Source organism: Armatimonadota bacterium, from assembly GCA_029907255.1.
Lineage (GTDB): Bacteria > Armatimonadota > UBA5829 > DTJY01 > DTJY01 > JAIMAU01.
Genome location: JARYMF010000015.1, coordinates 1 through 57,671 on the forward strand (window position 1 = coordinate 1; position 57,671 = coordinate 57,671).

The window sequence follows — 57,671 nt, forward strand, 5'->3', positions numbered from 1 at the left end:
TCCGCGCCAAACGCATATAACCCGGCGCTTCGCATTTTTCATATGGATGATGCTGACAGTTTGAAATGGGACAAATACGCACTCGAACATTTTTGCGAGGTTTAGTAATTTTTGGAGGCTTCTCCGTCCATTGATATGCAAGCGTGTCTATTAATTTGTCTGGATACTTCTTTTCAACCTCTTCGGCAATAGCGTTTACAAAACGAAGCAGCAAACCCGAGGGAGCGCCTTCTTCTTCATCAATAGCCCTACATTTCTCACACTGACAATTGTTATACCAATCATTCTGAGAAACAGAATATATTTTCGCACTTGGCCGCTCTTCGATCCACCTAAGCACGGTCTCTGTGGCTATTTTCACAACGTCAGGGTTACTCATACAAAGCTGAGTATGATCGTTGGTTCGCTTGCCATCAATCATTGAGTAATATTCAGGATGGTCTTGCCAATATTTTTCAAGGGGAACAAGAGCAGCAAAGGTATGAACAAAGTAATGATATTCTACCTTTCCGCCTCTTGCCTTGTCCAGCTTCGTTCCATTCCCGTTAACTCGGTTACGCGCAGCCCAACCCGCGTCGAAAGCCCCTGTGTAATAGGGTTCACGATACTCGAAATCTGGTTTCTGGACTATATCAAGCGGCCCAAGAATTACCGTTGGCTTTTTTGGTATATAGCTAACGCTGGGTGTATACCATCTGCATCCAAGAACCTCCTCTAGGAACGCATATACACCATACATTGTTCCTCTAAGCCGCCCACCGACAATCACCAAATGGGGCCCTGCAGTCTTAATTGTAAAACCCTCATCTCCGAGGTCTTCAATATCGATTGAAACACCTAAAGATTTAGCAGTATTCCCATCGCCCAAGACTATCATTCGTTTTGGGCACCATCCACTTTCTGTTACTAAAGGGAATTGGGCTCCGGTTATCTGATGCAAAAAGTTTGATAACTCTCTTGCCGCATGTTTTTCCGAAGGCGAAGCATTCATTGATAAAACGATTGTGTATTCGCTTCGGCCATTCTCAGCGAGTTTAATGCCATCCGCGTGCCCCTGAACTACCATAAATGCAAGCAAAACCGCTAAAGCAAAAGCATACCCAAATTGCATTTGAACCCCCCTTAAAAAACTTCTTATGCCTTGTTTTGCTATTCTATGCTTGACAAGTATACTTGTCAATTACCTTACCATGCCATTATAAAGAGTCGTTTTGTAAAACACTTCGCCACCTTTTTTGCACCCATTTTAGGCATATGAAATAGGCGGGTATATTTGTTAAAAACAGCGCTTCTACAGGACAGAAACCATGAACAGCGAAGTCATCCTGATACGACAAGCAGGATTGGGGCATGGAGACCCACAATTAGGAAGTATACTTCTTATCAATTTCTTAGAGATCTTAAGCGAACGCCCCCAGTTGCCCCGCTATATTGTTCTATTAAACGAAGGCGTTACTTTGGCACAAGAAGGGTCGAACGCAATCGAACAATTAATGAAGATTCAAGGACGTGGTGTAGAAATAATAGCATGTCAAACAAGTGTTGAATATTTTGCTCTTGAAGATAAAATATGCGTTGGTGAGATTGGAAATATGCAGCGAATACAAGACATACTTCTTTCTCACCAAGTGCTCACTATATAAAATTTTGCAACATTCTTTTTCTATTGAGGCTTGATTATTTCCACACCACCCATATAAGGCCGAAGCACTTCTGGAATAACAACCGAACCATCTGCCTGCTGATAATTCTCCAAAATTGCAACAAAAGTTCGTGGCAATGCAACACCAGAACCATTTAGGGTATGGACAAATTCGGGCTTGGCATTCGGTTCGCGTCGGAAGCGTAAATTCATACGCCTAGCTTGGAAGTCTTCAAAATTACTACACGATGAAATTTCCAACCACTGCTCAACACCCGGCGCCCAGCCTTCTATGTCATAGGTTTTTGCGCTAGCAAAGCTCATATCACCTGTACACAAGAGCCTAACACGGTATGGAATCTCAAGTGCTTGGAGAACTTCCTCAGCATCCGCGGTTAGCTTTTCCAGCTCATCGTAAGACGTTTCCGGGAGCACGAATTTTACTAATTCTACCTTGTTAAATTCATGCACCCGTAGCAAGCCTCGCGTGTCCTTCCCTGCAGCGCCTGCTTCTCGGCGGAAACAAGCGCTGTAACCCGTAAGATAGATAGGTAGCTCTCTTCCATCTAGTATCTCTTCGCGATAAATATTTGTAATCGGAACCTCGGCAGTAGGAATAAGGAACAAATCGTCATCGGGAAGTCGGTACATGTCAAATTCCATTTTAGGAATTTGCCCTGTTCCAATCATTGCAGACCGGTTTGCCAAAAAAGGTGGGAAGACTTCTGTGTATCCATGCTTGCTAGTATGAAGATCTGCCATGAAGTTAATAAGCGCTCGCTCAAGACGCGCACCTAACCCCATGTATAGAATAAATCCGCTTCCGGTGATTTTTGAACCGCGCTCGAAGTCAACCAATCCCAATCTCGCAGCAAGCTCCCAATGCGGAAGTGGCTGAAAGTCAAACTCACGTGGCTTCCCCCACTCTCTAACGATTACATTGTCCTTTTCATCTTCGCCGATTGGCACACTTTCATGGGGTATGTTTGGAATCATAAGAAGGGCTTTTTGGAGGCGGTCCTCTAATTCCCGCACCTCCGCATCTAGCTCCTTAATTCGATCGGAAACCTCACGCATGCGAGCAATTTCGGCTGAGGCGTCTTGGCCAGCTCGCTTCATCCTGCTTATTTCTTCGGAAACGCTATTCCGAAGCGCCTTGAGTTGCTCGACTTCCGCAAGCCTGCCGCGCCAAAGTGCGTCTACCTCTAAAAACTCGTCTAGAACCGAGACGTCCATCATTTTCTTTTGAATGCCGTCTCTTACCTTATCAGGATTCGATCGAATAAACTTCGCATCAAGCATAGAAAGCCACGCTACTTTCTAATTATTTCAAGCAATTCTTTGACCTTTTCTTCCATTTTCTCCTTTGTTTTTGCCTCAACATTTAAGCGCAGGAGAGGTTCTGTCTGACTCGGGCGCACATTGAACCACCAATCATCAAACTCAACAGTAAGGCCATCAAGTTCAATAATGCGCCCATCTTTATACTGCTCTTTAAGCTCAGCAAGTTTGGCGGCTACATCTTTGACTTCGGAGTTTATCTCCGGGCTGTGATAATAACGTTTTATTGGAGCAACAAGCTCAGAAAGTGGTTTTTGTTCGTGAACAAGGAGTTTTATTATATTCAACATGGCTAGGTCGCCGTTATCGGTTACGTAGAAGTTTGAGAAGTAGTAGTGGCTGGACAGCTCCCCACCAAAGTACGCACCAACCTCTCGCATCTTTGCTTTGATAAGGCCATGCCCCACTTTGTACATCATTGGGACTCCGCCAGCTTTCTCAATTTCCTCCCTGACAGCCCAGCTACTGCGTACATCATAGATTATAATTGCGCCAGGTTTTTCTTTTAGCATTTCACGAGCAATTAGAGCTGTGATTAAATCTCCAGATATAGTCTGTGCCTTTTCGTCCACAAAGCCTACTCGGTCTCCATCGCCATCAAACATTACGCCAAAGTCCGCCCCTACTTCCAACACCTTTTTCTTTAAATCTGTTAGCGTTTCTTCTTTTAATGGATTCGCTTCGTGATGGGGGAACCGACCGTCAAGCTCCCAGTAAAGTGGATAGACAGTGCAGTTTTTTCCTTCAAAAAGCTTTGGCAGAATCATTCCGTCCATGCCATTGCTTGCATCAACGACAATTTTGAGACCGCCGAAATCAGTAACACCACTGGCGTCAAGGACGGCTTGAACGTAGCCATCCAAAGTAGAAACACTGCCGCGAAATTGACCTTTACGTTCAGGAGTTTCAAATTTTCCCTCGTTTGCAATTCTATAAAGTTCTTGATTGCTTACAAACGCTATGCTAGGGATTGCTTTTGGGCCAGTCATCTTAAAACCGTTGTATTCCTCCGGATTGTGGGAAGCTGTTATCATCATTCCAGCATCAGCTTCCAAAACATTTACGGAGTAGTAATACATGGGTGTGCTTGTTAAGCCAATGTGAATTACATCGCTCCCCTGGTCAAGCAATCCTTGGGTAACTGAGCCAACGAGGGATGGACTATGAACTCGCATATCATGTCCTACAACCGTTAGCTTTGGTTTCAACTTTTGAGCGGCCGCGCGGGCAATTCGGTATGCAACATCCTCGTTGAACTGGTCCGGATATATCCCGCGAATGTCGTAAGCTTTAAAGATACTCGGATCAATCTGCTTCATTCGGCTCTCCCTTCTTATTATTTCGACCGCCCAGCTTCGGTCGCATTTTTAAAAAACAAACATGGGTAATTATACTTACGATAAAGTATGACGTCAAGCCAATACAAGGATTTAAAATAAGCAACTTGCTATCAATTAACACAAAAATACCCAATCTTGGGTATCCCTATCATCTAGTTCTTTCCCCGAAGATTGGGCAAATATTTGACAAATAGCTTTGGCCTGTTTTTTACTTTGTCAAACGGTCGGCAAGAGCTTCGTGTTCCTCCCATATACCAAGTGGAAGTGAGTAGCCGAATTGTTGGAACCAGGCAGTTTGGCTATCTAACTCATCATACCACGCATCTTTATCAATATATAACAATTCCTCCATCGTCTTCTCAGATACCTTATCCTCTATGCCTGTCAAGTCTATTGCATTTTTGGTTGGCATATAACCAATGGGCGTCTCAATAGCATCTCCTTTGCCCTTGCATCGGTCCACAATCCATTTAAGAACGCGAATATTATCACCAAAACCTGGCCAGAGGAATTTTCCATCCTCACCTTGGCGGAACCAGTTTACCCGGAATATTTTTGGCGGGTCTTTAAGTCGTTTGCCCATCTCAAGCCAGTGTGCAAAATAATCTGCCATGTTATAACCACAGAACGGCAACATAGCCATGGGGTCGCGGCGAACTATCCCCTGCTGACCCAATGCAGCAGCTGTTGTCTCAGATGCCAAAGTTGCACCAACATAAGTGCCATGCTGCCAGTTGAATGCTTGGTAAATTAAAGGAGCTAATCTTGCACGCCTTGCGCCAAAAATAATCGCTGAAATTGGTACTCCCTTAGGATCCTCCCAATGTGGCGAAATGCACGGGCACTGAGATGCTGGTGCCGTAAAACGAGCATTAGGATGTGCTCCTTTTTCGCCGCATGCTGGCGTCCACGGCTGACCTTGCCAATCTATACCATGTTCAGGTGGAGGATCATCATGACCTTCCCACCAAACAGTGCCATCTGGCCTGATGAGCACATTTGTGTAAATTGTATTACTTGCTATAGTTCGCATCGCGTTGGGATTGCTTTTGCTGTTTGTCCCTGGCGCAACGCCAAAAAATCCTGCTTCTGGATTTACCGCCCAAAGCCTACCATCGGGACCTATGCGCATCCAAGCGATGTCATCGCCTACGGTCCAAACTTTATATCCGCTGAATTCTTTTGGGGGCACTAGCATTGCAAGGTTTGTCTTTCCGCATGCGCTGGGAAAAGCTCCGGCAATGTACGTAACCTCACCGTCAGGGCTCTCAACCCCCAAAATCAGCATGTGCTCAGCCAACCAACCTTCTTTCCGTCCCAAATAGCTTGCTATTCTAAGTGAGAGGCATTTCTTCCCCAAGAGAACATTTCCGCCATAACCCGAACCAACGCTCCATATTGTATTATCCTCGGGGAAATGGCAAATGAACCGCCTCTCAATATCTAGCTCGTGTTTCGAATGCAAACATCGGGTAAAGTCGCCAATTGACTCTAGTTCGTCGAGAACCAGATTCCCCATGCGGGTCATAATACGCATGTTTAGCACAACATAAATGCTATCCGTCAGCTCAATTCCAATTTTTGAAAATGGAGAACCTGGAACGCCCATAAGAAATGGAACGACGTACATCGTTCTGCCCCTCATCGAACCCTTGAAAAGAGCACCCAGGCGAGTATAGGCGTCCTTAGGTGACATCCAATTGTTCGTTGGGCCAGCGTCCTCTTCTCTTTCGGTACAGATGAAGGTCAGATGCTCAGTACGTGCGACATCATTTGTTGCCGTCCGGTGGTAGACGCAACCAGGCAACTTTTCTTGATTTAGCTCTATTAGCTCACCAGTGCTTAATGCTTCGCGTGTCAGGCGTTCCTTTTCTTCGACAGAGCCGTCGCACCAGACGACTTCGTCTGGTTCGCACAGCCTTGCCATTTTCTCTACCCACTCTTCAGCTGTTTGCCGTACTCCCATACTCACTTCCTCTCGTTAATTTATGCAAATACCATTGGTTTTCTAATTTATTGGTGCAAGTATTTGAAAGGCCGAATATCCGCCATGTCCATGGCGGGTATTCGGCCCTCCCAGATGCATGATTCCCTGTTGGAACGCCTTCGGGCCGCGTACTTATCTCAAATTACGTGTTTGGTAATAGATTAACTTTAATGATAAAAGAAACTGTGCAAGAAAGTCAAGGGTAAGCTTTACCTTGGCCATCTCATTTGGATTGGCAACATGTTTGGGAATCTTGCATGCGGTTCCGTTTGATACCAATAGGCAGTCGACGCAATATCATCTTGAAGTGGCTGATATTTCCAGTTTGGCCACCATCCTAAAGCCTGAATTGTAACACGCAAATCCGTTTCAAAACGAATAGGGTCAAGTATATGCCAACGATAAAGTCCATGTTTAGGTACTTCACCAGGCTCTTTCCTCCACAGAGGATACCCAAGAAAAGGCGTCGAGTAAGTATCACCAAAACACCATGCGCCGCCAAAGTAATCCTCAGTGCCCGTGCCACAAATTGTTGGTTCGTCCTTGTCACCGTCTATATAGAACTTTACTTCGCCTTCTCCCCACCAGCCATTTGATAATTGTGTCCAAGCGAGATATGTGCCAACGTAGTGTCCTTTACCAATTACGTTTTCCAAAATAGTATGCTCGGGCTTTTCCTTTGGAGTAATTGACCGCCGCCATTGAGCATGAAAATATCCAACATCCTCAGGAATATCATCTAATTCATACGTAATCTGGTAGAAAAAGCCGGCTATCTCCTCCCATCGCTGGTTCTCTATTTCAATTCTAGCCTTCTTTCGAAAAGGCATTGGCCAATATGAGTTGAAACCTCCATTCGGGTTCACAGCAATTGGGATAGAGCTAATGTTCACTCGAAGCGCATGGCCATTGGCAAAGAAATCCCCCAGGGGAACCTCGACCGACGGCATTTCTTCGTCATCCCAGAACATCCGAAGTATGCAGTCTCGATATGCTTTTGTATCAACAGTAATCCAAATGTGCCGAATAACACCCGGACCTTCAATATTGGCAAGCACCGTATTCGATTCTTTCGGAAGCGTTATGCAGGGACGAACTTTCCAGCCTTTTCCGAGCCAAGCAGCGGCATTTGCTTCGTCTGGGACCTCTAATGCACCTGCCCCTTTTTTGCCTTCAGGATTTTCAGCAGAGATACTGCGCGTTTTGCCATCTGCAAGCCGCGCTATATCAAATAACCCATATGGAAGCACTGTCATGATTTTAATTCCTCCTCCCGACCATTAAAAAATAAAGATGACGCCATTCTGGGGTAACAGACACCACTAAATACGAGATGGCACCTAAATCTTACCGTTTTGTTTGAAACACATTGCCCCAAACCTGCTCAAAATGATTTTGGCATACGATTACTATGCTTTCAGAAAATATGCCGTACGTCTGTTTCTGAGAGATCTTTGACTGCTTTTACATCAGCCTCAACAGGCTTGCCCGCCCGCAAAAGTTTAGTTCCTCCAGCTAAATAAGCTTTACTCACCAAGCCGTCTTTTAAGCTTATGAAAGCCGCCTCGGCATCTGTTTCAAAATCGAGAAACTTTATCTTTTTCCCCGCTCTATCTGTTTGAACGAAATAATCTATTCTACCATTTGCGAATTGTATTTCAACGCCAACTGTTGTGTTTTCCTGTCCAACATAGATATCGAGGGGCTTTACCCTGTTTATTGGGCATACTTCTCCGGCTTTTACAGGAAAGAATATATATAGAAATCTGGCTTTGCCTTCCTTTTCTAAAGAAAAAATTGGGGTTGGCACTGGCCGCACCTTGTAACCTCCTGCAGGGACCCAACCTTGGACTGGATCTTCTCGTCCAGAGACGATTTTGACACGAAGTTTATCATCAAAAAGAGGAATGATTGCAAGATTTGCGCTTTCTTTATTTTCTGTGATTACCATCTTTGTAAATTCATCTAGGCTAGCTCCATCCGCATCTAGGTGAAAAATGCTCTCATAACGATGTGGTTCCTTATCGTCTGGATTTAGGAAATCAGTTATTATCCAATACTCGGGCTTAACAAAAAATATGCTACGAGTGTGAACGACCTTGATCTTATTGTTTTGGCCATAGCCCTCATCGTAGGTACCCGAAGCATAATCGAAACCGTCACTTGTTATCCATTTGTTCGGAAGAGGCTTGGAAACTACATACTGTTCTCTTGGCCGCCCAGCTCGATGTTGCCCTTCTCCGTCTACCATGACCGTGTTATGCGACGGAGTTGTAATAATATACCTGCGCCACTTTGAGCTATCATAAGGATAGTTGCCAGGGTCAACTAGATGATACTTTCCATGAGCGTAGATGACTATGCTCAACTTATCTTCATGTTGGTGTCCATACCCAAATGGTCCAGCATCCATCATTAAGTACAGGTCTTCCTTTTCCCAACCTGAGCGCATGATTAGCTGCCCAGAAAATGGAAGCGCTATTGACCCAACCGAAGGCTTTGTTCCTTGCTTTCCCTCAGTTGCTACCCATTCGTAATCCTTACGCTCCGGGAAATACTGCAATGCTTCTTTGAGAAATCCCCTTATATTTGTTCGATTTCCGTCATTTAACCCTGGCAGGCAACCGTCTGGCATTGAAGCTAACAGATTGTAATCATACATTTTTTGCAATTTCTTGATATAATCACTCGGCATTGCAATGTCGTTCATTTTTGCAACTTCCCATGCCATCCGGAAGTTGATTAAACTCACCTGGTGATATCCACTAGAGAGCTCAATTTGTGCGCCATCTGGATAAACTTGCCTATCAAGTTCGCGGTAAAGTCTTTCGATAGCAGTCCTTCGCCACTCAGCTGAATCCTTGAATTCAGGGAATATAACGCCAATATGCATTAGGCCATTAGCTTCCATTGTAAGCCAATTCCCACCGGTTGGATATTTCATAAGCTGTTGAGCATGTTCTTTGAACAACTTAAGCATAGTAATTAGAGCTTCATCAGAAAATGAAGGGGACGTTAGGAATCTATGGTATATCTCCATCCATGTTTGCCCTGCGCGAATTCCGCTCTCGATAGTGCGCCAAGTATACGTCTGGTTTCCAGAAGTGTATTTTGGCGATGGACAATTTCGCACCCAGTGAAGCAATTGGCGAACAAACTCTTCAGCATATTTCTCTTCTCCGGTATCCCAATAAGCACGACTGAGCTCCACCCATCCATGGTGACGATTTAGCTGCCACGGCCACTCGCGATAGTCAATTGGGTTTAGGTTCCAATCTATATCGCCATTAAACTGATGTCGGACGCCAACGCTTATCACATTATGATGAAGATTTAGATCAGCCTCCGTTGTATTAACGCTCTCAGGTCTTGATTTATGATTTGGGCGTGAATGCGGGTCTATTTTCCAAACGGGTTTCTTGCGGTTGCGCATGTACTCAGCCAGCTTGTGTTTCGCCAATTCTAAGTTGCCGAGATTAATAGCTTCTTTTACACTTTCAAGCCCTGTTCGTTCTAAGTCAATGCTTTCGAATAGCTCAGCATCCGTTGTCCATGGGCCATGGCGGTCAGTTAAATGCAAATCCGCAATGTTGAGCACTGCCTCTGGATGCGGCTGCATATTCCATCCTTCTGCCGTAAACATTAGATAGTCTATCTTTTGGAAACCCACAGGAAGGCGAGAACGACTCAGCTCATTAAAATGTATAACGAAATGCTTCCATCCCTCCCAATCAACCTTAATAGGTATGTTAAAGTAATCGCTACCTTCACTTTCTGAGTTTTCCGAACCTAAAACAATCATAAAGGCAGAACCAGTTGCTTTTTTGGAATGTAAAGCAAACTCTAAGCAACTGAAATTGCTCCAATCATGCGGAATATTTTCTGTTTTCACAACCGCCGATTTCGACTGGTCCCATTTCGCGGAAGGTGAACCATTATAAGTTAAAGCAGGGTCTGCAATCAGGCCTTGCCAAGATGAAAGGTCCGATAGATTACATAGTTCAAAAGATTTTGCTAGCATGTTGGACCTATCCGATAAGAAAAGCAAAATAAAAATAAGAAAAATAAAGAGCTTCATCTTCATTCTCCTCTAGGAATTCTTGCGCATGCATTGTACACCAATCGCTCGGTGCAAGACAATAAGCCTACCTACTTTGATGGATAAATCGCTCACATTCAAAATCAGGTTTAAGAATTGCTGCGTTTAGGAAAGCATTAAATGCAAATTTGAAACAATTTGGGAGGAAAAGAATATGGCTACCGTTGCGATAATTGCCTTAATTTTGGTGATAATTGGCGCTCTAAACTGGCTACTTGTAGCGCTCTTCAATTTCAACTTAGTATCTGCAATTTTTGGAGAACGTAGCGCGGCGGCGAAGGTAATTTATGTTCTCGTGGGAATCGCAGGGCTTTATACAATCTACCTGTTGACCTTGATTCCAAGCGCTATGGCACAGTCCAGACCGGGTTATTGACAACACCCCAACCCGCAGTGCATAAGTTTGTGTAAGTAGAAAGGCTAATTAAACCTTTCCACAAAACTGGAATTCTTTTGCTTACGGCGAAAGTTGTCGAACCCAAATGTTTCGATAACGAACGCGGTTCCCGTGGTCTTGCAACATAATTGGACCAATAGCAGCCTTTTCGCTTCCCAGCGCGGCAGCAGTTGCTCCAGGAACTTCTAAATTATCGTGAATTAGCACACCATTTTGGAAAACGGTCAATCGCGCTTTGCTAGTTTGCTTTCCTTCGGCATCAAATTTCGGTGCATGGAAAACTATGTCGTAAGTTTGCCACTGCTCAGGAGGTCTGCACGCATTTACCAATGGAGCTGCAACACCATAAATGGCGCCACAGTCGTTGTCCTGACTCTTAAGACCATACGAATCTAATACTTGTATCTCAAACTTGCCTTGGAGGTAAACTCCGCTATTTGCACGTGCTTGGCCCTTTGCATCCGCCATTAGAGGCAGCCAAAACTCGATATGGAGCTGACAGTCACCGAATTCTCGCTTAGTGCAGATGTTGCCAGTACCTGGAACAACTTCCATATACCCATTCTCCACCTTCCATTTTGCTGGACCGTTCGAGCTTGCGCTAACCCACTCGGAAAGGCTGGAACCGTCAAATAGCACAATAGCATCCGCTGGACGAGTTTCGTCCCCGGTAAATAAAGGGTCTGTAGAAGCAAAAGAAGCACCATCTAAAAATAGAAAAACAGTAAACAAAGCTATCTTGAAAATAGACAAAGTAAACCCTCCAAAGTAATTAGAATTAAAATTTTCGCCAAAACTTTGAATGATGCAATCAAAATTCCGTCACGCCTGTGAAGCGAAAGCCCCGTGCTTTGATTGCAGGAACCACTGCCCACTCACCGCGCATAGTATCCTTCGAAATCATCTCCACATTCGAGAAACGCTCGAGTATGCTGTCGGTGAATCGAAGGTTCTTTACTGGCTTTGTGATTTTTCCATCCTCAATTAAGAAAGTTCCATCGCGTGTCATGCCCGTGAACAACGTGAGTATAGGGTGAATTGTGTTTGTGTAATGGAATCTGGTAACGAAAATCCCCTTTTTTGTGCTAGCTATCATCTCATCAATTGAGGAATCTCCTGGCTCCAAGAACAAGTTCGTAGGAAATGGGCCATAGGTACCAGGACCACCAATGCTGTGCCCTGTAGATTCCTTGCCTTCTTTATATGCAGTATAGGAATCGTAGACAACCGCATTGGCAATCCCTTTAACAATTAGGTCTACCCTTTGTTTCGGCACACCTTCTGCATCAAAGGGCCGTGGGAGCCCGCGTGTATCCAACCCATCATCCCAAATGGTAATGTTTTTTCCGGTTATCTGCTGACCGAATTTCCCGCACATAAAGCTCCGACCCTCTTGCACAGCAAGAGCACTAAACCCTAAATCAGCAAGAAGGATAACCATTTCTTCAACTGCATAAGGAAGCAAAACGACGTCATATTCGCCAGGCTCTATTTTTACTGGATTCTGCCCCCGCACAGCGCGAGTAGCCGCCTCAACTGCTGCGCTAATTGGATTTAGATCGCCAATTCGCTGGGAAACTTGCTCAGCAAACCCATGGCCACTGTCTGAAGTCATCACGGTGCTCAGTCGTGCTCTCGTCATTGCATTGTACGCATTAACGCCCAGAGTATTAACAACCGCAAACTCTTGGTAACCATTGGAAAGCAAGCCGGCAGCCGATGCGCCCTGTTTTCTTGCCTCCGATATTAGTTGCGCAACCGCAGATGCTCTGTCTTCAGGACCAAATAAAGCGGTTTGTTGATCATAGGTATCTATTGGGGTAATTGGTTTCGGATGTGGCAGAGAAACAAAATCTGGATTTTCTGCAGAATGCTGAGCAAAAGCAACAGCCTTTTTAACTACAGAACATATCGCTTCATCGTCAAGTTTGTTTGTTGTTGCATAACCAATTCGTTTGCCAATTATAGCCCTGACCGCTAAACAAGCATTTTTCTCAAATACATTTTGATGAATAAAGGAGTTTGCAAATCGAGTTAGCGACGATTCTCCGATGGTGATAGAAGCTTCGGTCATATCGGCATTCGAATATTCAACAACCTTATTAAGTATCTCTAATACCTTCTCCTTGCCCAGCATCTCTATTCCTCCGATTCCTCTTGCGATTCCACTACGCCTATGCGTACATTTTGGAATCTCGCAGGCGCTACACCATGTCCAACGTGCGCAGCTTGTCCAGGTTGTCCTTTACCACAATTGGGGATACCCCAAAGATGCCATTCATCCTCTCCGGCAATAGCATCACAGTTCCCCCAAAACTCATATGTGATGCCCGTGTATGTTGCGTTCTTGAATAATTTCCCCAGCGAACCATCCTCAATGTCGTAGGCAAATTCTGTAGCAAACTGGAAATTAAGGCGCATATCATCAATGCTCCAAGATACAACGGTTCCTGCATAAAGTCCCCGTTTAGTATCTTCTATCATTTCGTCAAGGGTCCAATCACCAGGCATTAAATTGATATTTGTCATTCTAATTAGCGGAATTCTATTCCATCCGTCCGCCCTCATTGCGCCACTACTTCGCTGGCCAAGCTTCTCAGCTGTCTCGCGCGAAGTGAGATACCCAACGAAAACGCCTTCATCAATTATGTCCACACATTGAGCAGGCACACCCTCATCATCATAGAAGAAGCTACCTAAGCCACCGGGTATAGTTGCATCTGCTACTATGTTTACAATGTCCGACCCATATTTGAAATTGCCCAGTTTTTCTGGCGTTAGGAAGCTCGTTCCTGCGTACGATGCCTCAGTGCCAAATACCCTATCAAGCTCAATTGGATGACCGCAGGACTCATGAACTTGCAGGGCAAGCATGGAACCTTCAAGAATTAGCGCACGAGTATCCGAGGGACATTGCGGTGCGGTAAGAAGCTGAGCTGCTTCCTTTGCCACCCGCTCGGCATTTCCAACAAGGTCCCATGCCTCGACAAATTCATAACCTGCCGTCGCGAAATCACCACCGAACGATGCTGGGTAAGAACGCTTTTGCACTTCGCCTTCGCTTACAGCTGTTGCCTCTATCCCTGCTCCGCTTTCTGTTTTCACTTGCTCAATGTACGAACCTTCTGTGCTCGCAAAAATTTGTTCTGTCCGCCAAAATTGCATAGAGGCCTCAGAAACTTTTATCTCAGGTGTTTGCTGAATAATGTGGTCAGCGTCTAATAATAGGCTAATCTTTTCCTCAATTGGAATCTCAAATGGGTCCTTCTTAATTTCCCATTCAAACCTGCCCTCTGCCGGCTCTACCGGCGCAAGTTTGACAGGCTCATGCTCGACGCTAGCTGATGCTTTCGCTATTCGGACAGCTAATTCGGCAACCCTATCTACTTCCTCTGGCGTAATCTCCAAGCTGCTCGCAAATCCCCATGCTCCATCAGCAACCACTCGTATACCAAATCCCTCATCAGTCGAAGATTCCAAAGCTTCTACTTTGCCGTTCTTTGTGCTAAGAGACTCATTAGTGCGTCGAACTATGCGAATGTCGCCGTAGCTCGCACCCAGCTGCCGAACCTTGTCCAATGCCCTGTCGGTTAATTCCTTCACTTATGCCGCCCTCCTATTCCCACGGGTTCGGTTTACGTTATATCCGCAATCCAATAGGCCAAAACATACCTGAGGTATATTGCCTAATAATCACTAGATTTCCTGCTTTCTCGTTACCCAACTGCAAAAAATCTGAAGCTCAGAAACTATCTCTTTGGTTTTCCAAACGCAAGGGTACCGCCAAGATGAGCCAAGTGGTAGGCCAGCCTACATAGCGCAGCGGCTGAAACCATTGAAAGAAACATAGATGCAACATACCTAGTGTGCGGAAGCGCCTGTGCCACAAAGAAGGTTGGAGCCGATGAAATAATTGCAAGCAAAAGTCCTAGGGTTATTATCTGCCAATCCTGCCTAGCTTCCCACGCTGCTAAAAGCCAAAATCCACAAGCTATTATCGCTGGCAACGCCCCATCAGGCAAGAGCAACCTTGTCATCGAAACCTGCCATGGTATTGCAAGCTGATGAGCATCTGCAACTACTCCTACGGTAAATGCAACCAACATGCCGATTAGTTTGTATACCAATGACCTTCGGCGCAAAAGAAGCAGAAAAATAAATGCAAGGCATACTATGACCACCGGGGCTTTCTCATGCGAAAGAAAGTAGCAAATTAGAGGGCATCCAAAAAACGTAATTGTTCGCCACCACCACGCTTCGTTAGAACCAAGAGAATACCCAAAGCCAACGCTCACCCAATGAACAAGCCCCAGTGAACCTAAAGCAAGCAGCCAAAATAAAGTGGGTAACCAATTTTTTCTTATGCATGCCAAAACAAATGGCATGCCGCCGTGTGTTAGTATCTTTTCTCGATTCAACCAAGCAATCATTATTCCAGCTAAAGGCCAAGCAGTAAATCCAATTTCTTTGAAACAAACACCAATTATGGCAAAAATTAACCCAAGACCCCATCTTGCATATGTAAGTAGCAATAGACTTAGAACTATGGATATGCCGGAAAAGAAATCTGGTATATTCTTGGGGTCGGACAGAGCTTCCCGCACAGATTCACATCCCGAAAAAAGCAATGAGATAGGAAAAGGCCTTGCTCCTGCAAAAAGCCATATTGCTGTGATAACCAACCACTTCTTGTAAGTAATTCTCCATAGCAATGCGGCGGATAAAAACAGAAAAACCATATGCGCGCATACCGCAATAATCTGTCTGGGAAGCATGAATTCTTGAGGCCAAAGTAGTCGTTCAAGCAAGAACACGTAAGAAGCTAGAGGGCGCCAAAACGGGACTTCGCCACACCAAGTACCTGTCCACCATTGAAGTGTATCTCTTGCCCCATGTATGCCATCCAATCCTCTATTGATGAATTCCCAATCAATATCCCGACTAATATCTCTAAACGGTTTATAAATATACGGCAAAAGAGAGCCATATATCATAGATGCAACACTTCTGATGACCAGCAGGGTTGCAACACTAAAGCTATATTTGTATAGCATATTGACCCAGTTTGATTTCATCCACGTCGACACCTATTCCCGCTGCCTCAGAGAGTATAACCGCCCCCCGTTCAATCACAATTCCACCTTTGACTGGGTCATCCGCGAGGAATTGAGGACCGTTCAAATCAGCTGGATACTCAAACCCAAATGCAGAGTACAAGTGTGCACTTGCCGCAAGACCTAGTCTTGTCTCCGTTAAACCACTTCCAAGCAAACCGACTCCCGCATCAAGTGCTCTTTCGATACACCTTCTAGCACCTGTTAATCCAGCCATCTTTGAGACTTTAATAACTATAAAGTTCAGGGCTTTCATTCTAATAAGTTGTTCGAGGTCTCCCAGTGAAAAAACTGACTCATCAACAGCAATTGGAATGGCTGATTTAGCAACTAGTTCTTGCAGTGCTAGAAAATCATTGGCTGGCACAGGCTGTTCAAGCACATCTACGCCGATTTTTGCCATGTCCTTGCTTCTCTGAATTGCAATATCAACCGAGTATGCCTGGTTTGCATCAGCCCATAGAAAGCAGTTGCCAGCTACATGCTTTACCGCCCGCAGGATATCTAGGTCCAACGAAGGATCCATGCCTATCTTTACCTTAAACCCACGATAACCTGCTTTAAGAGCTTCAGCAGTCACCTCTTCAGCTTTATTCGGCGAATCAACAGTTGTTAGGAAGCTAAGATTTACTAACTTTGATGAACTTTTGCTAAAATACTTATATAGAGGTATACCCTTTCTTTTACATATAATGTCGTGCAATGCCATATCTATGCCCGACTTAGCAATGGGCTGTCCAACGGTAATTCCAGGTGCAATCACTTGGTCCATAACGTTATGGATTGCATCCAAATCTTCTGCATCTAAGCCAATCAGCGCCGGGGCAAGATATTTGCGAATGGAAGTTACCACCGATTCGAGAGTTTCATAGCTCCACCTTGGGCTAGGCCTTGCCTCGCCCCACCCCGAAATTCCGTCGGCTACAACGCGAATGTATGCATGTGGTGCACCGGCTTTCGGCCCGCCAACAGAACCACGAGAAATTTTAAACTCCGTTTTGAATGGTAAATTCAGCGGAATTACTTCGATGGATTCAATTTTCATTTGTTATCTCTTGCAAGTTAATCCGAAACGTTGCGAACATATACTGATGTCGCAGGGAAAGTTGATGCAAGTGCGCATCCTTTTTCTTTGCCCAATACACTCACAGCAGTCGCAAGCCCATCGGAAATGATTCCACTAGGGGAGATTACTGTAACCGCAATCCTATTTGTCAACCCCAACCCTGTTCGTGGGTCTACTATATGTGAGTATCGTTTCCCATTGATTTCCACAAACTGCTGGGTATCGCCAGACGAAGAAATTGCACAGTTAGAAAGCACTATTCGGCTGTGCTGAGGTTCCGAATTTGCTATTTCGATCTCCCACCCCTTCTTGCCTGGAGGAGGATTACTTACCAAAACATCGCCGCCCATCTCAATCAAAGCGCTATTTATATTGTACCGCTTAAGAATTCGCATTGCCTCATCACAAGCATAACCCTTGGCGATTCCCCCAAGATCAATTTGCACTCCCCTATTAGCAAGCCTTACCGTTCCCGTTCTTTCGTCGATTATTATGTTTTGCCATCCAACCAATTTCTTTGCTTCTTCAATTTCGTCCTGCGAAGGTATCACGCCCGACTTCCGAGCCTTCTTCCAGAGTTTCACTAGCGGACCAACTGTAACGTCTAATGCGCCACTCGATTTTTGACTGAGCTCAACAGATTTCTTAAGAACAAACAAAAGTTCCTTGCTTACCCGCACAGGAGGCCCACCAGCACTCGCACAAAGACGCATGATTTCGCTCGTGGGCCTGTAATCGCTCATGATATCTTCTAAATAAGCTATCCTCTTGAAAGCAGCCTCTGCCGCTTTTTCTGCAACCTTTTGATTTGGCGCATACAGCACAATACGCGTGCGCACACCCATTGCAATTTCCGAGTATTCAAAGCGGCTTGGCTTCGGATGCGAGCCAAAAGATAAAGAACCTAGCAATATAGAAAAAATCGTTAGAACGAATAAGACCAAATATTGTTTGCGAATTGTTATTTCACGCTTCCTCCCATTGTTTTTTCAAAAACTTTACTGACCTGGGAATTTCAACCTCAGGATCCCCTTCTACGCCGCACTCCAGGCTGCAGTAATCTTGGAATCCAATCATTTTCAGCCCCTTGAAGCCGTCGCGAAAGTCGCGCTCGTCTTGACCAGGGAGTTTTCTTTTTGCGGAAGCCAAGTGAACATGATGCAAATACTTACCTGCCGAAATGAATGCACCCAAATCACTTGGCTCTTCGATATTCATATGGTAGAAATCTCCCATCATGCATACACCTGGGTGGTTTACATCACGGCAAATTGCGGCTGCGTCGGCAAGCAAGCGCAAGAACCAAGCCTCACGTCTATTAAGTGGTTCCATCAAAAGGCGCGTTCCACACTTAACGGCATATTCACCTAGTTCAGGCAGCAGCTCAACAAGTATCTGACGACCCTCCACATGCCCTAGCTTCGTTTGACCATTAAAAGCTGGGACGAAGATTAAACCAGTTGAACCTAGCTCACCTGCAGCTGTCAGAATTTCTTTCATTGTTGTAATAGCTTTCTGACGTTCAGATTCTTGATCACTAATCAATGCTCCATCAAAACCTGCACATATTGCGCTTACCTTAATCTTTGAGTTTGCTAGAGCTTTCTTTATCTCCGCTACTCTTTCACTAAGCCCGCGCCCACCTATTTCAATGCCTTCGAAACCCCATTTTTCCATCTTTGCAATCCGCTCTTGGAGGTCCTTGCCTGGAATGATTCGCTCTTGGCTGGAAAGCTTAAGCACCGCTTTCTGTTTTGCTTCTTTCGCTTCAACCTCTGGAAAACTTAGCGCAAGGCTGGCACCCCCTAGCGCTGCAGCTGTCATCAGTTCACGCCTATTTAATTTCATACCTAACCTCCTGTGCGCTCATTTATTTTTCGATGATGGACACTTCTTCCAATTGTTTACTAAATAAAAGGAGTCTTTCCAGGCATAGCAACTGGTGCAACAGGAAGCGGACCAAACTCGAGCTTGGGTGGCATTAGGTCTTCCTTTGAATTAAGCGCCTGCTCCCAAGTTATCTCCTGCCCTGTATAGGCTGACATTCGGCCCATGATTGCGGTAAGGCAGCTTTCGGCTATTTGTTTCGCTTCGTTCAACGGTTTTCCTGAACGAATACTTTCAATCAAGTCCTTATTTTCTTGAACGTATGGACTTGGATTCGCACCTTCATACTTCCATTCAATCTCTCCGCGAATCATATTGGCACAGTTTGACCACCCCTTCGTTCCTACCACACGTTCCGAGACATTGTTGGCGCAACCGTCAATTTGTCGACACATGCTCATCACATGAATACCATTTGGATATTCGTAGTCAATGCAAAAATGATCGTAGATATGTCCATATGCTGGGTCTGTACGAACTTGGCGCCCTCCCATACCAACACATTTCACTGGATGGGCTTGGAGTGCCCAATTAATTACATCCAGATTGTGGACATGCTGCTCAACAATATGATCGCCCGATAGCCAAGTAAAGTATAGCCAATTCCTACACTGCCACTCCATGTCTGTCCATTCCGGCTTCCGCCCATGATTCCAAAGGCCGCCTTGATTCCAATAACATGTTCCAGACACTATATCGCCTATTGCACCCTCGTGAATCCTTTTTATTGTCTCGATGTAGGAAAGCTGATGCCTTCTTTGCGTTCCAGCAACTATCCCAAGTCCCTTCTGAGCAGCAATTTCGCCACATTCCAACACAGTTCTCACCCCGGGCGCATCAACAGCAACTGGCTTTTCCATAAAGACATGCTTTCCAGCCTCAACAGCGGCTTTAAGATGCGACGGGCGAAAACCTGGGGGAGCGGCAAGTATCACCATATCCACGCCAGCATTGATGACTTTAAGATAGTTATCAAAGCCCGTAAAGCATCGGTCGCGCGAGATATCTACGCTATCCTTAAGCTTCTCATCCTCTGTTAGCCGTTTGAAGCAGCTATCAAGGCGGTCCTGAAAAAGATCCCCAAGCGCAACAATTTTCACTGGCAATCCAGTTTCGATGCAGTTGATAGCCGCGCCTGTACCACGGCCGCCGCATCCGATCACGCCGATTCGCATTACGTCGGACCCTGCAGCCCAGGCTCCCTGAGCAAATTCCGCTGCTGCGGTAGTCAAAAGCACTGCTGAAGCAGCTGACCCTTTCAGAAAGTCCCTTCGTGAAATCGAATCCTTCTTTTGCACTTTGATTCACCCTTTCCTGCGAAAATTGATAAATCTAATTTGCAATATTTACTTCACCCTGATTACCCTAAAACCTGCAAACGGTGCGTCGGAAAGCCACCACTTGCTCTTTGGGCTTTGAGGGTCATTTGCCTGCCACGATTCGTCTTGATACTTCCGTGCTGTCGGCGATATCGTTTTCGCCATATCATCGAACGCACCACCACAGAGTACCGGTTTCCCCGACAAATCCGTACACCATTCGGCGACATTTCCAAGCATATCATAGATTCCCCATGCATTTGGAGATTTTTTTCCAACTGGCTGAGTCTTTTCCTGCCAAAACCAAGCAAACTCTGCAAGTTTATCTTTTTCAGGCGGAGGCATGCCAGCGCGGCATGCATATTCCCACTCTGCTTCGGTTGGCAAGCGATACTTTCGGCCAGTTTTTGCCGAAAGCCACTTGCAGTATTGTTCAGCACCAAAATAGGAAACATTTATTGCAGGATAGCCCTTGTGTCCAAATCCGCGATCAACCGTCCCATAAGGCTTGCTTGGCCTAGAAATCGCATCTTTGTCGTCTGGAGCTCCCTCGGGCACATCAAGCTTAAACACAAAAACATCGTACTCATCCCACGTGACTTCGGTCTTGCCTATCCAGAAAGGCTTTATCTTAATTCGCTTAGTTGCACCCTTCTTCGCCGGGTCGGGCATTAGAATCTCGCCACCTGGGACACCAATCATTTCAAATTTTACAAGCGTTCCAGGAATACTTTCTGTATAAGAAATAGGACGCCCTTCTGGTTGTTTATTCGACCCCTCAGCATTTATAAGACACATTGTGATGACCATTATGCACAAAATCTTTAAAACGGCTTTTGCAATTTCTAGAATACGCATATTTGACATCACCATTAACTTTTTATTCTCTAACGATAGGGATTTCCTTGTTCAGTTGAGTTAGGAATAGAGAATTCTCTATTTCGTTTGATTATCTTGAAATGACTCTGCCACTTGTAAGAATAAACGTTTCGCCTGGGGCGAGATTAGCTTTGATGGGCATTGGGTTTAACACATTGAGCGGCTTTATTTCCACAGAATTGTTTGTAACCTTAATGTCATACATTGTGCCGGCGTAGCATAGATTTCTGACGCCAGCGTATTTTAGGGAAGATGGGAGATTTGGCCTGATTTTTAGCCCCTCTGTATCAGCTTCTATACCAAGAAAACCATAAAGGAACGCACATGGCACAAGTCCACTCTCCGGGAATTCTCCCTCAACGCCTACCGAGCCTGCTTGCCCGCCAGGACCACCTTGCGTTTTTTCACCTCTATAAAGTGGACTCCCTCCGCAAAGTCGGTCGGGCATCCAATAGCGGTCGAGAATTTCCTTAAAACGCTTAAAAGCATTGTCTGCTCCAAGATACTTCGCACGAGCTATTAAGTCATAATAAGACGTATACAAAATTGCGCCACCATCCTGGCATTGGTCACCATAATCTGTTCCAGCCCATCCAAAATACCACCAGCTTGGTATAGGCTCCTGCGGCTCGTCCCTCCTTGGATTATGAATTGTATTTGCGCGCGGAGCAAAAATCCATGCTGAATACGTATCCGCCTTGCCTGATGAAGTTGGTTCTGTCTCCATCCAACGATAGATTCGCTCAACCTGCGCTTGATCGGCAAGGCCATACGCCATAGCCTCTAGATTGACAAAGGTAAACCCATAATCATGTTTTACACCATCTACATCCACACACCCGACATATCTGCCTTTTGCTGGGTCCCAAAAGGTCAAATTATACTCCTGGCGCACCTTCATCCTAAGATTGCGATAATAATCTCCTGACTTCTTCTCCCCAGCAAGGTCAAGGCCAGCTTTAGCACAAAAATCTTCTAAATCTGCCATTGCCCTTAGCGATTCATAATAGTAAGTGTTGCAAAAAGCATCCTTATAACCAAATGGGAGAATATCCCAATAATTGCTGCCAATCCCATCATGTTTTCCTTCGTGGCCTTTTGCGTCAATTACGATTAAGCCATCCTTCCCCTTTAGTTGATTTAGCTGAAAATCCATTGCTTTCCTTAGTTTTGGCATAACCGCCTTTAGGAATTCCATGTCCCGCGTCCAGGTAAAATAATGGTATGCGCCCAATATGAAGCAGGAGTTTGTCGTGAAGTGCCTAGTATCGTAGTCGTTCTTCCCATCATTATCTTCATCTTTAAAGGGGAATGGCCAGCCTTCCTGACTGCCCCACGTATAAACATATCCATCTTCCCGCATTGAAGGGTTTAGAAAGTGATTCTTCTGCTCGTCGCGCTGTGGATTGGCGGTCCAACAGTGGATGCGGGAACACCATTCCTTCCATTCCGGCGGTGTACCCACTCCAAAATTAAGTGCATGACTGTAGTAGAATTCGTTTAGAACTTTATCAAAGTTCTTATCTGACGAGTAAAAAATCGGATAATAACTAGGCAACTCCTCTTTGTGTGGCAGGACTTCCATTTCCAACGTAGCGCCGTTGAACTTCAACTTTGCAGAATCTTCTTCGAATTCAAACTTCAAGTGCTGTCCAGGTTGGAGATCAAACCTTATATCTGCATTCTTTTGCCCCATAGCATAAACCCATTTGCTTGGGCGTAAATGGTCAGAAAATGGCCTGCGTTTGAATTCTTGAACGATTATATGCTGTCCAGCATCAGTATAAAATCTTTTAAATGGGAAAATTGCAACATCATAGCCTGATTTCTTCCAAGGCATGACAATCCACGTTTGGATATCAGGAGACGAAACACTGCTTTCTGTCAACTTAAATTCGCTTTTGAGCCTAGAATCCCTTAAGGTAATTTCCACATCGCCTGCCAGCTCCGTGAAACCCTCATATTCAAATACAAAGTTGATATCAGACTGCTCCTTACCATCAATATAAGCCACCATTGAAGAATTAACATTATTATTTGTTGCCCACCAACCAATTTGTTTACCAGTAGGCGCCGACATCTCGAAATAGTAAACACCTGCTGGTTGAGGGTCAAACTGCAAACCTTGGCGGCTATTATCCGGGACATTTACAATTACACGACGAGCTACCACCTCCTTCTTAGCAAAGTCGCCATCTGGCAAACGGTAGAGAACAAGAGTACAACCACAGTTAGCTTCGTGCCATGTGGGGAAACTTCCAGAAACACTTGTAATTTTTCCTGAGCTGATTTCAAATTTTACACCCAATGTGCCTTGGGGTGGACACGCTATCGGATGGCCGCTTTGTTCTTGTTTAATTTTAAATGGCGATTTTATAGCGACATTTCGAAGGATAATACCGCTTTTTAGCTGTTCAAGCTTAATGCCACTGCTTTTTTCTATCGGGCCACCAAACGACATCGCCTTGATGATATTTTCGCCATACTTCCCATTTCCCGTTGGGTCAAGCCGCAACACATCGAAATAACCATCACGCCCGCTTAGGAAAAAGTAGCCGTTAGATACCTCATATGACTGGGAATTAGAACTCAAAAGACAAATGCCTAGAAACAAGAGGAGAATTTTAATCATTGTTCATCCTCAGGTGAAATCATCTCATCGCCTGTCATATTCAATTCCATTATCCAGAATTCCTTCACTTAATAGCCTTCAAGCAGTTTACCGCATTCTTTATAAACGCTCATGTTTTGGAGGCGAGTTAACCGGGTAATTAAACTATGCGCCGGTTTTGAGGGGATAAAATGAAAACAGAAATTCCAGAACAATATGCTGAGGTTTTCAAAGAAGCTTTAATGGCTCTCAATATTGCAAAAATACCTTATGTTGTAGGTGGTGCATACGCTGCTTGGCACTATACAGGATATTGCCGGTACACCCATGACCTGGACCTATATCTAGAAAAAAAGTGGGTTGAACAAGCAGCAAACGTCCTGCTTCAAGTTGGTTTTTTGGACTATGGAGAAACCGCAGCTGGCGATCGCGAATGGATCTTTCATGCAATTAAGAACCAAATAATGGTAGACCTTATTTGGGAATCTCCAAACCATCTTTTATCTGTAGATGAATCATTTTACAAACGGGGAGTTGAGGGAACTTTCCTAGGCATACCAGTTCGATTCATGCCAGCTGATTGTCTAATCTGGACAAAAATATTTACAGTCAACCGCCAGCGCTGCGATTGGCCTGATATTTTTAGAATTATACGTTCTCGACCAGGAAATCTCGATTGGGATTTCCTGCTTTCAAAATTGGGCGAAAATTGGCAAGTATTGCTCTCTTGCATTATACTCTATGAATGGGTATATCCCGCCGATGCAGACGCAGTTCCGCATTATGTTCGCAAAGAGCTGTTGGAAAGGCTCGAAAAACTTGAAATTCCTAAGGAACAACCTAGCAGGGAAATAATTCTAGACCCATGGATTTATACACGCGGCGTGTTGATATAGCGAAATAATATGTTAATCGGCGCAATGAACAACCCAATGAAAGATGTTATTGAGGAGATTGAAAGTTTTGCCTCGGATGGGTTTGATTTTATCGATTTAACGCTCGAACCAGACTTAGCATATTCAGCAAGGCTTCCAGTTAACGAAATAAAAAAAGCATTAGAACGAACCGGCCTTGGTGTTGTAGGACATACAGCTTATTATCTTCCAATCGCATCGCCCTTCCCCGAACTTCGAGAAGCGGCAATCGCCGAAATGGAACGAGACATGCGAATATTTGCAGAAATAGGGGCAAAGAAGGTTAACATTCACCCATTTGTAACTGTACCCTTGCACGACAACCGATGGATTCGCGAAACCAATATCAATGCATTTGCAAGATTGTCGCTTCTTGCACGAGAGTTGAATTTGAAACTGATGATTGAAAATACAGTGCCGCTGTTTAACACGCCGCGAGATCTCTCTGCAGTCTTTTCAGCTGTTCCAGACCTTGGCCTTCACCTCGATGTCGGCCACGCAAACCTAATGACTGAACATAATCTCACGCTTGAATTAGCTACGTTATTCTGCGATAGGCTGGAACATGTGCATTTTTCCGACAACAAGGGAGGCGAACTTGACTTACACCTCCCACTTGGCGTAGGTCACATTGACTGGAGATGGATCGTACATATTCTCAAGCGTGTGGGGTATGATGGTACTATAACCCTCGAAATTTTTTCCGAAGACCGTGATTACCTACTCTTCAGCCGCGACAAACTACGAAGATTATGGGAGACAGTAAAAATTTAACTATCACTCCCTAATAAACACCCCCATTGATTTCTCACGCCTAAACTTGTAGAATGCGTAAAATTAGTAACGTACCTTTCCCCAACAATTCAGGAGGCGGCTTTCATGCGTTATACTAGGCGAGAATTCATCAAGGTTGCTGGCGGTTTCGTGTGTGCATACACCCTAAGCCCAAATCTCCTAGAAGCTAGCCAAACAGCAAGCACAAACATCCTCTTTTTAATAACAGACCAGCATCATCATGGGGTACTCGGCTGTTCAGGCAACCCATTGGTCAAGACGCCTCACCTCGATAGACTAGCATCACAAGGTGCCCGTTTTACAAATGCAGTATGTGCAACGCCATTCTGCTCCCCCACCCGTGCCTCCTTTATAACAGGGCAATGGCCACATACTCATGGTGTTGTACGCAACATTGAGAAAGACGATGTTGGCCTAAAAGACGACGTTGTCGCCTGTGAACAAATCTTGTTCGACAAAGGTTACTGCACTCGCCAAATGGGCAAGTGGCACCTTGGCAATGTTCGCGATTTGCGCTGTTACAACAACGATGAAGAAGATGCTGTCTCCCAACAGACATATCAAAAATGGCTAAGAAAACAGCCTGTTGAAAGATGGCATAAACCTCGAGAAGGAGATGTCGTTATTGACAATGCAGCGTTAAAACCAGAAATGGCAAAGCTTTTCGAGGTATGGTCTAAGGAGAAAAACCGTTCTGCACAAAATCCCGCCTACACAGGCCGCTCCCTATGTCCTCCTGAGTATACCTTTGAATCATGGCTTGCCGATAGGTGTATCGAACTTATTAAAAAACACAAGAATGAGCGCTTTATGATAACATATTCAGTTAACCCACCACACCCATGCTGGGTTGTACCGGAGCCTTATTACAGCATGTATGACCCAGCAAAAATTCAGCTTCCGCCTAATTTCACCCACCGTCCCGAAGCATACAAGAATTCTCAACCCGCCCGAATTGGTCAACTGATGAGCGATGATCTCTTGCGCGAATATCTGCGATGCTACTATGGCTTAGTTACAATGGTTGATGATTGCATTGGGAAAATACTTGATGCATTGAAAACTGAAGGACTAGAAAAGAATACGCTTGTCGTATTCACTAGCGACCACGGCGATATGCAAGCAGGTCACAGAATGGTAGGCAAATCACTCCCAGCTTTTTATGAAGAAATAGTGAGAGTACCGCTAATAATAAGCTACCCCGGACACATAAAACCAGGAACAATAATTAATACGCATGCAGCGTCGGTTGACCTTATGCCTACTTTTCTTGACTACGCCGGTGTGAAAATCCCTAAAAGCGTACAAGGAATTTCACTTAGGCCATTGCTTGAAGGAAAAATAAAGGAAAATGACCGACCTGCTTTTTGCGAACGAGGATTGGGCGACAAAGGGTCTTTCAGCAGAATGATTCGTACAAAGGAATGGAAATATTGTGTCTTTTCTGACGGGCGCCATGAATTATTTAACCTAGAAAAAGACCCTTGGGAAATAAATGACCTTGGCATGAACTCAGCATACAAAGATATTAGGCAAAAACTACATAAACAACTAATAGAACATATGGAAGCCACCAACGACCCCGCTCTCGCTAAGTTGGGAAAAGTTTAAACTACTAAATTTTCACACTAATTCAATCTTGACTTCCGGTGGATTGTGAAGTGTGTTATGTATCAAACACTGCTTTGCTACCACCATGATAGCCTGATGTCTGTCTTCTGGCACTTCAGCAGGCAAATTTACCTTCACGTTTAAGCTATTAATCCTAGCTGAAGGTTTATCTTCCTTTTCGTAACTCACTTCAATATTTAGGCCTTCGGTTGAAATCCCAGATTTGTTCAAATAGTTTGCAACATACACGCCAACACATGAACCAAGCGAAGCTGCGAGAAGTTCCGGCGGCATCATTCCTGAATCTGTTCCACCTAGGTCTGGAGGCAAATCTACGACAACGCGATGCCCTCTTGATTCCGCAATAAACTTCTGTCCGCCTTCATAAGAAATAAGCACTTTTCCATCCCCTTTCGAAAGTTTGAATTCTCCTTGCTATAGCTAATCACCTTCACCGAATCTTTTATTGGCCCTTACCAAGGGCAAACAGCAATCCAATTATAGCACCCAAAGCAATGCTAACATACGGATTGCATGTAATTTTTCACCCACCTCCCAATGCCTTACTAACAAGAAACAGCATATAACCAGCGGCGCCGCCCAAAATCAATCCGAGAATTATTTTCATCCTTTCCAGCCTCAATTCAATCTTTAAATAAATTGCCAAGCAAGAACACTATTCTTGTTTTAGTCTTGACTTTTATAAAAACCTTTAGCCTGTGAATTTTTTCAATGACTTATTTTGATTCGATTGGTCTCATCAAACAAACAATTGGCTTACTGAGCTATCGGTATGGATGCTTCTGATGGCGTCCGCAATTAAGTGGGCTATAGAAACAATGCGGAACTTTTTAAGAGTTTTTCCAGCAGGAAAAGGAATTGTATTTGTTACCAGTACCTGTTTTATGGCAGGATTTGCAAGGCGGCTAACTGCTTGCTCCACAAGAACCGGATGAGTAGCAGCCACGTAAATTTCCTCCCTAGCCCCATGTTCGAGCAAAGCCTTCACACTTCTTTCGATTGTCCCTCCGGTTGTTATCATATCATCAATTATGATAGGACGTTTCCCTTTCACATCACCGACAACATGAACCGCTTCTGTTAATTCTGGTCCAACACGCCGCTTGTGAATTATAACAACCGGAAGACCAAGGCGGTTTGCATATTCGGTAGCTAACTTAACACGACCTGCATCAGGAGAAACGATAACAGCATCTTTTATCTCAAGCGAATGGAGCTCTCGACACAAAGCCCCAACAGCAGTAAGATGATCAACCGGAATCCTAAAGAACCCTTGAATTTGGGGGGAATGAAGGTCCATGGCTACAATCCTGTCCGCCCCACCTGTGGTGAGCATATCAGCAACCATACGGGCTGTGATTGGTTCCCTGCCAGTTGTTTTCTTATCTTGCCGTGCATAGCCATAATAAGGGATTACAGCCGTTATTCTGCCTGCAGATGCACGATACAACGCATCGAGTATTATTAGAAGTTCGGTGAAATTTTCATTTACAGGTGGGCAAGTCGGCTGAATAACGAAAACATCCTTGCCTCGAACGCTTTCCTCTATCTGGACGTGAATTTCTCCGTCAGGGAACCGCGAAACATTCAAACGCCCAAGGGTACGGTCGAGCCTAATCGCTACTTCAAGCGCTAGCTCTGGGTGGGCTGTTCCGCTAAATATCTCAAGCTCACCACGAGGACGCTGAAGTTCGCTCAAATCCCAACCTCCAATTGATTTTCTACTTTTACAACGCCAAGGACTTCCGATGCTGCCTGCTCAGCCTCTTGCTTGGCTAACTCATCTCGAACTTTTCCTTTTAGGATAACAACCCCATCGTTAACGATTACTTCTATATCCTTGGGCTGTACTGCATCATTTTCATTAATTAGGTTTATTACATCTTCACGAATCTGGTCCGATGTCCGAAAAACACTTGACTGAGCTGGCCCTATTAAACTGCTGTCATATTCCGGCTGCATGTTTGCACTCCTTTCCTAGCCAGATGGCCTAATATTAGGCTAATAACCCGTATTTTTCATACCCTCCATTTTTAGGCTTAAAAACAAGGGAATTAGAGATTGAAGGTAAAAGTGCCAATATCTAGGGGGAAATCTTTTGCGTCAATGTGAACTTGGGCAGGAGTATTGCATTTTGCTTGCAGATTTTTGTTTTCGCGCACAATGTGGACAAACGAGGGAATTTCAAATATGTCACCGTCTTGTATGTCATAAATTACAAGTGATTTGCCCTTTGAAAAAACTGACGCATCTGGGACAAGAATCGTTCGCTTACCACCGGCTGCAAGAACATTAATTATTCTTGAGCTTCTACCGTCTTCTCCTTTAATAAGCTTTCCACGAAAATAACCCGTATCCGTGCGGATACAAGATGCGGACTTTTCAAGGGGAACAATATTGTGGACCTCATGCATTCCTGGCTCGTCATCTGGACTAGTGAACCCTTTTCCGAGAACTAAGGTATCTGTGTCAAGCTGGATTATAAATCGCCCACCCTTCCTGGTTACTGACTTAATTCGGTAAGCAGATTTATGATTGTAGTCTCGCCTGCCGATGTATATAATTTGCCCAACAAGAGAGCCGTCTGTTGGAAGCTCACGTGTTGTTTCTATTTGGCAATTTTCGTAATCAACTGAATTAATCCGTCCCCAATACTCCGATATCCCGGTCGTGATTGTTATTCCGCTTACTGAAACATGCGTCCCACCAATCAATAATGCCTCGCACAATTTGCCATGCTTTGTCCTTACGAATGCAAATCTACCTTTCAACCTAACAATTTCACCATTCGTAGAGAACTCATATTCCTTTGCAGGATTAACCGAGGAAAGAATATAATCTCGAATATCATTGTTAATATCAACATGCAAGCCCACAGGTAGACCATCATCATCTTTTACAGCCATGCGCTCAACGTCGATACCGGGATTCAACCCACTGTATGGCTGTAAAACACTCGCAAAAGCCGAAGATAAGTCATCGCCTTTTCTTCGCACGATTGCAAAGAGCGCTTTGGGAAACTTAGGCAAAACTCCAGGCGCTGTTGCAGTAACGATTTCGGACCCCGGTGGTGGTGCAAGGTATATCTTCAGCATATCTTGACTTTTTGAATCTATTACCCAGCTTGCCGAGCAGCTTTTTCCTATGGGTCCATGCCGTATATCATACAAGAAGCCATAACCATTCCCAGGAGGCGGATTCCAGTAAGGTTTAGCACCGCTTACACCAATTATGTCGCCGTCTGGCCCAACTCTACGCCCCCAATCATACTCCTTGCCTGCTAGGCTTCCTTCGCTGTCCAAATTGCTAAGTTCTGCGCCCTCGACAGTAAGTTTCTCACCAACGGCATGCCAAAAAAGATCATGACTGTCCCCACCGCGAACACGAAAGATGTCTGCAAGATATGAACACTCGCTATTAGTCCCAACGAGCGCAAGGGTTCTTCGGTAAAGTGATACCCCTTCTGACTTGTAGGAATTCTCTGCCGAAGCCTCCACCATTCTAATCGCATTCCCCTCAGCAAATAGGTGAGGACTTCCACCTGTCAAACCTTCGAGCATCTGCGAGCGTTCATTGACAACTACTAGGTTATGGCTTGCGGTTTGATGAGCCCAGCCTTTTTGGACGTGCGCACTGCCTAGCACATAGCCAAGGTCATATGTAAGCTCTCTGCCTAGTGCAAAGAAGTTTACGTTAAGATCATCCAAATGCCCATGGCAAACCGAAGGCCCATATCTTAAAAGTACTGCGCTCCCTTTTGGTCCATCACCTGCCCTCAAAATTGCTATTCCTTTTCCATCAAGAAGGTTTGACCGTTGAGGCTGAGAAGTTTCAACGTTTACCTTCGGTGCAGGTTCAGCATGAAAGAGTAGCCAGGTTTTATTAGGCAATGAAGCCCTTGCGGCCTCAACATCGCCGTTAGACATCTTATTGAGCAGCTTAGCCCATTCTTCTTTTGCTTTTTGCGAACTTGCTCGCCTGTAAAGATATTCTACTCGCATGAACGAGAGCGGTTCGAAAGTCTTGCTATCGCCTTCAAGCTTCACTACATCGGGCAGACTATCTCCAAATCTTGGCTTGTGTCCTGCGCACATCATATCCAATTCGCTATAAGCCAATGCTTTGGATAGCTTCGGGTGCTCATAGAGATTGATTCCCTCTGGATATTCAGGACTCCGATAGTTCACTAGCATTTCAGCCATATCAATATATAGGTTCAGCGCATGGTCAGCATATCCAGTCGAGGTTTCAAAATATTGTCCATCACGGTCTAGATTATTCTCTAGGAAATTCCATACATTTTGAGGACCTTTAAGAGCCCAATTTGTATAGTTATCATCGCCTAAGACAAGTCCAACTGCCAAAACTCCTCTAGTAAAATCTGCTTGCCCATTGGTAAGACCATAAAGCCCTGTTTTGGACTGCTCTAGGCAGTAATCTGCACCATTTCTGAGCACATTTTCCTCAACTGCTTTTCTTATACTCGCTTTTCCAGTCGCAGATGGTGCATCCATCGCAGGGCTGTCGTACAAAAGATCAAAGTACCGCGCAAAATGAACCAATACCCTTGCGACTTGATATTGTGTTCTCTCGAACCGCCCTCCAGGAGCGCCTGGGTAATCAATTGAACCAATAGTACATGTGGGATATGCTTCTGCTATTCTATCTAAAAGGACCGATGCCGCATGAGCGTACCGCTCATCTTTGGTGAGGATGTAGGCGTTCGAAAGAACATCTAGTGCACGTAGAGTAATTGCTTGGATTGCAAAAGAGTTATATATTCCTATGAAATAATAGCTCTTTCCGTTGTTATCAACCCAGCCCTCGCCATTGTCGGGATGCCTTTCATCTGGGAAAATACGTTCGCATGAAGGACATTTAACCTTAAGCGGGCGTGAAAAATCGCATATTCCCCCTGCGCCCCACCAAGGCCAGGAGACATGGCACTCCGGACAGCTTGAAAATCCATAGGCGTATATGGACCCCGGTGGTGGAACACGCTCTCTTAGCTCTGCGTCTGACAGCGAAGCCCATTTATCAGCCTCACTTATGATTGTATCGAATACCTTGCGAGCCCATGTGTAGCGCTCAATATTGCTTTTTGCCCGCTCAACATCCGACGCCGTAATATATAAATAAGGATGAACTCTTTCTGAAGCCATGCTTATCTCGGCACTTATCGAACCAAGCACTGCTACCAATAAAAAGCCCAAAATAAATCCTATGGATAAATGTTTCATTTTGAAATTGCAAAATGAAAAACTGACTCCACCAAAGGTAGTATTCTATGAGATGGGGTTTAATCCTGCTGATAACAAAAATAATTAGCTAAAATACCTAAAGCACGCTGGCTTGCATAGAAACCAGCGTGTATTTTCGCAAAGGGGAAGCAGGGAGGCTATTACATTATTTCACTGAGGGCATCCCATACACTTGCCATGCTATAATAAAAACCATCCGGCGGTTCAGGCATTTCATAAAGCATGTCTAATACTTCTGGTGGCGCATGGCGGTCCTCGGCATAATCAATAAGCTCCTGCTTCGTGGCAGGAAAGTCGAGTCCCTCAAGATATTCCGCTACAGCAGCAATTGAAACCATAGCGACACCTCCTTCGAAGGAATTATTCTCAGACTCTACTTTCCCGCCGAAGGAGAATCTCAAACAGAACATTTTAGATTCAATTTTAGTTAGAACACTATTATTTCGTTTATGCCCCCTTCGAAGCTTATTATCCTGATGCTTTCTCTACTCGTGCACCCTGGTCTATAGTTATCATATATGCCTTGCCGCCAGCCATTTCTAGTGCCTCGGCTGCTTCCCTCTCATGACCCGGAGCATACACAAACATGCATCCTCCGCCACCTGAGCCGTTTATTTTTCCACCAAGAGCCCCAGCTTCCAATGCCTCCTGAAGCATGCAGTCTATCTTAGGCGTTGAAACACGAATGCCATCCCTTAATTGTTCGTGATGCCTTGTCAGCAGTTCGCCCAGCTTCCTTGGTTCGAATTCTCCTTGCAATAGCTTAATCGCCTTAACTGTTATGTCTCGATTGATTAAGTTCGCCTTCACCTTAAGTGCCGAAGATTCAGGGAGAAGACCAATTAAGCTTTCAACCTCGCTCAATGGAGTCTTGTGGAGGTCAAAATTTGGATGCAATTCTTTCAGTTTGGCGATTCCATCTATCACATCGGTTTTTGAACCAGCCAAGACGCCAAGGGTTTCCTTCTTTTGAAGCGAATCTGCCAACACAAAACCGCTCAACTGCACCGGCAACCGCTCCGCGCGAAATGGCGGCTTGCAGTCAACATATATGACTCCTCCCAAAGCGGCGGCAAAGTGGTCCATCATCCCGCCGGGCTCGCCAAATTCGAGGACCTCCGCCTGATGGCCAAGCCGCGCTAGGTCCTCAGGCGAAAATTTGTTGCCCAAACCCGCTGCCTCAATAAGGAATTTAAGCCAAGCAATTACCAGCGCAGACGAGCTTGAAACACCAGCATTAATTGGAATGGTGCCATAGACCGTGCAATCATAGCCGTGCTTGAGACTCCATCCCTTGCGGCGAAGAACATTGACGCATGATCTAAGGTAATCCCTTTTGTGTTTGTAGATTATTTCGCTATCAAGTTCGATGCAGTCGTGCTGGCCAATATCAGGCATGTCTATGCTGAGAGTTGAATCATTCCGCGCTCTGCCTTCAATCCATATTCTAAGGTTAATGGCAGCCGCTATTACCGGCAGTCCCAAGAAATCCTGATGTTCTCCGAACAAACATATCCGCCCTGGGGCAGAAACCTTCAGCCTTTCCATATTCCTCTCCTACATTTTCCAACCCGCCTATATAAGGCAGGCACTATAAGCCAATCTACTGTTGAAATCGAATTTCTCCGAATCGCTTCGGAGTATGGAGCGAACCATATGTCGGCGACCAACAAGTAGTTTCAACTTCGCTGTATACAAGCACGCGATTGCGGCAAAAGTTTGCCCGCCACGATTCGCCGCTAACCGGCGTTTTGCCCAATGAACTAAATGGAACCGATACCTCAACAATCCAGCCATTGCTTTCTCTTCCTGCCGCGGCACTCCAATCAGCGTTCCATGACGCATCATAACCTTTTGCATCGTAGCAAATTCCTTCGGCATTCACCACAAAGTGAAAATAATCTTTTGAATTCAACCCAATGAAGATTTCCACCGAGTCGTCTTGGAATACCAGTCCATCTCGCTCTTTTGCTTTCGTGCGCACTACGTTTAACTTTGGCTCGAAACACTGAAAAGCTACATACAAATTATTAGTGTCGTACGTCAACATTACTATCGTAGGCTGGGTAGCTTCCTTGCCTAATAAAGTATATTCTATCTTAGCTTTTGCCGCCGAGCGCCAAACTGAATCATCCAACTTCCCATCAATTGTCGGCGCTTCCGACGCCCTTAGAGCTTCAATAGACGGAATCGGTATAACAAAATCTGGAACAAATATATCTGGCGGCTTGGGTTCTACATACTCAGGAGCTTTACTCCAGAACAACGCATTATCGGTTATCTGCTTTGCAAGCCCAAGCTCATGCGAAGCCTCCTTCAGCACATCGGAGGAAGCCGTTGCTTTAAGCTTCCTTTTTACTTCCGACATGATGCGCTTAACTTGTTCCAATGAAGCACGAAACGGAAGCCCAGCCTTTTTCCTAAATGGCCCAACAGCCAGTGCTTTCAAATGCTTTTCGTCAAGATACGCCGATGCAAAGAGGCTTACTCCAGCAACTCCGGAATCTCTAGATATGCTTATCTGTTCAATCATTTTTTCAGGATTCCTATCAAGAAAAAAGAGCCCAATGCCCGGCGCAAGAAACGAAAAGAAGCCTACTGACTCCACCGCTTTGGATACGGTCCTCTGAAAATCCACTGCACCGCGGGTGTAGCTCATGGGTGCCAAGAAGTCTACCCACCCATTCACAGCCCAATGCAGCCAATCTTGAAGCACGCTCAAACGTGCTCCTTTTGCGTCGGGGAAAACCGCCGCCGAAACTTTGAGATTCTGCCTGGTCTTTCTTAATTCACAGCTTACATCGCGAACAAAAGTATTCACAAGGTTTTCGCGCCACATATGCCAGATAACTGCCTGATTGGTGAAGTCCTCTATTTTCATTGGGTCAATACCATGTTCTTCCATAAACTTTCTTCGACAGCGGTCGCAGTAGCAAGTTGGCACTGGTTCTTGGTATTCAAACCGAATGTAGTCGAGCTGGATTCCATCAACTGGATACTTCACCGCTAGCTCCGTGATTGCTCGCATAAGCAGCCGGCGGACAGCAGGATGCGAGGGGCACAGCCAATAACCTCCTCTTTCGGATAGAATCTTTCCTTCTTTATTCACCGCGGCCCAATCAGGATGGCGCTTTAATATTCCTCCCATGTCGTTTATGTTGCCAACTCTGAATACCCAAACCCAAGGATGCACCTCAATTCCACATTTGTGAGCCTCGTCAATCAAAATGCCAAGCATATCTATGCCGTCCCACAAATCCATTTGTGTGAGATATGAGCTTGGATAAGCAGAGTAGCCATTAAAAATAACTTCGGGATAGACAATATTAATGCCAGCTTTCGCATAGCTTCGGATTAACTCGCGAATGCCCTTCTCGGTCTTGGGGATGCTCTTTCTATCCATCCACACGCCGCGTATCTCAACTGACCGCGAAGGCACCGACGCAGTCATGACCGCGGAACCTATAAACAGAAAGAGCAAACTCAAACAGTAATTACGCAAGGCTCGCATAGAAAACCACTCATTTTCCAAAAGCCTAAGTAAAATCTTGGAGATGTCTCAGTGTAGCATCCAACAAAATGAGGTGTCAACGCAAGGTGAGGTTTCTCTTATTCTTGCCGGCGCATTTGCAGTAAAAATAAGAGATGAGCAAGGTATGACTTTCAGTCCTCTACTTACTGAGGAATAGTCTATAACTTGCTCGGCATATCGTAAATGACTAGGGTTTGCATGTAGATTCACCAATATGCATGCTTCTAGAGCGAGCTGTGTTTCTAACTTCGTTCAAATTGAGAACCTCCGCTACTTCGAAAACCGTCGGAGTTGCGTTTGGAACGGGCCGCAAGCGCAAGATTGTCGGGAAATAGCCCATTCGGCCGTGCAGTTCGGCTGTCAGCACAACCGCGCTGTAGTTGAGCGACGGCGGATTGATTAGCAATTGCTCCGTTTGCCACTCTGTTGGCGTCAGCGGGATGCTGTCTATGATAGAAACTATCTGCGGATGGAGCGGCAGTGAAGTGTTTATATGACTTTCAATATCCATCACCTTATTAATCTTTCGCCCCGTCAGCTTTTCGATTTGGGCAAGATGTTCGCTTGTGAGCGGGTGAGAGAAATTTAAAATAATCATGCGTCACCCCTGTGGAAGGTACTAGTCACTTCGTTTATTAACAGCTGCTTGTCGTCTTCTGACAGTTCATTGGAGCCTTCCTGTGCCAAGCTTTTTAGCACCACCGTTTTAATGCGGAGGTTTTCCGCAAGCCTTTTGTTATTCTCTTCTTGTTCTTCGCTTAGGAAAAGAAATTTCTTTATATAAGCGCCTGATAAGCGCGTATCGGATAGGGTACTTAACTGGTCGATGGGATCCTTTCCCCTTGCTTTCCCACCAGTTTTTACCTCTGCAATCCCAACCTGGTTACCATATCTAAACATTAGATCGATTTCCACATTATGAGTCTTTGGCCTTATACTTGTCATCAACTCGCATACATTCTCTGCAAGAGCATTGACGATACTTATCTCAGCCGGGTTTTCTGGCTCTTTTGCTGTATAATCTCCAAAATGTGACTTAATGTACTCATCAAGAGTTATTTTTGAGGGAATCTCACGTGGGCTTTCTTGCACCGGCTGAAGTTTACCTTCTGGGAAACGACAGGTATGCAGTAGGCTTTTGCCACCCTCGCTTTGAAGATATACGCATTCAATGCCTAGCTTACCCGCAAGAGACCAAGCGGCAATAGACATAGGTTTTGTTCCGCCGGTAATATTGAAAATTAGGTTTTCCTTGTTAATTTTATTATCTTTAATATAGGCTTCCAATTTTTGGAGAATATCCGGGATATTATAGGCATCTGGCATTTCAAGAAATTTTAGGCACGGACTATTTGCCCCCTTTGAATTTTCTTTTATTACTTTTTCCAGCCTTTCTGCAACCTCTTTTACAGCTTTATTTTCTGTAACTATAAGAATAACTTCACGAGGTTGAAGATATTTCACAACAATCAGATTTGGAGTCGGCTGTTCGCCAACAAGTTCAACTAATGTTTTCATTTTTATCCCACGTCCTCTGAGTTCTCATGTGCTTCAAGGTATTCTCGCACCTTGAGCACCCAGTCTTTACCAGACCACTTCTTATCTTTTAATATGCTAGCTTTTTCCATTTGGTCTTTCAAAGCTCTTGCCACCTTTAATTTCCCAGGACCATCTGGGAGTCGGTCCCACTTATCGAAATAGTTTTTTATTGTGCTCTTTATTTGCGGGAGCGAGATATTGAGGATTCTTTCTACGAGAGCGTTTTCATCAGATTCCGCTGGGGTTCTCTGTGCAGAAGCGGCAGCAGTACTCTTCGAAGCGTCCTGAGTAGGATGGGTTTCAATGAAATAGCCATAGCCAGCGCTGGTTTTCGCACCGGCGCCAAGCTCCATTAACCCGCATTTAAGCCACTCCACGGCTTTGTTTAGGAGCTTCTCTGTTTTTTCATCCAGCGTTCCTCGCCAACCGACGGCAAAGCGGAACTCCGTCCCAGGCGCGACTGTAAGAAAATATATCGGAACCGGATTCTGACAATCGGTTGGCGCCTTTTTTCCCTGGTAGTACTCAGGAAAATGCGGGTTCATGATATCAATATCCAATTTAGGCTCGCGTGAAGGGATTGCATCAAAGAAGATTGCCCCACCACAAAGTGCGTCAGTTTCGTCCTCCCCGCCTTGCGGAGCACAGCCGAATATGGTTCGGAAATCCTCATCATTTTCATTCTTGCCTTCAAACTGAGAAGCATATGCTCGGGCGATGCCCTTAACACTACTCCCAGGTAGAATTGGGAAGCCATATCTGTGGAAAGTAAAGCCGATTTCCAAAGGACCTTTTCGCCCCAAGCCTGTCACAAAACGCCAGTGGGTTTTCATTTCGAACGAAACAGCTCCAGCAGAACGCACTGAGGCTTCCCAACGCGCATTCCAAGCTTTTAGCAATTCATCATCAATCTTCTCGGCAGCCTCGCGAACCTTTTCAAGCTCCTCCTTTTTATTGCCGCGGGATGACTTTTCGTCTTTCGATTCCGTTCCTAAATACCGGATGAAACGGTCGAATATAAGCCCCGGGTTTTGATACTGTTTGTCCTTATGTTTTTTGTAAGCATCAACGCTCTGCTTTGGGATTGGGATACAGATATTATTGCCCATTATTCACCTCCCAATTCAGCTGTAGCAAAACGCTTAACCCAATTTAGAAATGCAATTGCCTCGGCAGTTGCACGGCGGTAATCATTTGTGGTGGCTTCGTTCACAATCCAGTCAAGCAAATCCTTTCCGGGCTGGTTCATCTGGTTCATTACCCACTCGGAGACGTGTTCCCCAAGTTTCTTGTGATGACCACCCTTTTTCGCCCTCCAGAACGCGAGAGTTTGGCCAAGACCATTCGACTGGATATCAGCAGGAGCGCTTTTTGCCAATTGGGCATATTCCTCAGCAATATCACGATCTTTCGCAACTTCTTTTACTTTGCTCCAAGCCCCTTTTGCACGCTCCTGTTCCAAAGATCGCTGTCTGCTCATTTCTGGTCACCTCCTGAAGGCTGATAGAACCTTAGCGCTACCACTCCCTGTCCGGTAGTCTCGTCGCCACCCAATCTGGTGCGTGTGATTTTTAGTTCAGCAAGCTTTTGGAGAACGTCTTTACCACTAAGTCCTATGCTTTCCCTACGAGATTTTGTTGCCATTAGAGGAGCGTAAAGCAGAGAATCTGTAGGGAGACTCTCCGAAGTCCAAAGGGCATTTTTCGCTACTGTTTTCGTATTATCATCGAGCTTTATATGCGTCTGCACTTCGGTGGCATACTTTACAAAATCACGAAAAGCATCCTCCGGCAAAATGCAGAGCTTCTTTGGCAAGCTTTCGCGCCAATACTTGTATTCGTTGCCTTCAGGTAGGGCGTTGCTTTCGAGCCATTTGCCGATTTCATTAACCGTTCCATTATTAACCGGTTCAAAACTGAACTCCTCAAGAACTATACGGTCACCAGCTTTGAGCTCATCACCCGCCACCAAAGCACTATCAGGGTTGGGTTCTTCTGGAAGCTCCAAATTCAATTTAACCCCTACCGCACTTGCATCACGCAAAAAGCGGGCTAAGGCATTAATACTGGTTGTCCATGCGAACACCCCAGCCAGCGAGCGAACAGGGAAAAGCAAAATGCGCGCATCGCCTACTGAAAGTGCGCCTGCATGATCTGAAGCGTTCCCGGTCTCCGGGCCGAATATAGCAAGATGTTCTTCGTTACTCAGTCCACTTTTATTCTTGCACTCATCGCGGAGGCGGCCTTTGATGCTGCTTGCCTGGATTATTGGATAATCCGTTGTACGTTCTCTTTGTATAGGTAAATCTACAGCGCCTAGACTTCTACCACTGCCAGCGTGCAGTGGGGTTTCAACATAGATAAATAACAAGCTTGCTGCTTCAAACATTGTTCCACTCCTTTACAATAATTTGGCCGAAACCTATTTCGGCGCCAAAGTCTGTGATTGCTCCTTGAATTAAGTCGGTTTTCAACCTTGCTTCTCCTTTAGACTCAAAGTAGTAAACACTCCCGGCAGGAACATATCGTCGGGCAGGCTTGTGGGCATTATTTGCCCAGTCATATCCACCGACGCTCTCATAGCGATTTACCGCTGCCGCTTTAAGCTCAACATCTCCCTCGAAAAATTGACTCCAGTCGTTGGGCTTCCATCCAGCATTAAAGTAAGTTGGAGATGCGAAGTAGATTTTGAATAGTCCTGGCAAAGGATTTGGAGGACTGCACCAGCATACATCATCCACTTTAGTAAAGAATGCACCTCTGCCCTCTCCGCCAATGCGCATGATGCCATTATCTGGCCAGTCTCTGTAGCCCGAGACCTCGACCAAAAGGCCTACCCCTTCTTGGGGACGGATAAACTCTACCTCATATAGCTTTCCTTGCTCAGTTGTACGAGTGTAATCGTTTATGTCAATGCCAATTCGCGACTCCCTAACAAATAAATCATGGTCTGCAACGGGTTTAACCTTTTTTCCTTCCAAGCATTGCTTCAAATCGTACTCAGGCAGCCAATTTCCAGTCTCTACCTTTTTAGGCTTCCCGGTTGGTAGAAGAAGGTTAGGTGTTACGTTGCTTGCAATTATGCCATCAGGAATTTTGCAAGGGCTAAGGGACTGCACACCATCTTCTGCGGGGAAAATGTCGGCTGGAACCGGTAGGTACCGCACAATCTTTCCATTATCCTCTTTCTTTGCAAGAAATGGGCCTCGCATTCTTAGATCCTTATAACAATCCACCGTGCCGACTATATCAGAAATAGCTTTAGCATCTTTTAAATTGACATTTTTTATCACTAAATAGTGTGAGCGTATTGCGCCCTGCATAACCGTCGGGTATGGAGGAAAGAAACTCACTGCGCGGTGGTCGCTGCCAGCATCAAATGACCTCCCGTCGCGAAACAGCCAAACATCAACAGGTTCTAGGAAAAGATGCATTATTCTACACCTCCCTGCGCGATAAATTGCGCGAAGACCAACCATCGCCCAAGTTCGGCAAAGCCTTGTGGCTTATTGTTTTCCTTAGGAGTGATTTCGTCTAGAGCATCTATCCATTCATCCATTTTGCTTAATAGGCTATCTTCCTCTTCCTGTGAAAGCATATCGGACTTGTGGCGTTTTATAAGACGCTTGATGCACGCTAAACATGCATCTTTATTTTCTAATCCTGTAACAATCCGAGCCTCATCGAGCACATCGTAAGCAAACTTAGAAGCAAGTTTTTTTTCCTTAAAGCAAGATACGATTAAATTGAACCTCTCTTCCAAACCATCCCATTTGCTGCCTATGCGGACTTCTTCACCGCTGCGCTTCAAAATATGGAGACAAACAGCATTTTTCCCGCGGAGTCTTTTTGCTTCTGCTTCAGCCCTTCGTGCTGCGCTCAAAGAAGCGTCTAGTGGATAAAGGTGGTGCACAATTGCAATTCCTGCAGATGCCGTTACCTCTCCCACGGTTTCGCTAAATTTCTGGGCAAGTTTATTTGCAAGGTGAATAGCTTTTGATAATGGGCACAACAGCAATACATCATCCCCGCCGTTGTATACAAGCCACTTCTTATTCTCAATCAAATCGGGCACAGAGGCAGCGAATTCTGCAAGTCGCCCGCTAAACTTCTTGTGCTCTTCCTCAGGATTTTCGGTCTCAAGAAGTTTATCAATACGCTCACCCATTTTGTCACCATCGAGCATTATAATGGCATAGTATGGCGACGGATAACAGCCTACCTTTCCATAAATCTCCGAAAGCTTTTTCTGAGCTTCCGAAAGTTCCTTTTTATCGAGCTCACTTACTCCATAACTATCCCTAAGACGACCTTCAGCTAGGGTCTCCATATATAGCAGGTCACCATCATATGGCCAATCTTCATCGCTATCCAGGACGGTATATAGATGTTCCTTAAGCAATTTTTCTACTGCCGCCCGATAATCAGCAAGATTTTCACGATGTTGCCGTATAAGCTCCAAGAAATCAGCTGCGGCAACAGTTGAAGTGGAAGGGAAAGACGTTTCAGCAATTTTGCAAAAGCGTTTGACGGCGCCAATTGCATCAAGCCGCTCTCGTCCATCAGGCCTAAGTTTGGCTGGAACAAACTTACTACTAATCTTCTTCCAATATGACAAGGCATTGTCAGATTTTATACGCAATGCAGACCGACGCCCACTCAACGTATCTTTCAATCCGTCCTCCCCGGATCCGTCCTTCCCGGCAGCGTTAAAGTGCCGAGTACGCTTTACAGCATCCAATACTCTTGAGGCTTCGTTAAAGGCATCTTTATACGAGCGATTCTCCAGCGAAGCCGCTGCCCAGTAGACTTCCCATAAATTGTTGATTTGTCGCTCCCATATTTTATTCCATTCATCATCAGGCTTTGGTTCTATTGACTCTAACTTTTTCTTTGCCTCGTCCGCAATCTTCATCCATTCATTCAAAAGGGCTTTATGAGCCTTCTCTGCTATTCCCTTTGCTTTTTCCCAAGGCACAACTGCCACGAGCTTATTTGGAACGTCAGCATCGAGTTTTTGCGGATAGATTAGCCTATCTTCCCCAATTGCTCTTCCAGCTGCCCTTGCCAACTCCACAAGTATTTTGCTACCCGTGAATAAATCTGCCAAGCGCCTTGCTTCCGCTATGAACTGCTGGACCGGACTGAACGTAAATATGATTATTGCATCGCTCATGAGTTCCACCCCTTTACCTTCACAACCTTGCCTTGAAATTTTTCATTCAAGAAATTGCTAATTTTGTCGTAATTAGCCCCTTTAAACGAAGAAGCAAGGACGCAGAAAAGCAAGCCGTATTCATCTTTATTTGTTTTTATTGGCCTAACCCACAGGGGGGAAGCTTGGCGAGAAGCTTGGCGAGATCTAATACCACCGAATGCAGGATCCTTTGGCACATTTTTCATAAACTGTTTTACAGCATCCATTGCAGTTTTCGCTTTTAAATCGCATAGCTGAATCAGTGACATCTTATTTGCACATGGATATTTGGTTGGTCCATTTGGCGGATCTGGAAGAATGTTCTTTCCTGCACTCTCGCAAAGGCATTTAACAGATTTGACCGCGAACTCTACCGTTTCTTTTACGTATTTTTCCCAACCGCAAAATGATTCAGGAAAAGTTGGGACCAACTCTCTGTCGCTCGATTCACAGATGCATAGCGTTCCATATCCTCTCCTAGAACGCAGTCCTATACCTCCAAAAGTAAGAGCCAACCTAAGTGCAGAACACGCCGCGTTCCATATACGGTCATTGTCTTTGCCGGTGAACATAGACAAATCGAAATTTTCTCCAGCTTTAAATGCCTTTCTTGAACCCACTGCTTTCCTTTCTATATGCGGAAGTATCGTAGTATCCTGAAAGTTAAGTTTATTAGAGGTGCAATAAGTTTTAAGGCTTATTGGTGATGCGCACTCCGTACTTCCAAAGACTGCACTTTCAATTTTTTGCAAACCATCAATATCCCCATCGCCAATTACCCCGCCCAGGGCTGCTCGTAGCCAGTAGCGAAATGCACCGCGGAAACTTGGAGGCCGCAGTTCTGGACTCTGTGGCTCGGCTCCCGCTAGCAGCAATGGAGTTACTGCTTGTAATGTAACCCTCAACTCTTTTTTCATATTTCCTCCTTGCTTGCGACAGGCTTACGAAAAGAAGCGTAGCATATTTAGAATAAAAAGGGTTTTCTTTATGATTTGACACCAAGCAATTGGTTTCCTTTTTCCATTTCTAGATGAAGGGCTTGTAGTCGCGTTCGCCTCGAAGGAAGGAAACGACGCGTCGGCACTGCAACTGGTTACGCTTTTCGATAAAGAATGGTTATGGAAATACTACTTTTAAATCCTCTACTTACTGAGGAATAGTCTGCAACTTGGGCGCTGCCAAAGACTAGACCCTCACATCCTTACTTCGTAACTTTCAGTCCTCTACTTACTGAGGAATAGTCTGCAACCAACGAAATTCGCGGTAGTCTTCTGAACGAGCTTACAGACTTTCAGTCCTCTACTTACTGAGGAATAGTCTGCAACTAATATGAGCATACATATTGCCGTCGGACGACCACTCTCGCCTTTCAGTCCTCTACTTACTGAGGAATAGTCTGCAACCTTGTGAGGAGTTTGTTATAAATGTAGGCACGATAGAGACCTTTCAGTCCTCTACTTACTGAGGAATAGTCTGCAACAAATTTGTCTTCTCCGACGACGAGCTTGAGCTGCTGGGCTTTCAGTCCTCTACTTACTGAGGAATAGTCTGCAACATCTAAGAGAAGATTACAAACTATTGGCGAAAGAAATTCTTTCAGTCCTCTACTTACTGAGGAATAGTCTGCAACAACCTGGGGCGGCATTCGCCGCCCCAATATTAAAAAAACTTTCAGTCCTCTACTTACTGAGGAATAGTCTGCAACCAACGAAATTCGCGGTAGTCTTCTGAACGAGCTTACAGACTTTCAGTCCTCTACTTACTGAGGAATAGTCTGCAACTAATATGAGCATACATATTGCCGTCGGACGACCACTCTCGCCTTTCAGTCCTCTACTTACTGAGGAATAGTCTGCAACCTTGTGAGGAGTTTGTTATAAATGTAGGCACGATAGAGACCTTTCAGTCCTCTACTTACTGAGGAATAGTCTGCAACAAAAAGAATGAAGAAGGTTGATCAAAATCGTTGGGCTTTCAGTCCTCTACTTACTGAGGAATAGTCTGCAACAAAGATGGCTATAGCTAACTAACTTGCGCTTGGCACATTCTTTCAGTCCTCTACTTACTGAGGAATAGTCTGCAACTCCGTCAACCAAGCGATATAATGTATAGGTTATACCACCTTTCAGTCCTCTACTTACTGAGGAATAGTCTGCAACATCGTTGTTTGGGCTGCGCAAATGCAGGTCAAGGTCTTTCAGTCCTCTACTTACTGAGGAATAGTCTGCAACATGATGAACTTATTATAAATGTTGGCACGGTAGAAACCTTTCAGTCCTCTACTTACTGAGGAATAGTCTGCAACTTGGGAAGAATTTATTGTAAGTGTCGGCACGATAGAAACCTTTCAGTCCTCTACTTACTGAGGAATAGTCTGCAACTTGGGCGCTGCCAAAGACTAGACCCTCACATCCTTACTTCGTAACTTTCAGTCCTCTACTTACTGAGGAATAGTCTGCAACAATCTCCGTAATGAGCGCCCAGACGAACTAATCGCCCTTTCAGTCCTCTACTTACTGAGGAATAGTCTGCAACTCGGCTTAAGCCCGCGGTTTGTCCGCAAGAATACCGACTTTCAGTCCTCTACTTACTGAGGAATAGTCTGCAACACGGAAGGCTCTTGCTGCATGTTCATGACTGGAGTAAGCTTTCAGTCCTCTACTTACTGAGGAATAGTCTGCAACTATATATCACACTTGGCCGCTCAACGTTCATCCGGTTACTTTCAGTCCTCTACTTACTGAGGAATAGTCTGCAACACTTTTTTCACCCCCCTCTCATGTTTTTTTGTGTGTCTTTCAGTCCTCTACTTACTGAGGAATAGTCTGCAACCTGTCGAGGTAGTGATTGGTGGCAAAACATATCAAGCCTTTCAGTCCTCTACTTACTGAGGAATAGTCTGCAACACGGCATAATGCAGTCCACGGGCTACTTCTCGCTTTCCCTTTCAGTCCTCTACTTACTCAGGAATAGTCTGCAACAATGCGCGCGGGAATGGCTGACTGAATTCGAATCTTCGTTCTTTCAGTCCTCTACTTACTGAGGAATAGTCTGCAACTTATCAAGTTAAGATTTAGTATTTAGAATGTTTGGTCGAATCTTTCAGTCCTCTACTTACTGAGGAATAGTCTGCAACTATCGCTTAGCCGACGGAAGGCTGCTACTCCATGTGAACTTTCAGTCCTCTACTTACTGAGGAATAGTCTGCAACATGAAAACTATACGGCGGACAACAAGGGCAATTGGACTTTCAGTCCTCTACTTACTGAGGAATAGTCTGCAACTGCTTTGGGCAACCTGGATTTGCTTTAGGCTCCTCAACTTTCAGTCCTCTACTTACTGAGGAATAGTCTGCAACTTAAGAATCTGCTCGCTTTGCAGGCGAGTGATTGGTTCTTTCAGTCCTCTACTTACTGAGGAATAGTCTGCAACTAAAAGCAAGCGGCCATCCTCAAGCTTGTACAAAGTGTACTTTCAGTCCTCTACTTACTGAGGAATAGTCTGCAACGTAATGATATTCGACCCGGCCGGACGATTAAAATAGCTTTCAGTCCTCTACTTACTGAGGAATAGTCTGCAACAGTAGCTGCTGGGCGTGTTGCAAAATTCGTTTTCGAGTACTTTCAGTCCTCTACTTACTGAGGAATAGTCTGCAACAACCGTTTAAGACGCTCAAGCGTGCCCAAAACATCAGTCTTTCAGTCCTCTACTTACTGAGGAATAGTCTGCAACCCATTCATCAGGCTTGACATCGTCAAAAAAGCATCGCTTTCAGTCCTCTACTTACTGAGGAATAGTCTGCAACTCAATAAGGCGGTATAACGTGTAAGTTATACCGCGCGTGTCTTTCAGTCCTCTACTTACTGAGGAATAGTCTGCAACTTGGAGCATGTTAAGGCTCATCCTGATGAACCCTGTGCTTTCAGTCCTCTACTTACTGAGGAATAGTCTGCAACTGAATGCCACGAAGATTAGCTGTAAGCTCCTAATTGCGCTTTCAGTCCTCTACTTACTGAGGAATAGTCTGCAACTAATTCCCATATCCGAAAAAGTTTCTAATTCCCATATCCGCTTTCAGTCCTCTACTTACTGAGGAATAGTCTGCAACAATTTTTTTTCAAGTCGTCCTCAGTGACGACTTTCAGGTCTTTCAGTCCTCTACTTACTGAGGAATAGTCTGCAACAGCAACAAAGAACAGCCTGCAGGAAAACAGCATTAAGGACTTTCAGTCCTCTACTTACTGAGGAATAGTCTGCAACCGGCGGCAAGGAGGCAGTTGAGCAGGGAGTGCTGTTGCTTTCAGTCCTCTACTTACTGAGGAATAGTCTGCAACTCGAGATTTGAGGTGGCGATGCTTCTAGCTAGCATGCTTTCTTTCAGTCCTCTACTTACTGAGGAATAGTCTGCAACCTGCTGAGGATCTGGCTGGTGCATCCTTGGAGCCACCGCCTTTCAGTCCTCTACTTACTGAGGAATAGTCTGCAACCCGACCGCTTACTGCATTTTACCACAATAAAATACCAAATTCAAGGCATTTGAGCGCCCTAAAACCATGCAAACCCTTCGATTTCGCATTTTCGCAAATCGTTTTTCAGTCAATTTTTGCCCTCTATCTTCGAAAATTCGGCCGTTGGACGCCAAAAATTTTTAGTCCCGCTATCCGGAAATACATCAAATAATGAAACCCTTGTCAACTTTTCCAACAAAGGGTGTCTATACATTGAATATATCATTAACATTTAGTAGTTAAAACCGCTTGCATGCCTCCTTAATTTCCTATTTTTCGAAGATACACTGGGTTTTCGTGCAGATATACCCATCTTCGAAAATGGCTTTTAAAACCTATCGCCACAGAAATTTAAAAATTCGCAGTCAATGCACTTGCCTTTTTGTGCTGGCGGCTGCGGCATTGTTTCCTTAGCTATCATCTCCCGAATTTCGCGCACTACCCGGCAAACTTCTGCCTTCAGCTCTTCATTAATTGCTATTGAGTATACCTTGTTGTCGGGAATTTGATATATAAACCCCTTTTGCACCCGGCAGGAGTATTCGCTTTCAATCAGCAAGGCATAACCAGCAAGCTGATACTTATGATTGGCGAATACTCCGCGGGTTGTATCTTTGAAATCTACAGGATAGTAATCCGAGCCTGCTATTAGAAGGAGGTCTAATACTCCTGTTAAGCCCAGCTTTTGAGATTTGAGCGCCACATGGAACAATCGCTTCCCTTCGATTATGCCGTATTCGCGCAGTTTTCGGCGACGCTCGAGCGCAGAAATAACCTCGTGTTTATCCAAGCCGACCTTCATTTTTGTTGTTACCTTTCTGCGCACCGGCATTACATAGGTGAAGTAGACTACCCTTGGGCAATACAGCCACTGCTTTATATCGCTTACCCGCACCAAGAACTGGCTTTGTGTATTTTCTTGCGCAACCAATTCATTCATTGGATTTTGCCCTGCGAGTTTTTGATTTTGGCAGGCTGTCGTCATCTTTTTTATTTATAAGCTGTTTGCGGTGCTTCAGGCATTTCTCGCAGACAGGGAAGATTTGCACATTTCCCTCTTTATTGCCCATATGGCGCTTTATTTTCAGCAGGAGCTCTTCGCATCTATTGGCGGTCATGTCGCCGAGAAACGCAGACAGCTGGATTCGCTCGAGTGCGTAGTCGAGGCACACGTCAGCGATTTTGTTTCGCAGTTTATTGCTCGGCACATCGTAAATGACTAGGGTTTGCATTATGCGCAGACCTCGTTAAATCTACTTTACTGTTATTTTCACACTGCCACAGCCCTTGGACTTGTACCCGCCAAGGATATCAATGGATTCCAACAGCTCCTTCAAGAAGGATATTAGGCATTTGGCGGACTTAATTTCTTCATCCGTCCATATTTCTTTATCAAACAATGCATCAAGACCGGCATCGCCTTGTGATTCCGTAGGCATTTCGGCTAAGACACCGCCCATCCCTTTTTATCACATTCATTTAGGCTGTTCTTGTGGCCATGGAACCTTATTACTAGCCAATGTCTCTCACATCTGAGCAGTTTTCCTTCATCATTTAGTTCTGGAATCGTTCTAGATGTCTCCTATTTATAGCTTGTTTGTTATTTTCGACACCAAGCAATGGGTTTCCTTTTACCATTTCGAGATGAAGGGCTTGTAGTCGCGTTCACCCCGAAGGTAGGAAGCGACGCGTCGGCACTGCAACTGAATTACGCTTTTCAGCTCCCACTTTTTGCCTTCGTAGCTAACCTTGTCCTCCAAGCGCGCTAGAATGCGCTTTGCGATTTCCCTTCTCGAGGCATCGGAAAGTCGGGCATCTTCATCATCGTCGGCGGCTTCCATTTCAATTTTGAAGCCTTTTCTGATTGCGGCAATAAGCGGCTGGTCTACAATTGGCTGGCGAAACTCCTCCACCATGTCCAAGACTAGGCTCGGCTTGCCTGGCCTGTCAGCGTGAATGAATCCGGCAAACGGCTCTAAGCCCGCCAATGTAATTGCCGACCATACCTGGCTATAGATTATTCCATAGCCGTAGTTTAGCATAGCATTCACGGCGTCGGCGGCTCCTCGATGTTTACGTTTGGTGAAAACCGCCCTATCGCCCAGGATTAGCTTTACTCCTTCCCAATACGCGGCGCCCGCCCTGCCTTCTAGGTTTAGAATGGTCTCGCGTGCGCCGTCAGCATTTTCCGCATAGACATTCGACAGCTCGTCTCTGAGTTTAATGATCTGGTTGGCACATTTAGAAATAGCTTTAAACCCGGCAGAATCAGTCTGCTTGCGATATTTGGCAAAATACCGAAGCAAGTTCGCTTGGTTTACCAGTTTTCCATAAGCAAATGCCTTTGCCAATTCGACACTGCGCGAATCGTTTAGCGCGGCAATTTGCTCTCGGCGCGTAATGATAGTAGCGGTAAGGTCGGGAGAGACGACCTTTGCGTATGGTTTGCCGGAATAGGTAAGTAGAGTGATAGGTATGCCGCGCTCACAGCATTCATAGATGAGGTCGCACGATATGGAAACGCCCGGGCAGGCGACGAGGACCTGCTCGAGGTTGATAAGCGGATGCTCCTCGATGGTCTCGCCGCCTTTCCGTATGACCAGCCTTTCGGAATGCTTCCCAAGAAAGACCCCAAATTCGAAGATGGTGAGTATGGACATCTTGAACAGACTTTATTTTTTAGACTTATCAGCTTTATTTTATTGAGCGAATTGGGCAGAATACTGGACAAATCCCGGGCCACAATTCGAGATAGTTACAGGAACGAGCGTATCTACGCGAATTCTATGTTCTCCAAGCTTTGGCTTGAATTTTTGTTCATATGAATTAAGATACTCAAATTTGGCTTTAGGGCCAAAGTCATCAAGCGGAATAATACGCGATCGTTCGGCTAGCTTCTCTCCAAGGCTTTCAGTTACAGGCAAGGTGAACTCTGAACCGAGGCTCTCGGCCCACTCAGACTGAACAAACTGCAACATTGAGCCACGTTTCCCTATATAATGAACAAAGGGAGCTAGGCATAATATATCGTTAGCTAGTTCGCTATTGTCCTGTAGGTTAAGAGCCCATATCCAATGCCCCTGGACATATACTACTTCCCGGTACGCTATAGAAGAAATATATGGGTTCTCACTTTCCCGGTCTTTGCCTTCTTGCCGTATCTTTTGAATCGTCTGAGTAACAACTGATTCAACAGCAGGCTTTATGCGCACCCAAACTTTTGCCAAATCTTCTACCAACTGCCTGCATTTGCTTTCTTCCCAACCAGCTCTGAAAGCAGCATCAACAAAAGCCATTTTGATAGCATATGGTGTTGGAATGACAAGTGAACGACCAACAGTGCTGGTGGCGATGCTTGATTTAAGCGAAAACAATGTTGTTGGCTGATAGTGAAGCAACAACCAAGCCATCTCACTCAATCCCCTTATTTATTTCATTCAGAATTTCTAGGGCTCCTGATAGTGAATCGAATTTACGAATCTCTATAGAAACCCCTGATAACTCGCTTAATTTTTCGGCGATTTTTTCAATCTCTTCTCGGTAGCCGTTATTCAACGGACTGATTGTAGGAGCAGGTACGGATGTAGTAGATATAGCAATAATTCCCTCTGCTCCAATCACATGTGGAAACTGTGTATTTCTCTGTGCACCTTTTGGAGCGCTTAGGGTACATCCAAGCGCTTGAATTGCTGCACGCATGCGTGCCTTTTTATCAGCCTCAGGGATGACGTCTTTACGAGAAATATCGTTCCGTCCAATCCTAGATAGTTCCAGATGCGCTACCAATGCATAAATGCCTGAGGAAGCAGGACGATGGAAAATGGCTTGCGTGCCCGCAACCGACTCAGTGCCGGTGCCTGACCCACGCGAAGGGTCATACTTAACATGGAAATACTGCTCTGTGCTGGTGTATTCGGGTATTCCAACTACCCAACCGAATTCAACAATGCTTTTCCTCGCAACAGCTTTCTCTGCGTAGAGCGTTCCAGCTATATCTGTTACTGCGCAGTTAGAAATCATAAGGTCTTGAATCTCTTTTGCATCCTTTGCCCCAGCTTGTTTTCTGAAATTTTCATCCAATAGTATCCTATCAGGATGAAGAGCAGCAGCATTTGGGCATACATTCTGCTTAGCAGCGATAAGAAGTGGCGTCAGATGCTCAACCATGATGTGTTTGAACATATCGCCGCTGATAGCATTAACCACATGCTTTCTGCCAGCGTCGTCCAAAATGTGAACCATTCGAGTCTGCTGTTGATTACCCTCAGTTCCTTCGTTGTTAAGATTATGCAGGTTTAGTTTGACTCTTGCGCAAAGTGAAAGTGAACTAATCATTCTGTTTCTACCTCCTCAATTTCCGATATTTCTGATTCCAACAACTCTTCCTCCTCTTGCCTGATTTCTTCAGCCTCGGCCGCAGGCTCTCGACAAGTTCCATAGGCGCATAGAAGAGCACCAATTAATGCTGGGTTGTCTGTCTCATCAATTAGTGCGGCAACACCTTCTAAGTCCTCTGTCGTTATATTTGAAGGTGCAGCTTTTAGGGATTCCTTATTCTCACGACGGCGGGCATTCTCGCTGTTGTATTGGGTGACAAAAATTGCCAATGCCTCAATCAATTCTTCCTTCACAAAGCGTTTTCGGTTCAACTCTGCAACAAGCCCGTAGCGTATCTCACGCCAAGGTTTTTTCCCCATTGCCTTCTGCGCTTGTGCACTTACGGTTGATTTTCGAATTGCCTTAGCGATAGATTGGAAGTGGGGGTTTTTAAGAATTGCAGAAATGTTTGGTGCCATAGATTCTACCATCCTTTCTAGTGTTGATGTAGTAAACCGCGGCATTCGCCGACGCCGTGGGTCGTTTGTAGCGCTCATCCAGTAAGCACCGTAATTACTGATGAAGCATATTAGCTCCGTGAAAGCTTCAGTGTCCCTAATCTGCAGAAACTTCCTGTATTGTTGAAGTAAGGAGATTTCTTCGCTGTTGGACTCATCTAGATTGCGTAGAATATTTTGATGCTCCTCGATAATACTGCGCCAGCTATCAGCATCTTCCTTGGACTTGATTGGAAACCAACCAGGTACTGCAACAAAAGACAGCTCGGTCACGTTCTTTCCAAATTGACTAGTTTTTAAGTAGTGAGTGATGTGCAAACCCGAAATTAGATCTGCCGGCGAATAATTGCTTATGAAGAGCTTTGCAAAGTTGGGCTGTTCTGAACTTGCATACTCAGAATGCTCGATAAGAAGAGCAGCAACACGCAAAGACGCAAGTACATCTAGCTTCAGCTTTTTACTCTTAAAAAATTTACTGCTTCGAAGCTTCTGCACTATTAGCTCGAAGGCAGTAAGGGAGATATCTTTGGGAATCGGAGTTAATAATCTTAAATTCTGCTTCTCATCTTGATAAGGTACAGCTGCGGAGAAATAGCCTCCATATCGAAAATATTGGAATATCTCGTTGTCGCCTGTGTCGGCAATCTTAGGATTATGCCGATTCGTGCCTGAAGGCTTTATTCCATAAGATCCTTTTGCTATCAGCGGATTCATTAATTGATTGCCGCTTGCGCCTAGGTTTACATTCGGGATTGCTCCCGCCGGGTTTTGCATTCCTTTTAACGCTAGCTGAAGTTCTTGTGGCCAATTTGATTGCTTGCTATGCGTGTATTCCAGCGCTTTGTTAGCTCCCGTGTCAGCCTGCATGGTACTAAAGAATCTATACAAGCGATATTCAGGATCAGGAGCGTATTCCTCAAGCTTCTGCTGTATATCAGGATCATTACGTAAATTGGGGTTTCTTTTTCTTTCCGCTTCCAACTTATTTCTCTGTTCTTCCTTTCTCTGTTCAAGCTCTTTTGCCTCTACTAGGTTGTAAAAAGGGATTTCAGCTGGCGCATTAACCTTCCCATTGACCAAATAGCGATAGATACTCTTTCTAGACAGTTTACTGTAATTTTGATTTTGAGAATCCATCGCTTCTACAATAAAGTAATCACCTTCCATTCTTATGTGAGCTGGGTGTTCTTCTGAATCAAGCAACTTTGCTAGGCCAACTGCTGCGAACACATCGCCCTGTGTCTCTGTTTTTCTCTGAACATAATATTTACTCATTAGAACCTCCTTCTGCGGTGGCTTCCCGATCGCTTAGCCGAAGCATTCTGATGATAAAGCTAGTGAGAGGCCATTGGCATCGAATCCGATTGGCATCAGTGGCGCTTTTATTTAATGCTCTGACGAATTCTGTAAAGTCCGACCGCTTAAAGTTCACGTTCACATCGCCAAAAACAGCTTTGATTGCATTTTGGGCACTTCCACAAAGATTCTGGATTTTTGGATCTGGGTAAACCCAGCCGCCGTGGTGTGAAGCAATTGCGGTTATTACAGCGAGGCAAAGTTCTTCTGGCCAATCCTCGTGCAATGAACAAAGTAACTGATAAGCTATGTACGCGCTTTGCAGTGCATGTCGCGGCTTGGTTGTTTTAGCAACACCAGAACCCGATGTATGGGCTAAAGCGCCTTGCGGTTTATACATAGGATCACAAGAGCACTCTATTTCATTTGCCCAAGACTGCCAGCCTTCTTGAAGTTTGCCTAGGTCATGCGCTTTAGCCGCAAAGTCTACTGCTTCCTTTAGTACTCCAGCCTCTATTTCATAGCAATTTCTTAATCCATGGACAAGCAGACCATTCGTATCTCCAAAACCTCCTTTAAATGGTGGTCTTTTTTCAATGTACTCAGCAACTCGCTTAGCATGGTCAGCCCATAGTTCCCTCCCAGGTGGAGCATATCCAGGACGCTCTGGGGGCGAAGCATAAGGGCTAATATGATTACCAGGCTCTCCCAAAATCAGTCCCCATTCTGGGCTATAATTTGCTAATTCTGGCGAAACAAGAAAATGAAATCCAACAGCTTCCGTACCTTGCTCCACCTTCTTCCAAAAACCGTTACCTTCATCATCATACGTCCATACTTTCAATCCTGAATGGGGAAACCTCCGAACAAACGAGCGCAGAGTATCAAGACTAACGCGGACCCCCTGGCGTTCTGAGGGATGAAAGTTGTCATTGCGTTCGATAATCATATTAACCGAAAGGTCAGCATCCCGAATGTAATGACCGATTCCTTCGTTAATTTTGCAAAAATTGTGTTTGATTATCTCATTTCCTAATTCACGTAATCTTTCATCTAAACCCATAGCAAGAGCCTGCTTATCCTGAATTTTATGGACACAATCGACAAGACTAAGCGAACTCTCAAAACTTAAACTCTCTATCTCGCCTAAGGCTTTATGCGTACCGCTTAGTGTATTGTCACAACAACTTGGGGTTCCATAGGGCAACCAGTTTCTCTCCTCCTCTGGCAGTTGGTATACATTCACCTCACCATCCCCACCGTATCTGGCACAGCGACCAGCACGCTGTACAATAGAGTTCGCAGGCGCTAGCTCTGTCATCAAATAATCAGCAGATATATCAAGTCCTACTTCCACAACCTGAGTTGCAATAACAATAGCATCCTGGGAAGGAGAGTGCTTACCCATTATTTCTAGAATTCGCTGCCTTTGAACATCGCGGTCGCATTCCAAAAAACGAGAATGCAAACAGATTAAAGGTGTGCTTTTGCTTACTTTTTCAGCTAAATTAAGGTAAAGCGACTGAGCACGCTTAACTTGATTGACAACCACAAGACGTTTTCCACTACATGCCATTATTTCGTCTACCGAAATGGGTCGGTCATGAAGTTTAACGGTTTTTTTCACTAAAAGTGCGGGTATTCGCTGTTTGTCTCTTTCGCTTAGCTCCACATTAACTGCTTCAAGTTTTTCGATTATCATTTCACACAGCGGCTCAGTTGCTGTAGCCGTCATCCAAACACTTTGACAAAGACCTTTCAACATTCTACAGCAAGCAATCGCTGTCATGAACGCTTTTCCTGGGGGCATTAGATGAAACTCATCGAATACCACAAGACAGCCGTGCAGTGCCGCTGAATTAACGTTATGAAGAGACGGTCCAAGTGAGTATGGACGCCCAAGCAAACCGCTTAATACCTGATCAAAAGTCGTTACAATTATTCGACCCCTGTCAAGAAAAGGATCTTCCGAAGTAACTCCCGTCTGAACTGTCACATCCGTGGCTTGCCAACCATCTAATTTTGGTAGTTTTTCGCGCAGTAAAGCAGCAATGCTGTCAATCAGTGTTCTAACAGGCAGAACGTAGATAAGCCGATGGGGAGGGTTTTCCCATCCATTCGATATTAGAAATGGGATAACGGCGCTCCACGTTTTCCCGCATCCTGTTGGCACCCTGAGGAGGACATTCTTTCCGTCAAACAAATGCCTTGCTACTTCGACCTGATAATCATATGCCGAAATATCTTCAGCCCCTTCAAGGTTACGAAGACATCTATTGATATTTTCTACTTTGTAATCCATAGGACTTTTTCTCATAAAAATTAATTACGAATGTGTTTCATTAATCTACTTCCTTAGCAAACAGTTTATCGCATTCCTAACTTTAATTCATATCACCAAATGAGAATTTTGGGAAATTTTTTGGGCGGGGGTGGGATGGCGGTGTTGGTTTCGATTTGCGGTTAATGGGGGCTTTGGTGCCAGCCGATCGTTCCAAAATGTCTTTTTAATCAAAAGTATGCCATCCCTTTACTAACTACCTTCCAATTAAATTTCCCTTTTTGCAGTCGGACTCCTTGCCTTTACTGCTTAACTAATCGAACAATTGTCCGATTTTACCACAGCCTCTTTAAACTGTCAATAGCAAACATTTTAATATTTCTAGTAATCAATCGCCGGTTCTTTTAAATTCTTGCGGTGTTGACTGCAAACAAAGTGCTTAATCATGTTCGGGCGTTCTTGCTTAAATCAATTTTTAGAAGGTTTTTGATTTTTTTCTTGATACCGCCCTAATCTTTCGCGCCCCACTCGCCAACAATTAGTGTTGGACCGCTCACCCAATAGCTGTGCTGATTAGCAGACGCTTGGGTGATTTACCCCATCCAAAGGGACTCTCGCCCCATCAAAAGGGTCCCAAGCACCATGCGATGGGACCCAAGTACCTTTAAAAGGTTATCGTATACCATCCGATTGTTGCTGTATACCATTCGATGGTTGCCTTCTACCATTCGATGGTTGCCTTCTACCATTCGATGGTTGCTTTCCACCATCGGACGGTTGCTTTCCACCATCCGATGGTTGCTTTCCACCATCCGATGGTTGCCTTCTACCATTCGATGGTTGCTTTCTACCAAGCGATGGTTGATGTGTACCAAGCGATGGTTACAGTGCCGGCCGGTGAAGACTGCGATTCCTTGATGGACAGTTGCTGGATGACGGTACTATTAATTTTAGAGGTAAAATAGAATGAAAGATTATGTGCCAAGAAACGATGAGGAGCTTCGCGATTGGATGAGCAATTTCCTGACTGTGCTGACGCCGCATTTGGCGGAGTTCGGCATGGTCGCCGCTGATTTGGAAACACTGCAGGACTTGAGCACCAGTTTCAGCGATGATTTGACCGCCTACGTGCAGTTGGCTCAGGAGGCGCTGGCAATGTCGGCACAGAAGAAGAATACGCGCAAAGCTATGGTCGCCGAACTGCGCCCAATCGTCCAACGCATCAACCATCACCCCGCTATGACCGATGCGATGCGCGTAAGCCTGGGCCTGAAGCCATCCAATGTGTCCACTAATTCCGTTCCGATTGAGGAGTTGATTCCAGACATCTTCCTCGAGGTAACCCTCGGAAAGGTTACAGTCCACTGGGGTCCCAATCCGATGAACGAAGGCAGAAATGGGAAGCCAGAGGGCGTCAAGGGCGCAAACATATACCGCAAAGCAGCCGGCGAGGATAAGTTCCAGTTAATTGCTTTCTCATCCTCTTCGCCATATTATGACTACGTTACGGGCCCTGCGAGAGATTATACGTATATCGTTCGCTATCGGGGAACGAAGGAAACAGATTTGAGCAACGAATCCACCGAGGAGACGGTTGCCGCAAGGGGCGCACTGGCGGCGTAGATTTTCCCCATAGGTCTTCCACATCAGCGCATTAGGAACAAAAAAGGGCAGGCATGAGACTCCTGCCCTTTTTTGGCAATTTTAGCATTTCGCAAGTAATTAGGCTCTCACGCAATGGCACCTGACTGCTTACACTATGATTTCATATTTCCCCATGCCGAATACTGGAGAGTCGCCGACGTGGGTGAACATGCCCAAGACGAGGTATGGAAGAAACTCCTCCATCTCTCCTTCATAAGTTACGTCGCCAACGATGCCTTCGTGGGGTATTCGCCGTCCCTGGCGGTTCGATACATGCTCCCAATATATTTGGTCGAGATTCCCACTGGCGATTTTCACCTTTTCTGCGCGCTCGTGAATGCCTGCGTAGTCAAGCTGGGGCCATTCGCCGCAGTGGCCCGCCGAGAGAAGCGATATTCGGCGGAGAAGGTTTCGCATAAGGATGTGGAACTCAGGCCGAAATGCGGGCTTATGGTTGTATATTAATCGTGTGCAGGTTAGGAACCGAATTTTCAGGTTATCTTTTGGCAGTCGCTCGGCATATTTGACCATGTCGGCGTAATTCAATCTGACGGTA

Annotated in this window: 47 protein-coding genes and 1 CRISPR repeat array (1 of these 48 running past the window's edge); of the genes, 7 read left to right on the top strand and 40 right to left on the bottom strand. The window is 45.1% G+C overall.

Translation table 11 applies throughout. From position 1 onward, the window contains the following. On the bottom strand, window positions 1-1,111 hold a 1,111-nt coding region (locus QHH26_11915; protein MDH7482661.1), incomplete at its 3' end, for a DUF4838 domain-containing protein. 196 nt (window positions 1,112-1,307) lie between these two features. Between QHH26_11915 and QHH26_11920 the strand changes: the two genes are divergently transcribed. Further along, window positions 1,308-1,643 (top strand): sulfurtransferase-like selenium metabolism protein YedF, encoded by a 336-nt coding sequence (locus QHH26_11920; protein MDH7482662.1) that lies wholly within the window; start codon window positions 1,308-1,310, stop codon window positions 1,641-1,643. Window positions 1,644-1,663: 20 nt separating this feature from the next. On the opposite strand, the gene serS is transcribed toward QHH26_11920, so the two are convergent. The 5 genes from serS to QHH26_11945 all read right to left on the bottom strand — a co-directional run bounded on the left by serS (window position 1,664) and on the right by QHH26_11945 (window position 10,388). Beyond that, complete coding sequence (serS, locus tag QHH26_11925; protein ID MDH7482663.1) at window positions 1,664-2,944, bottom strand: serine--tRNA ligase; 1,281 nt, start codon at window positions 2,942-2,944, stop codon at window positions 1,664-1,666. 11 nt (window positions 2,945-2,955) lie between these two features. Then, complete coding sequence (locus tag QHH26_11930) at window positions 2,956-4,302, bottom strand: phosphomannomutase/phosphoglucomutase (protein MDH7482664.1); 1,347 nt, start codon at window positions 4,300-4,302, stop codon at window positions 2,956-2,958. A 229-nt stretch (window positions 4,303-4,531) separates the two neighbouring features. Beyond that, window positions 4,532-6,289 carry a phosphoenolpyruvate carboxykinase (GTP) gene (locus QHH26_11935; GenBank protein ID MDH7482665.1) on the bottom strand — a complete coding sequence of 586 codons (1,758 nt, stop codon included), beginning with the start codon at window positions 6,287-6,289 and terminating at the stop codon, window positions 4,532-4,534. 230 nt (window positions 6,290-6,519) lie between these two features. Further along, window positions 6,520-7,566, bottom strand: a complete 1,047-nt coding sequence (locus tag QHH26_11940; protein ID MDH7482666.1) for a DUF2961 domain-containing protein — start codon at window positions 7,564-7,566, stop codon at window positions 6,520-6,522. A gap of 161 nt (window positions 7,567-7,727) precedes the next feature. Continuing rightward, window positions 7,728-10,388, bottom strand: coding sequence for an alginate lyase family protein (locus QHH26_11945; GenBank protein ID MDH7482667.1), 2,661 nt, complete (start codon window positions 10,386-10,388; stop codon window positions 7,728-7,730). A gap of 175 nt (window positions 10,389-10,563) precedes the next feature. Here QHH26_11945 and QHH26_11950 point away from each other — a divergent pair, with 175 nt between their 5' ends. Then, the gene (locus QHH26_11950; protein ID MDH7482668.1) at window positions 10,564-10,785 is read left to right on the top strand and encodes a DUF378 domain-containing protein; all 222 of its coding nucleotides are present in this window, start codon (window positions 10,564-10,566) and stop codon (window positions 10,783-10,785) included. 81 nt (window positions 10,786-10,866) lie between these two features. Here the strand turns inward: QHH26_11950 and QHH26_11955 are convergent, their stop codons facing one another. The 10 genes from QHH26_11955 to QHH26_12000 form a co-directional block, all read right to left on the bottom strand. Then, a complete protein-coding gene (locus tag QHH26_11955; protein MDH7482669.1) occupies window positions 10,867-11,559 on the bottom strand; it encodes a DUF1080 domain-containing protein in 693 nt (230 codons plus the stop codon). A gap of 58 nt (window positions 11,560-11,617) precedes the next feature. Next, entirely contained in the window at window positions 11,618-12,943 is a 1,326-nt protein-coding gene (locus QHH26_11960) for a TldD/PmbA family protein (protein MDH7482670.1), read from the bottom strand. 2 nt (window positions 12,944-12,945) lie between these two features. Beyond that, window positions 12,946-14,409 carry a TldD/PmbA family protein gene (locus QHH26_11965; GenBank protein ID MDH7482671.1) on the bottom strand — a complete coding sequence of 488 codons (1,464 nt, stop codon included), beginning with the start codon at window positions 14,407-14,409 and terminating at the stop codon, window positions 12,946-12,948. 146 nt (window positions 14,410-14,555) lie between these two features. Next, on the bottom strand, window positions 14,556-15,881 hold the full coding sequence (locus QHH26_11970; GenBank protein MDH7482672.1) for a hypothetical protein: 1,326 nt from the start codon (window positions 15,879-15,881) through the stop codon (window positions 14,556-14,558). Continuing rightward, a complete protein-coding gene (locus QHH26_11975; GenBank protein MDH7482673.1) occupies window positions 15,844-16,965 on the bottom strand; it encodes an enolase C-terminal domain-like protein in 1,122 nt (373 codons plus the stop codon). Before QHH26_11975 ends, QHH26_11970 begins: the two co-directional genes overlap by 38 nt. A gap of 17 nt (window positions 16,966-16,982) precedes the next feature. Then, a complete protein-coding gene (locus QHH26_11980) occupies window positions 16,983-17,831 on the bottom strand; it encodes an FAD:protein FMN transferase (protein MDH7482674.1) in 849 nt (282 codons plus the stop codon). Between the two features lie 121 nt (window positions 17,832-17,952). Continuing rightward, complete coding sequence (locus QHH26_11985; protein MDH7482675.1) at window positions 17,953-18,834, bottom strand: sugar phosphate isomerase/epimerase family protein; 882 nt, start codon at window positions 18,832-18,834, stop codon at window positions 17,953-17,955. Between the two features lie 59 nt (window positions 18,835-18,893). Next, window positions 18,894-20,171, bottom strand: coding sequence for a Gfo/Idh/MocA family oxidoreductase (locus QHH26_11990; protein MDH7482676.1), 1,278 nt, complete (start codon window positions 20,169-20,171; stop codon window positions 18,894-18,896). A gap of 48 nt (window positions 20,172-20,219) precedes the next feature. Beyond that, window positions 20,220-21,050 (bottom strand): SUMF1/EgtB/PvdO family nonheme iron enzyme, encoded by an 831-nt coding sequence (locus QHH26_11995; GenBank protein ID MDH7482677.1) that lies wholly within the window; start codon window positions 21,048-21,050, stop codon window positions 20,220-20,222. Between the two features lie 91 nt (window positions 21,051-21,141). Continuing rightward, a complete protein-coding gene (locus QHH26_12000) occupies window positions 21,142-23,703 on the bottom strand; it encodes a hypothetical protein (protein MDH7482678.1) in 2,562 nt (853 codons plus the stop codon). Between the two features lie 170 nt (window positions 23,704-23,873). Here QHH26_12000 and QHH26_12005 point away from each other — a divergent pair, with 170 nt between their 5' ends. The 3 genes from QHH26_12005 (at window position 23,874) to QHH26_12015 (ending at window position 27,002) form a co-directional block, all read left to right on the top strand. Then, window positions 23,874-24,578 (top strand): nucleotidyltransferase, encoded by a 705-nt coding sequence (locus tag QHH26_12005; protein MDH7482679.1) that lies wholly within the window; start codon window positions 23,874-23,876, stop codon window positions 24,576-24,578. A 9-nt stretch (window positions 24,579-24,587) separates the two neighbouring features. Continuing rightward, window positions 24,588-25,370: a sugar phosphate isomerase/epimerase family protein gene (locus QHH26_12010; protein ID MDH7482680.1), complete on the top strand. Its 783-nt coding sequence runs from the start codon at window positions 24,588-24,590 to the stop codon at window positions 25,368-25,370. A gap of 105 nt (window positions 25,371-25,475) precedes the next feature. Further along, entirely contained in the window at window positions 25,476-27,002 is a 1,527-nt protein-coding gene (locus QHH26_12015) for a sulfatase-like hydrolase/transferase (GenBank protein ID MDH7482681.1), read from the top strand. 12 nt (window positions 27,003-27,014) lie between these two features. Here QHH26_12015 and QHH26_12020 read toward each other — a convergent pair whose 3' ends face one another. The 23 genes from QHH26_12020 to cas3 all read right to left on the bottom strand — a co-directional run bounded on the left by QHH26_12020 (window position 27,015) and on the right by cas3 (window position 55,492). After that, complete coding sequence (locus QHH26_12020) at window positions 27,015-27,401, bottom strand: OsmC family protein (GenBank protein MDH7482682.1); 387 nt, start codon at window positions 27,399-27,401, stop codon at window positions 27,015-27,017. 361 nt (window positions 27,402-27,762) lie between these two features. After that, the gene (locus QHH26_12025; protein MDH7482683.1) at window positions 27,763-28,722 is read right to left on the bottom strand and encodes a ribose-phosphate pyrophosphokinase; all 960 of its coding nucleotides are present in this window, start codon (window positions 28,720-28,722) and stop codon (window positions 27,763-27,765) included. Then, complete coding sequence (locus QHH26_12030) at window positions 28,719-28,985, bottom strand: BON domain-containing protein (protein MDH7482684.1); 267 nt, start codon at window positions 28,983-28,985, stop codon at window positions 28,719-28,721. Before QHH26_12030 ends, QHH26_12025 begins: the two co-directional genes overlap by 4 nt. Window positions 28,986-29,077: 92 nt before the next feature. Continuing rightward, window positions 29,078-32,185, bottom strand: a complete 3,108-nt coding sequence (locus tag QHH26_12035) for a heparinase II/III family protein (protein MDH7482685.1) — start codon at window positions 32,183-32,185, stop codon at window positions 29,078-29,080. Between the two features lie 239 nt (window positions 32,186-32,424). After that, on the bottom strand, window positions 32,425-32,622 hold the full coding sequence (locus QHH26_12040; protein ID MDH7482686.1) for a DUF2795 domain-containing protein: 198 nt from the start codon (window positions 32,620-32,622) through the stop codon (window positions 32,425-32,427). Between the two features lie 130 nt (window positions 32,623-32,752). Beyond that, window positions 32,753-33,832 carry a galactokinase family protein gene (locus QHH26_12045; protein ID MDH7482687.1) on the bottom strand — a complete coding sequence of 360 codons (1,080 nt, stop codon included), beginning with the start codon at window positions 33,830-33,832 and terminating at the stop codon, window positions 32,753-32,755. 55 nt (window positions 33,833-33,887) lie between these two features. Continuing rightward, window positions 33,888-35,735 (bottom strand): family 10 glycosylhydrolase, encoded by a 1,848-nt coding sequence (locus QHH26_12050; GenBank protein MDH7482688.1) that lies wholly within the window; start codon window positions 35,733-35,735, stop codon window positions 33,888-33,890. A gap of 268 nt (window positions 35,736-36,003) precedes the next feature. Next, window positions 36,004-36,414 carry a CRISPR-associated protein Csx15 gene (gene csx15, locus QHH26_12055; protein MDH7482689.1) on the bottom strand — a complete coding sequence of 137 codons (411 nt, stop codon included), beginning with the start codon at window positions 36,412-36,414 and terminating at the stop codon, window positions 36,004-36,006. Next, entirely contained in the window at window positions 36,411-37,334 is a 924-nt protein-coding gene (locus QHH26_12060; protein ID MDH7482690.1) for a DUF1887 family CARF protein, read from the bottom strand. Before QHH26_12060 ends, csx15 begins: the two co-directional genes overlap by 4 nt. Window positions 37,335-37,336: 2 nt before the next feature. Continuing rightward, window positions 37,337-38,464: a type III-B CRISPR module RAMP protein Cmr6 gene (cmr6, locus tag QHH26_12065; protein MDH7482691.1), complete on the bottom strand. Its 1,128-nt coding sequence runs from the start codon at window positions 38,462-38,464 to the stop codon at window positions 37,337-37,339. Beyond that, window positions 38,464-38,835: a type III-B CRISPR module-associated protein Cmr5 gene (cmr5, locus tag QHH26_12070; GenBank protein MDH7482692.1), complete on the bottom strand. Its 372-nt coding sequence runs from the start codon at window positions 38,833-38,835 to the stop codon at window positions 38,464-38,466. The genes cmr6 and cmr5 overlap by 1 nt, the downstream gene beginning before the upstream one ends. Continuing rightward, a complete protein-coding gene (gene cmr4 / locus QHH26_12075; GenBank protein MDH7482693.1) occupies window positions 38,832-39,743 on the bottom strand; it encodes a type III-B CRISPR module RAMP protein Cmr4 in 912 nt (303 codons plus the stop codon). The genes cmr5 and cmr4 overlap by 4 nt, the downstream gene beginning before the upstream one ends. After that, entirely contained in the window at window positions 39,736-40,788 is a 1,053-nt protein-coding gene (gene cmr3, locus QHH26_12080) for a type III-B CRISPR module-associated protein Cmr3 (protein ID MDH7482694.1), read from the bottom strand. Before cmr3 ends, cmr4 begins: the two co-directional genes overlap by 8 nt. Continuing rightward, complete coding sequence (gene cas10 / locus QHH26_12085; protein ID MDH7482695.1) at window positions 40,788-42,530, bottom strand: type III-B CRISPR-associated protein Cas10/Cmr2; 1,743 nt, start codon at window positions 42,528-42,530, stop codon at window positions 40,788-40,790. The genes cmr3 and cas10 overlap by 1 nt, the downstream gene beginning before the upstream one ends. Continuing rightward, window positions 42,527-43,468, bottom strand: coding sequence for a type III-B CRISPR module RAMP protein Cmr1 (gene cmr1, locus QHH26_12090; protein ID MDH7482696.1), 942 nt, complete (start codon window positions 43,466-43,468; stop codon window positions 42,527-42,529). Before cmr1 ends, cas10 begins: the two co-directional genes overlap by 4 nt. A gap of 214 nt (window positions 43,469-43,682) precedes the next feature. After that, window positions 43,683-47,038: a CRISPR direct-repeat array (repeat unit 37 nt; unit sequence CTTTCAGTCCTCTACTTACTGAGGAATAGTCTGCAAC). Between the two features lie 349 nt (window positions 47,039-47,387). Continuing rightward, on the bottom strand, window positions 47,388-47,999 hold the full coding sequence (gene cas4, locus QHH26_12095) for a CRISPR-associated protein Cas4 (GenBank protein MDH7482697.1): 612 nt from the start codon (window positions 47,997-47,999) through the stop codon (window positions 47,388-47,390). Beyond that, window positions 47,992-48,291: a CRISPR-associated endonuclease Cas2 gene (cas2, locus tag QHH26_12100; GenBank protein ID MDH7482698.1), complete on the bottom strand. Its 300-nt coding sequence runs from the start codon at window positions 48,289-48,291 to the stop codon at window positions 47,992-47,994. The genes cas4 and cas2 overlap by 8 nt, the downstream gene beginning before the upstream one ends. A gap of 21 nt (window positions 48,292-48,312) precedes the next feature. Continuing rightward, entirely contained in the window at window positions 48,313-48,498 is a 186-nt protein-coding gene (locus QHH26_12105) for a hypothetical protein (GenBank protein MDH7482699.1), read from the bottom strand. Window positions 48,499-48,690: 192 nt separating this feature from the next. After that, window positions 48,691-49,719: a CRISPR-associated endonuclease Cas1 gene (cas1, locus tag QHH26_12110; GenBank protein ID MDH7482700.1), complete on the bottom strand. Its 1,029-nt coding sequence runs from the start codon at window positions 49,717-49,719 to the stop codon at window positions 48,691-48,693. 39 nt (window positions 49,720-49,758) lie between these two features. Then, entirely contained in the window at window positions 49,759-50,469 is a 711-nt protein-coding gene (locus QHH26_12115) for a hypothetical protein (protein ID MDH7482701.1), read from the bottom strand. Between the two features lies 1 nt (window position 50,470). Continuing rightward, window positions 50,471-51,394, bottom strand: coding sequence for a DevR family CRISPR-associated autoregulator (locus tag QHH26_12120; GenBank protein MDH7482702.1), 924 nt, complete (start codon window positions 51,392-51,394; stop codon window positions 50,471-50,473). Continuing rightward, window positions 51,391-53,169: a hypothetical protein gene (locus tag QHH26_12125; GenBank protein MDH7482703.1), complete on the bottom strand. Its 1,779-nt coding sequence runs from the start codon at window positions 53,167-53,169 to the stop codon at window positions 51,391-51,393. The genes QHH26_12120 and QHH26_12125 overlap by 4 nt, the downstream gene beginning before the upstream one ends. Next, entirely contained in the window at window positions 53,162-55,492 is a 2,331-nt protein-coding gene (cas3, locus tag QHH26_12130; protein MDH7482704.1) for a CRISPR-associated helicase Cas3', read from the bottom strand. The genes QHH26_12125 and cas3 overlap by 8 nt, the downstream gene beginning before the upstream one ends. Window positions 55,493-56,181: 689 nt before the next feature. On the opposite strand from cas3, the gene QHH26_12135 reads away from it, so the two are divergent. Both QHH26_12135 and QHH26_12140 read left to right on the top strand, forming a co-directional pair. Then, window positions 56,182-56,436, top strand: a complete 255-nt coding sequence (locus tag QHH26_12135; GenBank protein ID MDH7482705.1) for a hypothetical protein — start codon at window positions 56,182-56,184, stop codon at window positions 56,434-56,436. 1 nt (window position 56,437) lies between these two features. Beyond that, the gene (locus tag QHH26_12140; protein MDH7482706.1) at window positions 56,438-57,094 is read left to right on the top strand and encodes a hypothetical protein; all 657 of its coding nucleotides are present in this window, start codon (window positions 56,438-56,440) and stop codon (window positions 57,092-57,094) included. 129 nt (window positions 57,095-57,223) lie between these two features. Here QHH26_12140 and cas6 read toward each other — a convergent pair whose 3' ends face one another. Continuing rightward, window positions 57,224-57,671: the 3' portion of a CRISPR system precrRNA processing endoribonuclease RAMP protein Cas6 gene (cas6, locus tag QHH26_12145; GenBank protein ID MDH7482707.1), read on the bottom strand. It continues 509 nt past the right edge of the window; only the last 448 of its 957 coding nucleotides appear in the window; the start codon falls outside the window, past its right edge; its stop codon occupies window positions 57,224-57,226.

What these genes read in the sequence shown, in the direction of transcription:
- QHH26_11920 (MDH7482662.1), top strand. Translation starts at nt 1,308, where the DNA reads ATGAACAGCGAAGTCATCCTGATACGACAAGCAGGATTGGGGCATGGA.
- serS (MDH7482663.1), bottom strand. Translation starts at nt 2,944, where the DNA reads ATGCTTGATGCGAAGTTTATTCGATCGAATCCTGATAAGGTAAGAGAC.
- QHH26_11930 (MDH7482664.1), bottom strand. Translation starts at nt 4,302, where the DNA reads ATGAAGCAGATTGATCCGAGTATCTTTAAAGCTTACGACATTCGCGGG.
- QHH26_11935 (MDH7482665.1), bottom strand. Translation starts at nt 6,289, where the DNA reads ATGGGAGTACGGCAAACAGCTGAAGAGTGGGTAGAGAAAATGGCAAGG.
- QHH26_11940 (MDH7482666.1), bottom strand. Translation starts at nt 7,566, where the DNA reads ATGACAGTGCTTCCATATGGGTTATTTGATATAGCGCGGCTTGCAGAT.
- QHH26_11945 (MDH7482667.1), bottom strand. Translation starts at nt 10,388, where the DNA reads ATGAAGCTCTTTATTTTTCTTATTTTTATTTTGCTTTTCTTATCGGAT.
- QHH26_11950 (MDH7482668.1), top strand. Translation starts at nt 10,564, where the DNA reads ATGGCTACCGTTGCGATAATTGCCTTAATTTTGGTGATAATTGGCGCT.
- QHH26_11960 (MDH7482670.1), bottom strand. Translation starts at nt 12,943, where the DNA reads ATGCTGGGCAAGGAGAAGGTATTAGAGATACTTAATAAGGTTGTTGAA.
- QHH26_11970 (MDH7482672.1), bottom strand. Translation starts at nt 15,881, where the DNA reads ATGAAATCAAACTGGGTCAATATGCTATACAAATATAGCTTTAGTGTT.
- QHH26_11975 (MDH7482673.1), bottom strand. Translation starts at nt 16,965, where the DNA reads ATGAAAATTGAATCCATCGAAGTAATTCCGCTGAATTTACCATTCAAA.
- QHH26_11980 (MDH7482674.1), bottom strand. Translation starts at nt 17,831, where the DNA reads ATGGGTGTGCGCACGCGTATTGTGCTGTATGCGCCAAATCAAAAGGTT.
- QHH26_11985 (MDH7482675.1), bottom strand. Translation starts at nt 18,834, where the DNA reads ATGAAATTAAATAGGCGTGAACTGATGACAGCTGCAGCGCTAGGGGGT.
- QHH26_11995 (MDH7482677.1), bottom strand. Translation starts at nt 21,050, where the DNA reads ATGCGTATTCTAGAAATTGCAAAAGCCGTTTTAAAGATTTTGTGCATA.
- QHH26_12000 (MDH7482678.1), bottom strand. Translation starts at nt 23,703, where the DNA reads ATGATTAAAATTCTCCTCTTGTTTCTAGGCATTTGTCTTTTGAGTTCT.
- QHH26_12005 (MDH7482679.1), top strand. Translation starts at nt 23,874, where the DNA reads ATGAAAACAGAAATTCCAGAACAATATGCTGAGGTTTTCAAAGAAGCT.
- QHH26_12010 (MDH7482680.1), top strand. Translation starts at nt 24,588, where the DNA reads ATGTTAATCGGCGCAATGAACAACCCAATGAAAGATGTTATTGAGGAG.
- QHH26_12015 (MDH7482681.1), top strand. Translation starts at nt 25,476, where the DNA reads ATGCGTTATACTAGGCGAGAATTCATCAAGGTTGCTGGCGGTTTCGTG.
- QHH26_12030 (MDH7482684.1), bottom strand. Translation starts at nt 28,985, where the DNA reads ATGCAGCCGGAATATGACAGCAGTTTAATAGGGCCAGCTCAGTCAAGT.
- QHH26_12035 (MDH7482685.1), bottom strand. Translation starts at nt 32,185, where the DNA reads ATGGCTTCAGAAAGAGTTCATCCTTATTTATATATTACGGCGTCGGAT.
- QHH26_12040 (MDH7482686.1), bottom strand. Translation starts at nt 32,622, where the DNA reads ATGGTTTCAATTGCTGCTGTAGCGGAATATCTTGAGGGACTCGACTTT.
- QHH26_12045 (MDH7482687.1), bottom strand. Translation starts at nt 33,832, where the DNA reads ATGGAAAGGCTGAAGGTTTCTGCCCCAGGGCGGATATGTTTGTTCGGA.
- QHH26_12050 (MDH7482688.1), bottom strand. Translation starts at nt 35,735, where the DNA reads ATGACTGCGTCGGTGCCTTCGCGGTCAGTTGAGATACGCGGCGTGTGG.
- csx15 (MDH7482689.1), bottom strand. Translation starts at nt 36,414, where the DNA reads ATGATTATTTTAAATTTCTCTCACCCGCTCACAAGCGAACATCTTGCC.
- QHH26_12060 (MDH7482690.1), bottom strand. Translation starts at nt 37,334, where the DNA reads ATGAAAACATTAGTTGAACTTGTTGGCGAACAGCCGACTCCAAATCTG.
- cmr6 (MDH7482691.1), bottom strand. Translation starts at nt 38,464, where the DNA reads ATGGGCAATAATATCTGTATCCCAATCCCAAAGCAGAGCGTTGATGCT.
- cmr5 (MDH7482692.1), bottom strand. Translation starts at nt 38,835, where the DNA reads ATGAGCAGACAGCGATCTTTGGAACAGGAGCGTGCAAAAGGGGCTTGG.
- cmr4 (MDH7482693.1), bottom strand. Translation starts at nt 39,743, where the DNA reads ATGTTTGAAGCAGCAAGCTTGTTATTTATCTATGTTGAAACCCCACTG.
- cmr3 (MDH7482694.1), bottom strand. Translation starts at nt 40,788, where the DNA reads ATGCATCTTTTCCTAGAACCTGTTGATGTTTGGCTGTTTCGCGACGGG.
- cas10 (MDH7482695.1), bottom strand. Translation starts at nt 42,530, where the DNA reads ATGAGCGATGCAATAATCATATTTACGTTCAGTCCGGTCCAGCAGTTC.
- cmr1 (MDH7482696.1), bottom strand. Translation starts at nt 43,468, where the DNA reads ATGAAAAAAGAGTTGAGGGTTACATTACAAGCAGTAACTCCATTGCTG.
- cas4 (MDH7482697.1), bottom strand. Translation starts at nt 47,999, where the DNA reads ATGAATGAATTGGTTGCGCAAGAAAATACACAAAGCCAGTTCTTGGTG.
- cas2 (MDH7482698.1), bottom strand. Translation starts at nt 48,291, where the DNA reads ATGCAAACCCTAGTCATTTACGATGTGCCGAGCAATAAACTGCGAAAC.
- QHH26_12105 (MDH7482699.1), bottom strand. Translation starts at nt 48,498, where the DNA reads ATGCCTACGGAATCACAAGGCGATGCCGGTCTTGATGCATTGTTTGAT.
- cas1 (MDH7482700.1), bottom strand. Translation starts at nt 49,719, where the DNA reads ATGTCCATACTCACCATCTTCGAATTTGGGGTCTTTCTTGGGAAGCAT.
- QHH26_12115 (MDH7482701.1), bottom strand. Translation starts at nt 50,469, where the DNA reads ATGGCTTGGTTGTTGCTTCACTATCAGCCAACAACATTGTTTTCGCTT.
- QHH26_12120 (MDH7482702.1), bottom strand. Translation starts at nt 51,394, where the DNA reads ATGATTAGTTCACTTTCACTTTGCGCAAGAGTCAAACTAAACCTGCAT.
- QHH26_12125 (MDH7482703.1), bottom strand. Translation starts at nt 53,169, where the DNA reads ATGAGTAAATATTATGTTCAGAGAAAAACAGAGACACAGGGCGATGTG.
- cas3 (MDH7482704.1), bottom strand. Translation starts at nt 55,492, where the DNA reads ATGGATTACAAAGTAGAAAATATCAATAGATGTCTTCGTAACCTTGAA.
- QHH26_12135 (MDH7482705.1), top strand. Translation starts at nt 56,182, where the DNA reads ATGGTTGCCTTCTACCATTCGATGGTTGCCTTCTACCATTCGATGGTT.
- QHH26_12140 (MDH7482706.1), top strand. Translation starts at nt 56,438, where the DNA reads ATGAAAGATTATGTGCCAAGAAACGATGAGGAGCTTCGCGATTGGATG.